The 56,017-nt window shown below is 66.5% G+C and carries 50 protein-coding genes and 1 pseudogene (2 of these 51 cut by a window edge); 28 read left to right on the forward strand and 23 right to left on the reverse strand.

All coding sequences use genetic code 11. The features are described from left to right. Positions 1 to 1,441 carry the 5' portion of a betaine-aldehyde dehydrogenase gene (gene betB / locus V6W80_RS00805; RefSeq protein WP_338545628.1) on the reverse strand. Its footprint begins 32 nt before the window's first position, so 1,441 of the gene's 1,473 nt are visible here — the first part of the coding sequence; it begins with the start codon at positions 1,439 to 1,441; the stop codon falls past the left edge of the window. Between the two features lie 261 nt (positions 1,442 to 1,702). Next, positions 1,703 to 2,290: a transcriptional regulator BetI gene (gene betI / locus V6W80_RS00810; RefSeq protein WP_027597348.1), complete on the reverse strand. Its 588-nt coding sequence runs from the start codon at positions 2,288 to 2,290 to the stop codon at positions 1,703 to 1,705. A 195-nt stretch (positions 2,291 to 2,485) separates the two neighbouring features. Here betI and V6W80_RS00815 point away from each other — a divergent pair, with 195 nt between their 5' ends. After that, on the forward strand, positions 2,486 to 2,896 hold the full coding sequence (locus tag V6W80_RS00815; RefSeq protein WP_017641695.1) for a winged helix-turn-helix transcriptional regulator: 411 nt from the start codon (positions 2,486 to 2,488) through the stop codon (positions 2,894 to 2,896). Further along, entirely contained in the window at positions 2,880 to 3,881 is a 1,002-nt protein-coding gene (locus tag V6W80_RS00820) for an LLM class flavin-dependent oxidoreductase (RefSeq protein WP_338545629.1), read from the forward strand. Before V6W80_RS00815 ends, V6W80_RS00820 begins: the two co-directional genes overlap by 17 nt. A 244-nt stretch (positions 3,882 to 4,125) precedes the next feature. On the opposite strand, the gene nfsB is transcribed toward V6W80_RS00820, so the two are convergent. Genes nfsB through V6W80_RS00835 form a run of 3 tightly spaced genes read right to left on the reverse strand, consistent with a single transcriptional unit; the run spans position 4,126 to position 6,947 of the window. Then, positions 4,126 to 4,773 carry an oxygen-insensitive NAD(P)H nitroreductase gene (gene nfsB / locus V6W80_RS00825; RefSeq protein WP_338545630.1) on the reverse strand — a complete coding sequence of 216 codons (648 nt, stop codon included), beginning with the start codon at positions 4,771 to 4,773 and terminating at the stop codon, positions 4,126 to 4,128. Positions 4,774 to 4,791: 18 nt separating this feature from the next. Next, the gene (locus V6W80_RS00830) at positions 4,792 to 5,940 is read right to left on the reverse strand and encodes an L-dopachrome tautomerase-related protein (protein WP_338545631.1); all 1,149 of its coding nucleotides are present in this window, start codon (positions 5,938 to 5,940) and stop codon (positions 4,792 to 4,794) included. After that, positions 5,940 to 6,947 (reverse strand): zinc-binding alcohol dehydrogenase family protein, encoded by a 1,008-nt coding sequence (locus V6W80_RS00835; protein WP_338545632.1) that lies wholly within the window; start codon positions 6,945 to 6,947, stop codon positions 5,940 to 5,942. Before V6W80_RS00835 ends, V6W80_RS00830 begins: the two co-directional genes overlap by 1 nt. Positions 6,948 to 7,052: 105 nt before the next feature. On the opposite strand from V6W80_RS00835, the gene V6W80_RS00840 reads away from it, so the two are divergent. Then, positions 7,053 to 7,961, forward strand: a complete 909-nt coding sequence (locus V6W80_RS00840; RefSeq protein ID WP_338545633.1) for a LysR family transcriptional regulator — start codon at positions 7,053 to 7,055, stop codon at positions 7,959 to 7,961. 56 nt (positions 7,962 to 8,017) lie between these two features. Here V6W80_RS00840 and V6W80_RS00845 read toward each other — a convergent pair whose 3' ends face one another. The 3 genes from V6W80_RS00845 to V6W80_RS00855 form a co-directional block, all read right to left on the reverse strand. Continuing rightward, complete coding sequence (locus V6W80_RS00845) at positions 8,018 to 9,043, reverse strand: alpha/beta hydrolase (protein ID WP_338545634.1); 1,026 nt, start codon at positions 9,041 to 9,043, stop codon at positions 8,018 to 8,020. A gap of 68 nt (positions 9,044 to 9,111) precedes the next feature. Continuing rightward, on the reverse strand, positions 9,112 to 9,528 hold the full coding sequence (locus tag V6W80_RS00850; protein ID WP_077171140.1) for an organic hydroperoxide resistance protein: 417 nt from the start codon (positions 9,526 to 9,528) through the stop codon (positions 9,112 to 9,114). Positions 9,529 to 9,674: 146 nt separating this feature from the next. After that, on the reverse strand, positions 9,675 to 10,109 hold the full coding sequence (locus V6W80_RS00855; protein WP_064309166.1) for a MarR family winged helix-turn-helix transcriptional regulator: 435 nt from the start codon (positions 10,107 to 10,109) through the stop codon (positions 9,675 to 9,677). Between the two features lie 88 nt (positions 10,110 to 10,197). Between V6W80_RS00855 and V6W80_RS00860 the strand changes: the two genes are divergently transcribed. Beyond that, positions 10,198 to 11,715 (forward strand): sigma-54-dependent transcriptional regulator, encoded by a 1,518-nt coding sequence (locus V6W80_RS00860; protein WP_338545635.1) that lies wholly within the window; start codon positions 10,198 to 10,200, stop codon positions 11,713 to 11,715. Between the two features lie 18 nt (positions 11,716 to 11,733). Here V6W80_RS00860 and poxB read toward each other — a convergent pair whose 3' ends face one another. Continuing rightward, positions 11,734 to 13,458 carry a ubiquinone-dependent pyruvate dehydrogenase gene (gene poxB / locus V6W80_RS00865; protein WP_338545636.1) on the reverse strand — a complete coding sequence of 575 codons (1,725 nt, stop codon included), beginning with the start codon at positions 13,456 to 13,458 and terminating at the stop codon, positions 11,734 to 11,736. 296 nt (positions 13,459 to 13,754) lie between these two features. On the opposite strand from poxB, the gene vapB reads away from it, so the two are divergent. The 5 genes and pseudogenes from vapB (at position 13,755) to gcvT (ending at position 18,994) form a co-directional block, all read left to right on the forward strand. Next, the gene (gene vapB, locus V6W80_RS00870; protein ID WP_338545637.1) at positions 13,755 to 14,027 is read left to right on the forward strand and encodes a type II toxin-antitoxin system VapB family antitoxin; all 273 of its coding nucleotides are present in this window, start codon (positions 13,755 to 13,757) and stop codon (positions 14,025 to 14,027) included. Next, a pseudogene (locus tag V6W80_RS00875) lies at positions 13,979 to 14,110 on the forward strand (VapC toxin family PIN domain ribonuclease); the annotation flags it as partial. The gene vapB and the pseudogene V6W80_RS00875, both read left to right, overlap by 49 nt. 333 nt (positions 14,111 to 14,443) lie before the next feature. Beyond that, complete coding sequence (gene gcvH, locus V6W80_RS00880; protein WP_173149869.1) at positions 14,444 to 14,812, forward strand: glycine cleavage system protein GcvH; 369 nt, start codon at positions 14,444 to 14,446, stop codon at positions 14,810 to 14,812. A 7-nt stretch (positions 14,813 to 14,819) separates the two neighbouring features. Further along, entirely contained in the window at positions 14,820 to 17,675 is a 2,856-nt protein-coding gene (gene gcvP, locus V6W80_RS00885; RefSeq protein ID WP_338545638.1) for an aminomethyl-transferring glycine dehydrogenase, read from the forward strand. Positions 17,676 to 17,884: 209 nt separating this feature from the next. Then, positions 17,885 to 18,994, forward strand: a complete 1,110-nt coding sequence (gene gcvT / locus V6W80_RS00890; RefSeq protein WP_017642370.1) for a glycine cleavage system aminomethyltransferase GcvT — start codon at positions 17,885 to 17,887, stop codon at positions 18,992 to 18,994. A gap of 136 nt (positions 18,995 to 19,130) precedes the next feature. Here gcvT and V6W80_RS00895 read toward each other — a convergent pair whose 3' ends face one another. After that, positions 19,131 to 19,745, reverse strand: coding sequence for a glutathione S-transferase (locus V6W80_RS00895; protein ID WP_338545639.1), 615 nt, complete (start codon positions 19,743 to 19,745; stop codon positions 19,131 to 19,133). Between the two features lie 155 nt (positions 19,746 to 19,900). Here V6W80_RS00895 and V6W80_RS00900 point away from each other — a divergent pair, with 155 nt between their 5' ends. Next, complete coding sequence (locus V6W80_RS00900) at positions 19,901 to 20,806, forward strand: LysR substrate-binding domain-containing protein (protein ID WP_338545640.1); 906 nt, start codon at positions 19,901 to 19,903, stop codon at positions 20,804 to 20,806. An 18-nt stretch (positions 20,807 to 20,824) separates the two neighbouring features. On the opposite strand, the gene V6W80_RS00905 is transcribed toward V6W80_RS00900, so the two are convergent. Then, positions 20,825 to 21,016 (reverse strand): hypothetical protein, encoded by a 192-nt coding sequence (locus tag V6W80_RS00905; RefSeq protein WP_133860042.1) that lies wholly within the window; start codon positions 21,014 to 21,016, stop codon positions 20,825 to 20,827. Between the two features lie 243 nt (positions 21,017 to 21,259). On the opposite strand from V6W80_RS00905, the gene V6W80_RS00910 reads away from it, so the two are divergent. After that, the gene (locus V6W80_RS00910) at positions 21,260 to 23,218 is read left to right on the forward strand and encodes a DNA topoisomerase III (RefSeq protein WP_338545641.1); all 1,959 of its coding nucleotides are present in this window, start codon (positions 21,260 to 21,262) and stop codon (positions 23,216 to 23,218) included. Here the strand turns inward: V6W80_RS00910 and V6W80_RS00915 are convergent. The 7 genes from V6W80_RS00915 to phoB all read right to left on the reverse strand — a co-directional run bounded on the left by V6W80_RS00915 (position 23,205) and on the right by phoB (position 31,621). After that, positions 23,205 to 23,537, reverse strand: coding sequence for an endonuclease domain-containing protein (locus V6W80_RS00915; RefSeq protein WP_338545642.1), 333 nt, complete (start codon positions 23,535 to 23,537; stop codon positions 23,205 to 23,207). The genes V6W80_RS00910 and V6W80_RS00915 overlap by 14 nt on opposite strands. A 788-nt stretch (positions 23,538 to 24,325) precedes the next feature. Further along, entirely contained in the window at positions 24,326 to 24,634 is a 309-nt protein-coding gene (locus V6W80_RS00920; RefSeq protein ID WP_017642364.1) for a hypothetical protein, read from the reverse strand. Positions 24,635 to 24,809: 175 nt separating this feature from the next. Further along, a complete protein-coding gene (locus V6W80_RS00925; protein WP_017642363.1) occupies positions 24,810 to 26,117 on the reverse strand; it encodes an MFS transporter in 1,308 nt (435 codons plus the stop codon). A 171-nt stretch (positions 26,118 to 26,288) separates the two neighbouring features. Further along, positions 26,289 to 27,623, reverse strand: coding sequence for a sigma-54-dependent transcriptional regulator (locus tag V6W80_RS00930; protein WP_338545643.1), 1,335 nt, complete (start codon positions 27,621 to 27,623; stop codon positions 26,289 to 26,291). Positions 27,624 to 27,777: 154 nt separating this feature from the next. Next, positions 27,778 to 29,544: a sensor histidine kinase gene (locus V6W80_RS00935; protein WP_338545644.1), complete on the reverse strand. Its 1,767-nt coding sequence runs from the start codon at positions 29,542 to 29,544 to the stop codon at positions 27,778 to 27,780. 55 nt (positions 29,545 to 29,599) lie between these two features. After that, complete coding sequence (gene phoR, locus V6W80_RS00940) at positions 29,600 to 30,913, reverse strand: phosphate regulon sensor histidine kinase PhoR (protein ID WP_430707778.1); 1,314 nt, start codon at positions 30,911 to 30,913, stop codon at positions 29,600 to 29,602. An 18-nt stretch (positions 30,914 to 30,931) separates the two neighbouring features. Continuing rightward, positions 30,932 to 31,621, reverse strand: coding sequence for a phosphate regulon transcriptional regulator PhoB (gene phoB / locus V6W80_RS00945; protein ID WP_007159925.1), 690 nt, complete (start codon positions 31,619 to 31,621; stop codon positions 30,932 to 30,934). A gap of 159 nt (positions 31,622 to 31,780) precedes the next feature. Here phoB and V6W80_RS00950 point away from each other — a divergent pair, with 159 nt between their 5' ends. The 7 genes from V6W80_RS00950 (at position 31,781) to V6W80_RS00980 (ending at position 39,811) form a co-directional block, all read left to right on the forward strand. Then, a complete protein-coding gene (locus V6W80_RS00950) occupies positions 31,781 to 32,575 on the forward strand; it encodes an IclR family transcriptional regulator (RefSeq protein ID WP_338545645.1) in 795 nt (264 codons plus the stop codon). After that, positions 32,572 to 33,525 (forward strand): 2-dehydro-3-deoxygalactonokinase, encoded by a 954-nt coding sequence (locus tag V6W80_RS00955; RefSeq protein ID WP_338545646.1) that lies wholly within the window; start codon positions 32,572 to 32,574, stop codon positions 33,523 to 33,525. The genes V6W80_RS00950 and V6W80_RS00955 overlap by 4 nt, the downstream gene beginning before the upstream one ends. Next, positions 33,518 to 34,138 carry a 2-dehydro-3-deoxy-6-phosphogalactonate aldolase gene (locus tag V6W80_RS00960; RefSeq protein ID WP_338545647.1) on the forward strand — a complete coding sequence of 207 codons (621 nt, stop codon included), beginning with the start codon at positions 33,518 to 33,520 and terminating at the stop codon, positions 34,136 to 34,138. Before V6W80_RS00955 ends, V6W80_RS00960 begins: the two co-directional genes overlap by 8 nt. A 118-nt stretch (positions 34,139 to 34,256) precedes the next feature. Next, positions 34,257 to 35,405 (forward strand): galactonate dehydratase, encoded by a 1,149-nt coding sequence (gene dgoD, locus V6W80_RS00965; protein ID WP_017642356.1) that lies wholly within the window; start codon positions 34,257 to 34,259, stop codon positions 35,403 to 35,405. 424 nt (positions 35,406 to 35,829) lie between these two features. Beyond that, the gene (locus tag V6W80_RS00970; RefSeq protein ID WP_338545648.1) at positions 35,830 to 37,155 is read left to right on the forward strand and encodes an MFS transporter; all 1,326 of its coding nucleotides are present in this window, start codon (positions 35,830 to 35,832) and stop codon (positions 37,153 to 37,155) included. Positions 37,156 to 37,248: 93 nt separating this feature from the next. After that, entirely contained in the window at positions 37,249 to 38,301 is a 1,053-nt protein-coding gene (locus tag V6W80_RS00975) for an SMP-30/gluconolactonase/LRE family protein (protein ID WP_338545649.1), read from the forward strand. A 109-nt stretch (positions 38,302 to 38,410) separates the two neighbouring features. Next, positions 38,411 to 39,811: a sugar porter family MFS transporter gene (locus V6W80_RS00980; RefSeq protein ID WP_173149843.1), complete on the forward strand. Its 1,401-nt coding sequence runs from the start codon at positions 38,411 to 38,413 to the stop codon at positions 39,809 to 39,811. A gap of 44 nt (positions 39,812 to 39,855) precedes the next feature. On the opposite strand, the gene V6W80_RS00985 is transcribed toward V6W80_RS00980, so the two are convergent. Beyond that, positions 39,856 to 40,302 carry a hypothetical protein gene (locus tag V6W80_RS00985; protein ID WP_231357214.1) on the reverse strand — a complete coding sequence of 149 codons (447 nt, stop codon included), beginning with the start codon at positions 40,300 to 40,302 and terminating at the stop codon, positions 39,856 to 39,858. A gap of 233 nt (positions 40,303 to 40,535) precedes the next feature. Here V6W80_RS00985 and V6W80_RS00990 point away from each other — a divergent pair, with 233 nt between their 5' ends. Continuing rightward, on the forward strand, positions 40,536 to 41,744 hold the full coding sequence (locus V6W80_RS00990; protein ID WP_338545650.1) for an aldose 1-epimerase family protein: 1,209 nt from the start codon (positions 40,536 to 40,538) through the stop codon (positions 41,742 to 41,744). An 18-nt stretch (positions 41,745 to 41,762) separates the two neighbouring features. On the opposite strand, the gene V6W80_RS00995 is transcribed toward V6W80_RS00990, so the two are convergent. After that, complete coding sequence (locus tag V6W80_RS00995) at positions 41,763 to 42,164, reverse strand: acyl-CoA thioesterase (protein ID WP_026083995.1); 402 nt, start codon at positions 42,162 to 42,164, stop codon at positions 41,763 to 41,765. A gap of 487 nt (positions 42,165 to 42,651) precedes the next feature. Here V6W80_RS00995 and V6W80_RS01000 point away from each other — a divergent pair, with 487 nt between their 5' ends. From V6W80_RS01000 to gltP, 5 genes are all read left to right on the forward strand, one after another. Then, positions 42,652 to 43,959: an MFS transporter gene (locus tag V6W80_RS01000; RefSeq protein ID WP_338547509.1), complete on the forward strand. Its 1,308-nt coding sequence runs from the start codon at positions 42,652 to 42,654 to the stop codon at positions 43,957 to 43,959. Positions 43,960 to 44,126: 167 nt separating this feature from the next. Further along, entirely contained in the window at positions 44,127 to 45,326 is a 1,200-nt protein-coding gene (gene fdhA, locus V6W80_RS01005) for a formaldehyde dehydrogenase, glutathione-independent (RefSeq protein WP_007159913.1), read from the forward strand. Positions 45,327 to 45,470: 144 nt separating this feature from the next. Beyond that, positions 45,471 to 45,833, forward strand: a complete 363-nt coding sequence (locus tag V6W80_RS01010) for a hypothetical protein (protein ID WP_064309184.1) — start codon at positions 45,471 to 45,473, stop codon at positions 45,831 to 45,833. Positions 45,834 to 45,900: 67 nt separating this feature from the next. Further along, on the forward strand, positions 45,901 to 46,731 hold the full coding sequence (locus tag V6W80_RS01015; protein WP_338545651.1) for an aldo/keto reductase: 831 nt from the start codon (positions 45,901 to 45,903) through the stop codon (positions 46,729 to 46,731). Positions 46,732 to 47,042: 311 nt separating this feature from the next. After that, complete coding sequence (gene gltP / locus V6W80_RS01020) at positions 47,043 to 48,392, forward strand: glutamate/aspartate:proton symporter GltP (protein WP_338545652.1); 1,350 nt, start codon at positions 47,043 to 47,045, stop codon at positions 48,390 to 48,392. A 51-nt stretch (positions 48,393 to 48,443) separates the two neighbouring features. On the opposite strand, the gene V6W80_RS01025 is transcribed toward gltP, so the two are convergent. Further along, entirely contained in the window at positions 48,444 to 49,289 is an 846-nt protein-coding gene (locus tag V6W80_RS01025) for an NAD-dependent epimerase/dehydratase family protein (protein ID WP_160924258.1), read from the reverse strand. Between the two features lie 151 nt (positions 49,290 to 49,440). On the opposite strand from V6W80_RS01025, the gene V6W80_RS01030 reads away from it, so the two are divergent. The 3 genes from V6W80_RS01030 (at position 49,441) to V6W80_RS01040 (ending at position 53,915) form a co-directional block, all read left to right on the forward strand. After that, complete coding sequence (locus V6W80_RS01030) at positions 49,441 to 50,373, forward strand: hydrogen peroxide-inducible genes activator (RefSeq protein ID WP_007159908.1); 933 nt, start codon at positions 49,441 to 49,443, stop codon at positions 50,371 to 50,373. Next, on the forward strand, positions 50,370 to 52,445 hold the full coding sequence (recG, locus tag V6W80_RS01035) for an ATP-dependent DNA helicase RecG (RefSeq protein ID WP_017642345.1): 2,076 nt from the start codon (positions 50,370 to 50,372) through the stop codon (positions 52,443 to 52,445). The genes V6W80_RS01030 and recG overlap by 4 nt, the downstream gene beginning before the upstream one ends. Before the next feature lie 75 nt (positions 52,446 to 52,520). Further along, positions 52,521 to 53,915, forward strand: coding sequence for an aminoacyl-tRNA deacylase and HDOD domain-containing protein (locus tag V6W80_RS01040; RefSeq protein ID WP_338545653.1), 1,395 nt, complete (start codon positions 52,521 to 52,523; stop codon positions 53,913 to 53,915). A gap of 96 nt (positions 53,916 to 54,011) precedes the next feature. Here the strand turns inward: V6W80_RS01040 and rpmG are convergent, their stop codons facing one another. Continuing rightward, on the reverse strand, positions 54,012 to 54,167 hold the full coding sequence (gene rpmG / locus V6W80_RS01045) for a 50S ribosomal protein L33 (RefSeq protein WP_007159904.1): 156 nt from the start codon (positions 54,165 to 54,167) through the stop codon (positions 54,012 to 54,014). An 11-nt stretch (positions 54,168 to 54,178) separates the two neighbouring features. Beyond that, a complete protein-coding gene (rpmB, locus tag V6W80_RS01050) occupies positions 54,179 to 54,415 on the reverse strand; it encodes a 50S ribosomal protein L28 (RefSeq protein ID WP_007159903.1) in 237 nt (78 codons plus the stop codon). A gap of 391 nt (positions 54,416 to 54,806) precedes the next feature. Here rpmB and V6W80_RS01055 point away from each other — a divergent pair, with 391 nt between their 5' ends. After that, positions 54,807 to 56,017 carry the 5' portion of an ABC transporter substrate-binding protein gene (locus V6W80_RS01055; protein ID WP_064309189.1) on the forward strand. 367 nt of this gene lie beyond the right edge of the window, so 1,211 of the gene's 1,578 nt are visible here — the first part of the coding sequence; the start codon lies at positions 54,807 to 54,809; the stop codon falls past the right edge of the window.

Raw genomic sequence — 56,017 nt, forward strand, 5'->3', positions numbered from 1 at the left:
CCTGCACCGACTTGATGCGGGTGTAGTGGCCGAGGGTGGTGAGGCCGTTTTCGCGACCGACGCCGGAGTGCTTGTAGCCACCCACCGGCATCTCGGCGGGGGATTCGCCCCAGGTGTTGATCCAGCAGATGCCGGCTTCCAGGCGGTGGATCATGCGGTGGGCGCGGGCCAGGTCACGGGTGACCACGCCGGCCGCCAGGCCGTACTCGGTGTCGTTGGCGCGGCGCACCACCTCGTCCTCGTCGGCATAGGCCAGGATGCTCATGACCGGGCCGAAGATCTCTTCGCGGGCGATGGCCATGTCGTCACGGCAATCGGTGAAGACGGTGGGAGCGACGAAGTTGCCCTTGGCCAGCTCGCCCTGGGTGACGCGCTCGCCACCGGTGAGCAGGCGGGCGCCTTCGGTCTGGCCCTGGGCGATGTAGCCCAGCACCTTTTCCATGTGTGGGGTGCTGACCAGCGGCCCGAAGTTGGTTTCGGCGGCCAGGGGATCGCCCAGCTTGATGCGCTTGACCCGCTCCACCACCTTGGCTTCGAAGTCGGCCTTGAGCGCCTGGGGCACGAAGACGCGGGTGCCGTTGGTGCAGACCTGGCCGGAGCTGAAGAAGTTGGCCATCACGGCGATGTCGGCGGCGCGCTCCAGATCGGCGTCGTCACAGACGATCAGCGGCGACTTGCCGCCCAGCTCCATGGTGACTTCCTTGAGGGTCGAGCCGGCGGCGCTGGCCATGACCTTCTTGCCGGTAGCGACGCCGCCGGTAAAGGAGATCTTCTCGATGCCGGGATGCTCGGTCAGCGCCACGCCGACCTCCGGGCCGACGCCATTGACCACGTTGAAGACGCCATCGGGCAGGCCGGCCTCGGTGTAGATCTCGGCCAGCTTCAGCGCGGTCAGCGGGGTGACTTCGCTGGGCTTGAAGATCATGGCGTTGCCGGCGGCCAGGGCCGGAGCGGATTTCCACAGGGCGATCTGGATCGGGTAGTTCCAGGCGCCAATGCCGGCGACCACGCCCAGCGGCTCGCGGCGGGTATAGACGAAGGAGGTCTCGCGCAGCGGGATCTGCTCGCCTTCCAGCGCCGGGACGAGGCCTGCGTAGTACTCGAGCACGTCGGCGCCGGTGACGATGTCCACGGCCTGGGTCTCGGATAGGGCCTTGCCGGTGTCCAGGGTTTCCAGCAGCGCCAGCTCATCGTTGCGCTCGCGGAGGATGTCCACGGCCTTGCGCAGGATGCGCGAGCGCTGCATGGCGGTCATCGCGGCCCAGACCTTCTGGCCGGCAGCGGCAGCGGCCACCGCCTTGTCCACGTCGGCGCGGCTGGCGCTCTGTACCACGGCAAGCACCTCGCCGGTGGCGGGATTCAGGGTTTCGAAGGTGGCGCCACCGGTGGCGGCGACATAACGGCCACCAATGTAGAGCTGCTGTTCGGCGAAACGGGCCATGGACGTTCTCCCAAGCTGGGCGGGCGCCGTGGCACCCGCAAGGAACACAGGGGGCGCGAAAGAAGGAGCTCTTTGCGCCAGCGATGAATCCAGTCTACTTAATTTTTATTGAACGTTCAATCAATTAAAAATTCGCAGGCGTGCCGAGACGGGCCGATGGGCGGCCCAGAGCGGTTCGATCAGAGAGGGATGGATAAGGAAAAGCGGGAGGGGAGCCCCGGGCGGAGCGGACCGGCCGGGGTCGAAGCGGTCAGGGAGCGGTCAGGCCTTGGCCAGTTGCAGGTCCAGGTAGTCGTAGGCGATCTGCAGGGCCTGCTGAGTGTTGAAGGTGTCGCCGGAAAGGGCGCCGCGCAGCCAGAGGCCATCGATGATGGCGGCCAGGCCGCGCGCCGAGGCGCGGGCCTGCTCATGGGGCAGGAGGCGCCGGAATTGCCAGCAGAGGTTGGAATAGAGGCGCAGGTCGTTGATGCGTTGCAGGCGGCGCAGGTTGGGCTGGTGCATGCTGGTGGCCCAGAAGGCCAGCCAGGTCTTCATGGCCGGGCCGCTGACCTGGGTATCGTCGAAGTTGCCCTGGATGATGGCGCGCAGGTTGGCAGCGGGATCATCGCCGGGCAGGGCGGCGCGGCGTTCGCGCACGGCCTGGCGCAGAGCATTCATCAGATGCCGCATGGTGGCTTCGAGCAGGCCGTTCTTGTCCTGGAAGTAGTGGCTGATGATGCCGTTGGAGACGCCGGCCTTGCGGGCGATGAAGGCGATACTGGCGTCGCCCATGCCGACTTCGTCGACGGCTTCGAGGGTCGCGGCAATGAGCTGCGAACGGCGGATGGGTTGCATCCCGACCTTGGGCACGAGGCATCTCCTGGACAGAGCGGAAGGAGCCTCGGAGGGTAACTATTTTTTATTGAACGTTCAATCAATAAAAACGGTCACGACCTCTTGGATTGTGCCCTGGCCAAGGCGGCAATACCAGTCCTGACAGGTGGTTACTTTTAATAACCGCCCGAAAGGCGTAGGCTGGGAACCAGTTCTGCTTCGAGGATCGCCATGGACGCCGTGGTCAGTCGTATCTCCAGCCGTCGCCGCCTGCATGCCCATGCCTGTCCCATCCGGGATGTGCTGGACCGCATCGGCGATGCCTGGTCCTTGCTCACGCTCTTCACCTTGGAACCCGGTCCGCTGCGCTTCAACGAATTGCGCCGGCGGGTCGACGGCATTTCCCAGCGCATGCTCAGCGTGACCCTGCGTCAACTGGAGCGCGATGGCCTGGTGTCCCGCACGGTGACGCCGACCAAGCCGCCCCAGGTGGAATACGCCCTCACCGAGCTGGGCCAGAGTCTGATGGTGCCGGTGGGTGCCCTGGCCGCCTGGGCCTCGGCGAAGCAGCCTTTAATTCAGCGCCACAGGGCGGCCTACGATCAGGCCGCCGAGGAGAATCCTGATGACCCGTCTCTCTAAGACCGCCCTGTCGGTCCTCGACCTGGTCCCCATCCGTGACGACGGCGACGCGACCCAGGCGCTGCACAATGCCCTGACCCTGGCGCGCCATGTCGAGCAGCTCGGCTTTTCCCGCTACTGGGTCGCCGAGCACCACAACATGGACGGTATCGCCAGCTCAGCGACCAGCGTGCTGCTGGGCTACCTGGCGGCCGGCACCAGCACCCTGCGCCTGGGATCGGGCGGCATCATGCTGCCCAACCACGCACCGCTGGTGGTGGCCGAGCAGTTCGGCACCCTGGCCTCGCTGTATCCGGGCCGCATCGAACTCGGCCTGGGCCGCGCGCCGGGCTCGGATCAGCGCACCGCCTATGCCCTGCGGCGCGACCGCCTGGGCAGCTCCGACGACTTCCCGCGGGACGTGGAGGAGCTGCAGCACTACTTTGGCCCGCAGCAGCCGGCGCAGGGCGTGATCGCCATGCCTGGGGTGGGCACCGAGGTGCCGATCTGGCTGCTGGGTTCGAGCCTGTTCAGTGCCCAGCTGGCGGCGGCCAAGGGGCTGCCCTATGCCTTCGCCTCGCACTTCGCGCCGCGCTATGTGCACGAGGCGATCCGGCTCTATCGCGAGAACTTCAAGCCGTCTGCGGTGCTTGATCGTCCCTATGTGATGCTCGGGGTACCCCTGGTGGCGGCCGACAGCGACGACGAGGCCAATTACCTGGCCACCACCGTCTACCAGCGCATCCTGGCGCTGTTCCGCGGCGACAGCTTGCGCCTGCAGCCGCCGGTGCGCAGCATGGAAGGGGTGTGGTTGCCCCATGAGAAGGAGTCGGTGTCGAGCTTTCTCGGCATGGCGGTGATCGGTGGACCGGACAAGGTCCGCGAGCGCCTGGAGCTGCTGCTGGAGAAGACCGACGCCGACGAGCTGATCTTTACCTGCGACGTCTACGAGCAGGCGGACCGGTTGCGCGCCTTCTCGATCCTGGCGGATCTGAAGGGCGGTTGATCGGGGATTGGGTCTGTTGGGCTTCGCTGCGCTCAGCCCAACCTACGTGTGCGCAGCGTTATCCACGTCGATGAGCCGTAGGTTGGATTGAGACGGCTTCATCGTCGAAGCCCAACAGGCCCAAACGAAAAAGCCGACCCTTGCTAGCGGTCGGCTTTTTTGTGTCCGCAGCATGGGATCGTGCGGTTCTTGTTGGGCTTCGCTGCGCTCAACCCAACCTACGTGTGCGCAGCGTTTAGGCGTTCTACAGGAAGGTGAAGACCTGCTCGCGGGGTAGACGCGACTTCGGCAGGGCGGCGTTGAAGTCGCTTTCGCCGCGATAGCCCAGGCCGACCACCACCAGGGCGGTATAACCCTGTTCGCGCAGACCCAGTTCCTGGTCCAGGCTGTTGGCGTCGAAGCCCTCCATGGGAGTGGCATCGATACCCAGCGCGGCGGCGCCCAGCAGCAGGGTGCCCAGCGCCAGGTAGGTCTGCTTCTCCATCCAGTGCTGCACATCCTGGCGCTCATGGCGATGCAGGTCGACGAAGTGGCGGCGGGTGCCGTCCTGGGTGGTGCGCGCCTCGGGTTTGGCGAAGCGGCCGTCCTGGGCTTCCTGCTCCAGCACCTGGGCCAGATGGCCTTCGGTCATCTCCAGGCGAGTGCAGAGCACGATGACGTGGGAGGCCGGCAGCACCTTGGGCTCGTTGTAGGGGCTCTGCATGCCACGGGCGACGCGCGTCCTGGCCTCGGCGCTGGCGGCGACCACGAAGTGCCACGGCTGGGAATTGACCGAGGAGGGCGCCTGGCGCAGCAGCTCCAGCAGTTCTTCGATCTGTTCGGCCGGGATGCTGCGGGAGCCGTCGAAGGCCTTGGTGGTGTAGCGGGTACGGGCGATCTGGGACAGCTGCATGGATAACTCCTGATCGGATCAGTGGGTAGGGGCCGGCTGGGCGTCGATCTTGACGCGGAACAGGCTGTAGGGTTTCTGGCGCAGGTCCTGGCCGTTGTGGAACTGGGCCTGGCGATGGAGCTGATTGGCGGTGAAATAGAGATAGCCGTCCGGACCGATGCTGAAGGTGTCAGGCCAGAGCACACGCGGATCGTGGACCAGGGTCTTCCAGCTGCCGTCGGCCTGGCGCTGGCGTACGGCGTTGTGCTCGTAGTCACCGGCATAGACGCGGCCCTGGGCATCGGCTTCGAGGCCGTCGGAAGCGCCTTTCTCGCCGAGATCCTGCACCCCGGCGCGCACCTGGGCCTCGCTGGCGCTGAGGTCGCGCAGCAGGGCGGTGGGCACGGCATAGAGGTGCCGACTGGACAGCGGGCTGAAGTAGAGGGTGCCGCCGTCCGGCGACAGGGCGATGCCATCGCTGGCGATGGCCGGGCGGACCTTGCTGCCATCGGGACGCTGCATCAGCAGCGGCTCGCCTTCCACCACCGGCACGAAGCTGGGATCGACATTGGCCTGGGGCGCACCGGTCAGGCGGCGCTGGGCCTGACCGGTGGCGAGGTCGAGGATGATCAGGCCACCGGGAGGCGCCGAGTCGGTGACATAGGCCACCCCGGCGCGACCGACGCGAAAGTCGAAGCGCACGTCGTTGACGTAGCTGTTGGGTTCGAGCACCGCGGCCGGGAAGACCAGGGTCCTGGCGACCTTGTTGGTCTTGAGGTCGATGGCCACCAGCTTGACGCCGCCGGCCTTGGGCGCGGCAAAGCCCGGTGCGGCGGTATCCAACACCCAGAGGTGCCCGCGCCCATCGGCCACCACGCTCTGCACGCTGATGAAACCCTTGCCCGGCTGACCAGGCGTTTCCACGTTCAACGCGGCGTCCGGATAGGGTACCGCCTTGCCGTCCTTGAGTTCGGCCACGGTGAAGGGCACCGCATCGCCCCAGCGCGGATAGTTGACGAAGATCCGACCGGTCTCGCTGACGGTGACCCCGGTGGGCATGGCGTCCTGGAAGGCGAACACCGGCTCCAGCTGGCCCAGGGTGCGCTCCTGGGGCAGCGGCGCAGCCTGGGCCGTCAGGCTACCCACGGCCAGGGCGACGGCGAGGGTCAGGGCAGTGAAGCGAGGCATCAGAAACCCTCCAGCACGAGCTTGCCACGCGCCTGGTGACTCTCCAGCAGGGCATGGGCGCGGCGCAGGTTGGCGGCATCGATCCGGCCTAGGTGTTCACCCAGGGTGGTCTTGAGGATGCCCTGGTCGACCAGCCCGGCCACGCGTTCGAGGATTTCGTGCTGGCGCACCTTGTCCGGAGTCTGGAACAGCGAGCGGGTGAACATCAGTTCCCAGTGCAGCGACAGCGACTTGGCCTTCATCGGTACCACGTCCAGTTGCGCCGGATCGTCGATCACGCCGAGACGGCCCTGGGGTCGCAGGACATCCACCAGCTGGGTGAAGTGCTCATCGGTGTGGGTGAGGCTGGCGACCAGGGTCACGCCGTCCAGGCCCAGGGCTTCGAGCTGGGGGCGCAGCGGCTGGTGGTGGTCGATGACGTGGTGGGCGCCGAGGGTACGCACCCAGTCCTGGGTTTCTTGGCGCGAGGCGGTACCGATCACGGTCAGTTCGGTGAGTTGGCGGGCCAGCTGGATCAGCACGGAACCGACGCCGCCTGCCGCGCCCATCACCAGCAGCTGCTGGCCGGCGCCGCCGCCTTCGGTCGCACCGAGACGGTCGAACAATAGTTCCCAGGCGGTGATGGCGGTTAGCGGCAGGGCCGCGGCCTGGGCGTGATCCAGGCTTTTGGGCTTGTGCCCGGCCAGGTGTTCGTCGACCAGGTGCAGCTCGCTGTTGCAGCCAGGGCGGAACAGCTCGCCAGCATAGTAGACCTCGTCACCCACGGCGAAGCGGCTGACGGCGCTGCCCACGGCGCGGACCACGCCGGAGACGTCCCAGCCCAGCACCTTGGACTCGCGCTGTACCAGGCCCTGGCGCACCTTGGTGTCGACCGGATTGACCGACACGGCGCGGACCTCCACCAGGAGGTCATGGGCCTCGGGCGTGGGATCGGTCAGCACGGCATCCTGCAGGGCGCGGGGATCACTGGCGGGGAGGGTGGTGTCACCGTGGATGATGGCTTTCATGGGCGGATTCCTTTGTACGATAAGAAGACATGGGCCCATGGTCGTCTTCATGCTCGACCGGAAAAAGCGGCAGAATCGGATAGCACCTTCACTGCAGGAGTGAAAATGATCCGCTTCGACGACCTCGGCCTCTTCGTCCGTTCCGCCGCCCTGGGTAGCTTTTCCCGCGCCGCCCGCGAGGCCGACCTGTTGCCAGGCCAGGTAAGCGCCGCCATCGGCCGGCTGGAGCGGGAGCTGGGTATCCGCCTGTTCGCCCGCTCGACGCGCAGCCTGAGACTGACCGCCGAAGGCGAGGCCTACCTGCCTTATGCCCGGGAGGTGCTGGAGACCCTGCGCGAAGGGCGCGAACGGCTGCAGGGTGAGAGCCCCGAGCTGCGCGGGGTGTTGCAGGTGGCGGCGCCGTCCGACCTGGGGCGCAATCTGCTGCTGCCGTGGCTGACCGAATTCCGTCAGCGGCATCCGGGGCTGACGCTACGGCTGTTTGTGTCGGACCAGCAGGCGGACGTCTACCGCGATCCCGTGGATATCGCCCTGCGCTACGGGCGCAGCCAGGACGATAGCCTGGTGGCCCTGCCGCTCGCCCCGGACAACCGCCGGCTGCTGGCGGCGGCGCCGGCCTATCTGGCCCGTCAGGGTACGCCGCGCAGCCTGGATGACCTGGGCAGGCACGCCTGCTTGCTCTACCAGCTGCATGGGCGCACCCATGACAAGTGGAGCTTTCCACAGGCCGACGGTGGCCTGCGCCAGGTGGCCGTCGGCGGACCTTTGCAGAGTGACGATGCCGAGGTGGTGCGGCGCTGGGCGGTGACGGGGGAGGGCATCGTCTACAAGTCCTGGCTGGACATGCGCGACGATCTCCAAACCGGTCGGCTGGTACGGCTGCTGCCCGAGCAGCCCGGCGAGCCGTTGCCGCTGCAGCTGTTCTGCCCGCACCGCCGGCAATTTTCGCCAGCCGTGCGGCAGCTGCATGGCTGGCTGGCGGAGCGCTTCGCCGCCCTGGGCAAGCAACCCTGAAACGCAAAGGGGGTGGCGCCGCGAACGGAACCACCCCCTGGGTACCAGGCCCGGTCTTACTGCAGATGCTGCTTGAGCAACTGGCCGGCCTGAGTCAGCGCAGCCTGGACCTCGGGCACCTTGGCCAGGACGTTGAGCAGCCCGTAGTCGTGGATCATGCCGTTGTAGCGCACCTGGACGACCTCGACGCCGGCAGCGTTGAGCTTGCGCGCATAGGCCTCGCCCTCGTCACGCAGCACGTCGTTCTCGGCGGTCTGCACCAGCGCCGGCGGCAGGCCCTTGAGCTGGGCCTCGCTGGCTCGCAACGGCGAGGCATAGACGTTGGCGCGCTCGGTCTCGCTGGTGGTGTAGTTGTCCCAGAACCACTTCATCATGTTGCGGGTAAGGAAGCGGCCCTCGGCATAGGTCTGGTAGGAGCCGTTGTCGAAGCTGGCATCGGTCACCGGCCAGAACAGCACCTGGTAGCGCAGCTTGGGCGTGCCCTTGTCCTTGGCCATCAGGCTGACCACCGCGGCCATGTTGCCGCCGACGCTGTTGCCGGCCACCGCCAGACGACTGCCGTCGATAGCGATCTCCTTGCCATGCTCGGCTACCCATTTCGTCGCAGCATAGGCCTGATTGATGGCCACCGGGAAGTGGGCCTCCGGACTCGGGGTGTAATTGACGAACACCGCCGTGGCACCGGAGGCCACCACCAGGTCACGCACCAGGCGCTGGTGGGTGGGGAAGTCACCCAGCACCCAGCCGCCGCCATGGAAGAACATGAAGGCCGGTGTCTGCCCCTTGGCGTTCGCCGGGCGGACGATGGTCAGCTGCAGCGGCTTGCCGTCGACCTGGATGGTCTTTTCGCTGGTCTTGACCCCTGAGAGATCGACCTTGACGCCGGACTGGGCGCCGGACAGCACCGCGCGGGCATCCTTGGGGCTCAGGGTTTCCAGAGGTTTGCCACCGCTGCTATTCAGCGCATCGACGAAGCCCTGGGTGGTGCGTTCCAGGGCCGGATCGGGCTGGGGCGCGGCGAAGGCGCTGCCCAGGGCCAGGGTGAGCGCGGAAAGGCCAAGCAGACGAGAGACGGGACGCATGACAGAGGACTCCTCGAACGGGAAAGACCGGGCGCCTCGGCTGAAGCGCCTGGGTAATACCGCGACCCTTAGGCCAGGGTCAGGCGCACGTCCACGTTGCCGCGGGTGGCGTTGGAGTAAGGGCAGACCTGGTGGGCCTTCTCGATCAGGTCTTCGGCCACGGCGCGCTCCAGGCCCGGCAGGCTGATGACGAGCTCGACGTCCAGGGCGAAGCCGGTGGGGATGGGGCCGATGCCGACCTGGGCGGTCACGCTGACGTCCGCCGGCACGGCGATCTTTTCCTTGGCACCGACGAACTTGAGCGCGCCGATGAAGCAAGCCGAGTAACCGGCGGCGAAGAGTTGCTCGGGATTGGTGCCGGCACCCCCGGCACCGCCCAGCTCCTTGGGCGTGGACAGCTGCACGTCCAGGGCCTTGTCGCTGCTGATGGAACGACCGTCACGGCCGCCGGTGCTGGTGGCGGAAGCGGTGTAGAGGATGTTCATGGCGTGCTCCTTTTTAGGTATCGCGATAACTGGTTGATCGGGCTTGGATCGCAAGGATTGCCCAGGTACGGATTTAAGTTATCGCGATACTTGTTATCGCGCAAATATATTTTTGGGGGCAGGCGACCAGCGGCGGTGGGACGGGATCAACGCTCCAGCTTGGCACGCAGGGTCATCAGGTTTTCCCGCAAGGCATTCATCTGCGCATCGCCCAGTGCGCAATAGCCGCTGATGGTGCCGTTGATCTCCCGGGCCCGCTCGCGCAGGGCCCGGCCAGCCTCGGTGAGCTCGATGGACAGGTTGCGCTCGTCCTCGGCATTGCGCTGCCGAGTCACGTAGCCCTCGGCTTCCAGGCGCTTGAGCACCGGGGTCAGGGCGCCGGAATCCTGGTGCAGCCGACGCGCCAGCTCCTTGAGCGGCAGGCGGTCGTTCTCCCAGAGCACCAGCATCATCAGGTACTGCGGGTAGGTCAGGCCCACCTCCTCGAGCAGCGGCTTGTACACCTTGGTCATGGCCAGCGAGGTGGAGTACAGCGCGAAGCACAGCTGCTGATCGAGCAGAAGAGGGTCTTTGTTGGTCATGGCGGTCCCGCCTGGGTAAATGAGAAGTGATTCTACCCCGAGCATTTGGGTAGCATTAGCCCTTTCGCTTTCAGACCCCAGGGTTTCCATGCGTATCCATGTGTCGTTCATCGATCGTGTCGGCATCACTCAGGAAGTCCTGGCGCTGCTCGGGGCGCGCAATCTCAATCTGGACGCCGTGGAGATGGTGCCGCCCAATGTCTACATCGATGCGCCGACCCTGAGCGCGGTGGTGCTGGAGGAATTGCGCGCCGCCCTGCTCACCGTGGTGGGGGTCGAGGCGGTGCGGGTAGTAGACATCCTGCCGGGCCAGCGACGCTCCCTGCAACTCGATGCCCTGCTCGCCGCCATGGCCGATCCGGTGCTGGCGGTGGACGGCGAGGGACGCATCCTGCTGGCCAATCCGGCCTTTGCCGCCTTGGCCGGCGAAGGCGCCGGCAATACCCTGGCCGAACTCTTCAACGACAGCGAATTGCCCGCCGAATTGCTGGATCAGGGCTTTCGCCTGCCCCTGCGCGAGGTGGTGCTGCGCGGCCAAGCGCTGTTGCTGGACGCCACCCCCATTGGCGAACCCGTGGGCGGACTAGCCGGCGGGCTGCTGACCCTCTATGCCCCTAGCCGCATTGGCGGCCGCCTCTCGGCGCTGCGCCACGACACCCCCGAGGGCTTCGATTCGCTGCTCGGTGACTGCGCCGCCATCCGTACCCTCAAGGCCAGGGCCCAGCGCCTGGCCGCCCTGGAGGCGCCACTGCTGATCCTGGGCGAAACCGGTACCGGCAAGGAGCTGGTGGCGCGCGCCTGCCACGCCGCCAGTGCCCGCCGCGAGGCGCCCTTTCTGGCGCTGAACTGTGCGGCCCTGCCGGAAAGCCTGGCCGAGAGCGAACTGTTCGGCTATGCCCCAGGGGCCTTCACCGGCGCTCAGCGCGGCGGCAAGCCGGGCCTGCTGGAGCTGGCCGACCAGGGCACGGTGTTTCTCGACGAGGTCGGTGAGATGTCGCCCTATCTGCAGGCCAAGCTGCTGAGATTTCTCTCGGACGGCAGCTTTCGCCGCGTTGGCGGGGCCCAGGAAACCAAGGTCAATGTGCGCATTCTCGCCGCCACCCATCGCGACCTGCAGGCCATGGTCGCGACCGGCACCTTTCGCGAAGACCTCTTCTACCGCCTCAACGTGCTCAGCCTGCAGGTGCCGGCCTTGCGCGAGCGCGGCCAGGACATCCTGCTGCTGGCGCGGCACTTCCTGCAGCAGGCCTGCGCCCAGATCGGTCGACCACCGTGCCGCCTGGCGCCGGCCACCTACGGCGTGCTGCTGGGCAATGCCTGGCCGGGCAACGTCCGGCAATTGCAGAACATCCTCTTTCGGGCGGCTGCCATCAGCGAGAGTGGCCAGATCGACGTCGACGACCTGGACCTGGCCGGTACCGCAGTGGCCGGTCAGGTCGAAACCGAGGTCAGCACCCTGGAAGCCGCTGTCCAGGGCTACGAGGCGGCGCTGCTGGAACGGCTCTATCCACAGTATCCGTCCAGCCGCCAGCTGGCCGCGCGCCTGCAGACGTCCCACTCGGCCATCGCCATGCGCCTGCGACGTTACGGCATCCCGCGGCGCTAGAGGCCGCGGGCGTCCGGATCAGCGCAAGACGTTGGTCTTGGCCAGGTCCACCACCTCGCTGCCACGGCCACTCATCACCGCGCGCAGCATGTAGAGGCTGAAGCCCTTGGCCTGGGCGGCCTCGATCTTCGGTGGCAGCGACAGTTCCTGCTTGGCGATGCGCACGTCCACCAGCGCCGGGCCGGGGTGGGCGAAGGCCTCCTCCAGGGTGGCGTCGAGCAGACTGGCCGATTCCACCTTCCAGCCGCGCACGCCGCAGGCCTCGGCCACCCGGGCGAAATCGACCTCACCCAGATCGGTGGTCTCGTCGATCATGCCAGCGGCCTTCATCTCCATGGCGACGAAACCCAGGGTGGCGTTGTCGTAGACGATGACCTTGACCGGCAGCTTTTCGCTGGCGAGGGTCGCCAGTTCGCCGAGCAGCATGGACAGTCCGCCATCGCCGGCGAGGGCCACCACCTGGCGATCGGGATAGGCCGCCTGCAGACCCATGGCCTGGGGCAGGGCGTTGGCCATGGAGCCGTGGCTGAAGGAGCCGGCCAGCTTGCGCTCGAAGTTCATCGCCAGGTAGCGCGCCGCCCATACCGTGGGGGTGCCGACGTCGCAGGTGAAGAGGGCGTCCGCCGCGGCCAGTTCACTGACCCGGGTGGTGAGGTACTGCGGATGCAACGGCTCGCCATCGGCGGTGGCGGTGGCCAGTTCGTCCAGCTCGGCGCGGGTCTTGCGGTAGTGCTGCTGGGCCTTTTCCAGGAAGCGACTGTGGCTGTTGGGCGCAAGGCGCGGCAGCAGGGCGTCGAGGGTGGCGCGGACATCGCCCACCAACCCCTTGAGCAGCGGGGTACGCACGCCCAGGTGGGCGCCGCGCACGTCGATCTGCACCACCCGACCGTGATCCGGGAAGAAGTTGCGATAGGGGAAATTGCTGCCCAGCATCAGCAGTAGGTCGCACTCCTTGAGCGCGTGATAGCCGGACGAAAAGCCGATCAGTCCGGTCATGCCCACGCCATAGGGATTGGAGTACTCGATATGGGCCTTGCCGCGCAGCGCATGGACCACCGGCGCCTGCAGCCGCTCGGCCAGGGCCACCACCTGGGCATGGGCACCGGCGCAACCGGCGCCGCAGAGCAGGGTGATGCGCTTCTCGCCAGCCAGCAACTCGGCCAGGGCGTCCAGTTCGGCCTCCGGCGGGACCACCACCGGACGCACCGGCTCGCTCCACTGGGCTTCCTTGAGCGGCGCCTCGGCCAGGGCCACGTCGCCGGGAATCACCACCACCGACACCGAGCGATTGAGAATGGCCGAGCGCATGGCGGTCTCGAGGATGCGCGGCAGCTGCTCGGGATGGGAGACCACCTCGCAGAAGTCGCTGCAATCGCGGAACAGCCGCTCCGGGTGGGTCTCCTGGAAATAGCCCAGGCCGATTTCGCTGGAGGGAATCTGGGCGGCGATGGCCAGCACCGGCGCGCCGCTGCGCTGGGCGTCGAACAGGCCGTTGATCAGGTGCAGATTGCCCGGACCGCAGGAGCCGGCGCAGACCGCCAGGCGCCCGCTGGTGTCGGCCGCGGCACTGGCGGCGAAGGCGGCGGCTTCTTCGTGCCGTACGCCGCGCCAGCGGATGCGATCGCGCTTGCGCAGGCTTTCGGTGAGGCCGTTGAGCGAATCGCCCGGCAGGCCCCAGATGGTGTCTACACCCGCGGCTTCGAGGGTGGCGACGAGCAGATCGGCAACGGTTTTCACAGCCATGACAAAGACTCCAGGCAAGGGTGGGGGAGAGCAAAGCCGCTTGGCAGAGGTCTTGTTGTGCTTTCTTGGTCCGACAGAGCGGGGCGGAAGTTCGCCTTGGGTGCTCCTGTCTGAATCTGGCCTCCGGCTCCGCTGACGTTCCGCTTCCGGCGTTCTTGCCCAGGCTTCGCCAGGTGGCATCCGCGAGCAGAGCGCTCTGCCAGCTGCGTCGCCCGCTGCCGAGAGCATGCCGATTGACAGATCTGGCCTTGCTCCCAATATGGGATGTACAGCCGATACGTTCCGGGAGGCCGAGCTTGGATCAAGGTGCCGTGTTTCAGAGCAATCGCAGCCAGGCGGGGAGACTGCCCAAGGCGGTTGCTGCCCTGCCCGAAGACGTGAAGCGTGTCGAGGCGGTCGCCGTTGGCCGCGCGAGGATCATCGCTCCGGTCGGGGGATCCTGGGATTTCTGGTTCGAGGGGGAGGGTGTCACGGCGGATTTCATGGCGGAACGTGGCCAGCCCACCGAGCGGGGGCGTGAGCCTTCACTCGACACCAAGGGCAGTTGTGCATCAGTACGATCACCCTGATGGAGCAGATCTAGGGCTTCGCCGTACGTCTGGACGTGTTGAAGTACGGTCAGGAAGCCGCGGCGCACACCAGGCAACGGCGTACTTTAAAGATTGGTTACTGCCGAAGGGAATGGGTCGGCGAGGGCGTTCACGCTGGCCTTGTTTACCCTGTATGGATAAGGGACAGCAGCCTGCAACCCGTTCAGCCTGGCTGTCAGATCCAAGAGCCCAGCTAACATTGTAATGATTTAGATACGGTGTTCGAAAATCGATACGGCTATAGGCGGCTAATCTGTCAATCGTAACGATTTCGTTACAGAGCACCATACTCTGACCCGCTAAGCCCTTGAAAATACTGAATTTTGTTCCTGGCATTGCCCTTGCACAACCAGACCCATCTATCCATCAGGACAAAGGTCCGCAGGAGTCTGGCAATGGGTCTGCGCTATACCGAAGAACACGAATGGCTGCGTCAGGAAGCCGATGGCAGTATCACCGTCGGCATCACCGACTATGCTCAGGACTCGCTGGGCGACCTGGTCTTCGTGCAACTGCCGGAGCTGCGCAGCTACGCCCAGGGCGATGAGGTCGCGGTGCTGGAGTCGGTCAAGGCCGCCAGCAACATCACCATGCCGCTGGACGGCGAGGTCCTGGCCGTCAACGAGGCGCTCGACGACGCGCCCGAAACCATCAACAGCGATCCGCTGAACGCCGGCTGGTTCTTTCGCTTCCAGCCCGCCAATGCCGAAGCCTTCGCCGCGCTGCTCGACGAAGCCGCCTATCAGCAACTGATCAAGGGGTAAGACCGCCATGTCGCTGCACGACACCCTCAGCACCGCCGACGAATTCGTCCCGCGTCATATCGGTCCGCGCGAGCTGGACGAGATCGCCATGCTGAACCTGCTCGGCTACGAATCCCTGGAGGCCATGACCGCCCAGGTGATCCCCGAGAGCATCAAGGGCACCAGCGTGCTGGACCTGCCCGCCGGACTGTCCGAAGCCGACGCCCTGGCCGAGCTGCGCACCATCGCCGGCAAGAATCGCCTGCTCAAGAGCATGATCGGTCAGGGCTACTACAACACCCATACCCCGGCGCCGATCCTGCGCAACCTGCTGGAAAACCCGGCCTGGTACACCGCCTACACCCCCTACCAGCCGGAGATCTCCCAGGGTCGCCTGGAAGCCCTGCTCAACTTCCAGACGCTGATCGGCGACCTCACCGGCATGCCGGTGGCCAATGCCTCGCTGCTGGACGAGGGCACCGCCGCCGCCGAGGCCATGACCTTCTGCAAGCGCCTGGCGAAAAACAAGGCCGGCGCCTTCTTCGCCTCCGTGCACTGCCATCCGCAGACCCTGGACGTCCTGCGCACCCGCGCCGAGCCCCTGGGCATCGAGGTGGTGGTGGGCGTGGAAACCGAAATCGAGGACCACGGCCGCTTCTTTGGCGCGCTGTTCCAATACCCGATGACCACCGGCGAGATCCGTGATTACCGGGAAAGCATCCAGGCCTTTCAGGCGGCCGGTGCCCTGGTGGCCATGGCCGCCGACCTGCTGGCCCTGACCCTGCTCACCCCGCCCGGCGAACTGGGTGCGGACGTGGCCATCGGTACCGCCCAGCGCTTTGGCGTACCGCTCGGTTTCGGCGGTCCCCACGCGGCCTACTTCGCCACCCAGGACAAGTACAAGCGCGACATGCCCGGGCGTGTCGTCGGCGTGTCCATCGACCGCCACGGCAACCCGGCCTATCGCCTGGCGCTGCAGACCCGCGAGCAGCACATCCGCCGCGAGAAGGCCACCAGCAACATCTGCACCGCCCAGGTGCTGCTGGCCAACATCGCCAGCATGTACGCGGTCTACCATGGTCCCGAAGGCCTGACCCGCATCGCCACCCGGGTGCAGCGGCTGACCAGCCTGCTGGCCGCCGGCCTGCAGCGCCTGGGCCACGAGACCCAGCACACTGCCTTCGACACCCTGACCCTGGTGTTCGGCGCGCGCACCGCCGCCCTGCACGAGGCCGCCCGTGCCTGTGGCTACAACCTGCGCGAGGTCAGCGCCGAGGCCCTGGGCGTGTCCCTGGACGAGACCAGCACCCTGGCCGATGTCCAGGCGCTGCTGGAGATCCTCGCCGACGGCAAGGCCGCGCCCCAGGTCGCCGAGCTGGGCGATGCCCAGGGCGTGGAAGTGCCCGCGGCGCTGCAGCGCCAGTCGGCCTTCTTGACCCATCCGGTGTTCGCCAGCCACAGATCCGAAACCGAGCTTATGCGCTACCTGCGCAAGCTGGCGGACAAGGACCTGGCCCTGGATCGCACCATGATCCCGCTGGGCTCCTGCACCATGAAGCTCAACGCCGCCAGCGAGATGATCCCGGTCACCTGGGCCGAATTCGGCGGTATCCACCCCTTCGCCCCAGCTGACCAGGCCGAGGGCTATGCCCAACTCACCACCGAGCTGGAGGCCATGCTCTGCGCCGCCACCGGCTATGACGCCGTGTCCCTGCAGCCCAACGCCGGCTCCCAGGGCGAGTACGCGGGCCTCCTGGCCATTCGCGCCTATCACGCGAGCCGCGGCCAGGGTGAGCGCGACGTCTGCCTGATCCCGGCGTCGGCCCACGGCACCAACCCCGCTACCGCCAGCATGGTCGACATGCGCGTGGTGGTGGTGGCCTGCGACAAGCGCGGCAACGTCGATCTCGACGACCTGCGCGCCAAGGCCGAGCAGCACAGCGAGCGCCTGGCCGCGCTAATGATCACCTACCCGTCCACCCACGGGGTGTTCGAAGAGGCCATCCGCGAGATCTGTCAGGTGGTCCATGACCACGGTGGGCAGGTCTATATCGACGGCGCCAACATGAACGCCATGGTCGGTCTCTGCGCTCCGGGCCAGTTCGGCGGCGACGTCTCCCACCTCAACCTGCACAAGACCTTCTGCATTCCCCATGGCGGCGGCGGTCCGGGCGTCGGCCCCATCGGCGTCAAGGCGCACCTGGCGCCCTTCCTGCCCGGCCATGCCCGGCTGGAACGCAAGGACGGCGCGGTCTGCGCGGCGCCCTATGGCAGCGCCAGCATCCTGCCGATCTCCTGGATGTACTTGAAGATGATGGGCAGCGCCGGTCTGACCCGCGCCTCGCAGATCGCCATCCTCAGCGCCAACTACATCGCCCGTCGACTGGAAGAGCACTATCCGGTGCTCTACAGCGGCACCGGGGGCCTGGTGGCCCACGAGTGCATCCTCGACCTGCGCCCGCTCAAGGACAGCAGCGGCGTGACCGTGGACGACGTGGCCAAGCGCCTGATCGACTTCGGTTTCCATGCCCCGACCATGTCCTTCCCGGTGGCCGGCACCCTGATGATCGAGCCCACCGAGAGCGAGTCCAAGCAGGAACTGGATCGCTTCTGCGACGCCATGATCGCCATCCGCGACGAGATCCGCGCCCTGGAAGCCGGCACCCTGGATCCCCAGGACAACCCGCTGAAGAACGCGCCCCATACCGCGCGCGAGCTGGCGGGCGAGTGGACCCACCCCTACAGCCGCGAGCAGGCAGTCTTCCCGTTGCCGAGCCTGGTGGACGGCAAGTACTGGCCGCCGGTGGCGCGCATCGACAACGTCTACGGCGATCGCAACCTGGTCTGCTCCTGCCCGCCGATCGAGGCCTACGGCGAGGTCTGACCCTCACCCCCGGCCCCTCTTCCGGGAGAAGGGGAGCAGAGCCGCTCTTCCCCCTCTCCCCCTGCGAGAGGGCTGGGGTGAGGGCAAACCCGAACCACCCAAGTCGCGCCCGCTTCCAACAGCAGGGCGCGATCAACCAGATCACCGCTTCCCCGTTCGTCCTCGCTGAACAGAGGACCAGAGCGTGAAAGCCGACACGGAGCCCCACCATGTCCCTGCTCAAGACTTCGCTGCACGCCCTGCACCTGGAACTCGGCGCCCGCATGGTGCCCTTCGCCGGCTACGAGATGCCGGTGCAGTACCCGCTCGGCGTGCTCAAGGAGCACCAGCACACCCGTGCCCAGGCCGGGTTGTTCGATGTGTCGCACATGGGCCAGGTCCTGCTCGAAGGCGAGGAAGCCGCTGAGGCGCTGGAGACCCTGGTACCGGTCGACATCATCGACCTGCCCAGCGGCATGCAGCGCTATGCCCTGCTGACCGACGACAACGGCGGCATCCTCGACGACCTCATGGTCGCCAACCTGGGTGACTGCCTCTACCTGGTGGTCAACGCCGCCTGCAAGGAAGCCGATCTCGCCCACCTGGAAAAGCACCTGGGCGACCGCTGCCAGGTGCTGCCGCAATTCGACCGCGCCCTGCTGGCCCTGCAGGGCCCCGCCGCTGCCGCGGTGCTGGCGCGCCTGGCGCCGGAAGTGGCCGAGATGACCTTCATGCAGGTCCGCCGCGTCAAGCTGCTGGACCAGCCCTGCATCGTCAGTCGCAGCGGCTACACCGGCGAAGACGGCTACGAGATCTCGGTGCCGAGTGCTGCCGCCGAAGCCCTGGCCCGCCGCCTGCTGGCCGAGCCGGAAGTCGAAGCCATCGGCCTGGGTGCCCGGGATTCCCTGCGCCTGGAAGCGGGCCTCTGCCTCTATGGCCACGACATGGATGCCGGCACCACGCCGGTGATGGCCAACCTGGGGTGGGCGCTGTCCAAGGTGCGTCGTGAAGGCAACGGCCGCGCTGGCGGTTTCCCGGGTGCCGAGCGTATCTTCGCCGAACAGCGCGACGGCGTGACGCGCAAGCGTGTCGGCCTGCTGGTGCAGGAGCGGGTGCCGGTGCGCGAAGGCGCGGAGCTGGTGGATGCCAATGGCGCCAGCATCGGTCGCGTGACCAGTGGCGGCTTCGGCCCGACCCTGGGGGCGCCGGTGGCCATGGGGTATGTCGACAGCGACTTCGCCGCCCTGGATACCCAGCTGTTCGCTGTGGTGCGCGGCAAGCAGGTGCCGGTCAAGGTCGCCAAGACGCCCTTCGTGCCGCAGCGGTATTACCGCGGGTAATCCGTCGCCAATAACATCGCGGCCATGGGCCGCTCCTACAAAAGCATCACCCTCTGTAGGAGCGGCCCATGGCCGCGATAAACCGGTAAGACGTAGGAGCAGTCGCCTCGGCGTACCGCCATGGCCGCGATGCTCTTTAGGCCACCGGATAATCCCGAAACACCGACAGCGCCTCCGCTTCGGCGGTCAGGGCCTCCAGCGTCGGATAATTGCGCCGCTCGATCAGTCCCGGCAGGGCGAAGTGCAGGAAGGTCCAGGCCACGGCGGTGTCGATGGCGTCCTGGCCGATGCTGTCCTCGCCCAGCGGCGGACGCGGGCTTAGCCAGGCCTTGTCCAGGGCGCCACAGGCTGCGCGCAACTGCCCCTCCACCCGTTGCTGCCAGGGCGCATGGCGCTTGTCTTCCGGCCGCAGGTCGCGCTCGTACACCAGCTGCACCGCCTTCTCGGACAGGGCCAGCGCCAGGCCGCTGCGACTGAGGGCGGTCGCCCGCGCGGCATGGCCAGCGGGTCGCAGTTGGCGACTGCCGCAGGCGAGATGCTGGGCGTAGTCCAGGATCAGCGACGAATCCATCAGCCGCTGGCCGTCCAGGCAGATCAGCGTGGGCGCCTTGAGCACCGGATTGAAGCTGCGAAAGCGCTCGACCTCGCGAAACAGCGACACTTGGCGCAGTTCGAAAGGCAGCACCAGCAGGCGCAGGGAGATCGCGACTCGCCGCACATAGGGGGAGTCGAGCATGCCGATGAGTTGCATGAGGGCATCCTGTCAGAAAGAGTGAATCCTGTTTCACGTGGAACGTCACCCTTGTCATGTGTTTCACACTGGGTGCCGCTCTGGACAGGACATTAAGCATTCGGCGAAGCTGCCACCAGCGAGAAATTCTGACCGGATCGTTAAGGAAAACTTACATGTCCCGCGTGCCGCCCTTGAATGCCCTGCGCTGCTTCGAAGCGGTTGCCCGCCTGGGCAGCGTGACCCGCGCCGCCAATGAATTGCACCTCACCCATGCCGCGGTCAGTCAGCAGGTGAAGGGGCTGGAGCATCAACTGGGCATGGTGCTGTTCGAGCGCCAGGGGCGCGGGATCGAGGTCACCGGCGACGGTCGCGTCTATGCCGAGCAGGTCCGCCAGTTGCTCGACGATCTGGGCGAAGCCACGCGGCGCCTGCAGGCCCGCCCGCGGCGCAACGAGCTGGTGTTCGCCACCTTTCCCTCCTTCGCCACCCACTGGCTGTTGCCCCGGCTGCCGCGTTTTCGCGCCCTGCACCCGGAGTACCGCATCCGTATCCAGACCAGCCTGGATTTCCAGGATCTGCGCCAGGGCATGGTGGATATTGGAGTGCGCATGGGCGAGGGGCAGTGGGATGGCCTGACGGCGCTACGGTTGTTTCAGGACGATGTGCTGCTGGTGGCGGCGCCTGGTTACAACGGTGGGCAACTGCCGCGCAGTCTGGACGAGGCCCTCACGCAGCCGCTATTGCACACGGAGGAAACCTGGCTGCACTGGGGCGAAACGGCCGGTCTAGGCGAAGCGGCGCCCAATCGCGGCATCAGCGTGAACGATTCCAACGTGGTACTGGAGGCGCTACGCCTTGGTCAGGCGCTGGCGCTGGAGCGGCGCAGCCTGGTGCAGGCCGCGCTGAACGAGGGGCGTCTGGTCCAGCTCAGTCCGGTGACGGCGCCCTATCCCTATGCCTACTGGCTGGTCTGGCCGGAACGTGCCGAATCGGCGGACAAGCAGGAGCGCTTCAGCGCCTGGATCCAGGCCGAGGTCGCGACCTATCTGGCCGCGCTGGAGGCGCCGACGCCCGCTTAGGGCGTCGGGCGGAGCGTCTTAGCGCAGCAGCAGCTTGCGACGGCCGTCCGGCCAGACTTCCCAGAGTTGATCGTTGATGCGCTGCACCTGGCTAGTGGTCCGGCGCATGGCCGAAATGCTAGCGCGCAGGGCCTGGCCGCTGGCGGTGTCGACGAAATTTCCGGCGCCGGTGCTCTCGGCCGTGGCGCGATCCATAGCTACAGTGTTCATTGACGCCTCCCAGAGCTCGGCTAAAGACGGCGAAAGTGCCGTAGCCCAAGGACCGGCCGCCACGGGCAAGATTCCGCTCCCCCGGTAGCAGCCGTTCAAGCTGTGATCCACGTCCTAAGCGCGCTGTGGCCTGTTGGGCGAATTTGCGCCAAGACCGTTTTCTGTACGGATATACAGATTAGTTCTTGCGCAGGGCGCGCAGGCTTTGCATCCTGTGGCGATTCCCCTCGCGCGACGCCCGCCATGCAGCTGTATCTCTGCGAAAAACCATCCCAGGCCAAGGACATCGCCCGTGTCCTCGGCGCCACGCGCCGTGGCGAGGGCTGCCTGCAGGGGCAGGGCGTGACCGTCACCTGGTGCATCGGTCATCTGCTGGAAACGGCGCCACCGGATGCCTATGACGCCCGCTACAAGCGCTGGTCGCTGGACGACCTGCCCATCGTCCCCGAGCAGTGGAAGCTGCAGGTCAAGAAGACCACCGGCAGCCAGTTCAAGGCGGTCAAGCGCCTGCTCGGCGAGGCCAGTGAGCTGGTGATCGCCACCGATGCCGACCGCGAGGGCGAGATGATCGCCCGCGAGCTGGTGGAACATTGCCGCTATCGCGGGCCGATTCGCCGGCTGTGGCTGTCTGCGCTGGACGACGTCTCCATCCGCCGCGCCCTGGCCGCGCTCAAGCCCGGTGCCGAGACCTATGGACTCTATCAGTCCGCCCTGGGGCGTTCGCGCGCCGACTGGCTGATCGGCATGAACATGAGCCGGCTGTTCACCCTGCTGGGGCGTCGCTCCGGCTACCAGGGCGTACTCTCGGTCGGGCGGGTGCAGACCCCGACCCTGCGCCTGGTGGTGGACCGCGACCGCGCCATCGCCGCCTTCGTGCCAATGCCTTTCTGGACCGTGGAGGCGACCCTGGAGGCCTCGGGCAGTCGCTTTCAGGCCCAATGGCAGCCGCCAGAGGACGTCTGTGACGACCAGGGGCGCTGCCTCAAGCCCGAGGTGGCCCAGGCCGCGGCGCGGGCCATCGAGGCGGCCGGGCAGGCACGGCTGGTCAAGCTGAAGACCGAACGCATCCGCGAGGCGGCGCCCTTGCCCTTCGACCTGGGCACCCTGCAGGAGGTCTGCTCCAAGCGCCTAAACCTGGGCGCCCAGCAGACCCTGGACGTGGCCCAGGCGCTCTATGAGAAGTACAAGCTGATCACCTATCCACGCAGCGACTGCGGCTACCTGCCGCTGTCCCAGCACGCCGAGGCGCCGGCGCTGCTGGCCGCCTTGCTGGGCGCCGACAACAGTCTCGCCCCCCTGCGCGATCACCTGGACGCCAGTCGCCGCTCGCGGGCCTGGAACGACGCCAAGGTCAGCGCTCACCACGGCATCATCCCGACCCTGGTGACCCGCGACCTGGGGCGTTTGAGTCCGCAGGAGCGCAACGTCTATAGCCTGATCCGTGCCCGTTACCTGGCGCAATTCCTGCCGCAGCACGAATTCGATCGTACTCAGGCCGACTTCGAGGCGGGCGGCGAGCGGCTGCGCGCCACCGGCAAACGGCTGGTGGAACCGGGCTGGCGCCGCGCCATGCCCGAGTCGCTCACGCCGCCCAAGGGCCGCGAGGCGCCGCCGCCCCAGGCGCTGCCCGAGTTGCGCGAGGGGGGGTCCTATCCGGTGGTCGAGGTGCGCTGCCGGGATCAGTTGACCCAGCCGCCCAAGCCCTTCACCGAGGGCGATTTGATCAAGGCGATGAAGAACGTCGCCAAGCTGGTGGAGGATCCGGCCCTCAAGCAGAAGCTCAAGGACACCACCGGCATCGGCACCGAGGCGACCCGCGCCAGCATCATCCAGGGCTTGCTGGACCGCGGCTATCTGGTCAAGCAGGGCAAGGCCCTGGCGGCGACGCCGGCGGCCTTCGGCCTGATCGACGCCGTGCCCCGGGCCATCGCCGATCCGGGCACCACGGCGCTCTGGGAGCAGGCACTGGATCGGGTGCAGGAAGGCGAACTGAGCCTGGTCGAATTCGTCACCAAGCAGTCGGCCTGGATGGGCAAGCAGGTGGAGCGCTGTCTTGGCCTGACCCTGACCATCAGCGGTCCGCCGCCGGCGGGCAAGGGCGCGCCCTGGAAGAAGAAGCGGCGTACCGGCGGGACCAAGGCCAAAGCCAAGCCGGGTGGCGCACCGCCGCGCGCGCGCAAGCCCAAGGTCAAGCCGGGCTGAGGACGGCGTACAGGCGTTCGAGCACGGCGTCGGGCTGGGTCAGGACGTCGTGGTTCCAGAAGCGCAGGATCTGGAAGCCCTGGGTCTCCAACCAGGCATCGCGCTCACGGTCGTTGGCGCTGCCTTGATGCTGGCCGCCGTCCAGCTCGATCACCAGACGCGCTTCCAGGCAGACAAAGTCGAGGATGTAGCGGCCACAGGGGTGCTGGCGGCGGAATTTGTGGCCCTGCAGACGCTTGCCGCGCAGGTGATACCAGAGTGCGCGCTCGGCATCGGTCTGGCCGCGGCGCAGGGCGCGGGCATGGGTGATGAGAGGCATGGGAATCCTTTCCCTGGGGGTTTGGGTGTCGGGTTTGCCCTCACCCCAGCCCTCTCCCGGAGGGAGAGGGGGTGGTACGGAGCGAGAGGTGATCTGGGGAGTATCGCCTGGAGCTTTGCGGTTGGCGAGGCTCTGGCACGAGGGTTTTGCGCTGGCGGGAATGGGGCAACCGCGGACCCTGAAGCTTTGACGATGGCCTTACCCTCACCCCAACCTCTCCCGATGGGAGAGGGAGCGCTACGGAGCGAAGAGAGGCTATGGGATAGCCGGTGCCCCAGGAAAATAATCAAGATGACTATTATCGTGTGCGCTAAGCCGCTTTGCAGCTTGCAGCTTGCAGAGAAGCCGTCGCCGCTTCAAGCAGTCCTTCTTCCCTGAGGAGAGGGTGGGGGCGAGAGCACAAGGATCGAGCATCGCGAATCGCTATGGCAGTAACACCGAAACGAAATCGAGACTTTTGTCTGGGGAAGCCCTTCACCACTCCAGGCCGCCCCCTCTCCCTGAGGGAGAAGGTTGGGGTGAGGGCGTCAGGATCAGGCGTCGTGAATCGCTATCGCAGTAACACCGAAACGACGCTGAGGCTCTTGTCTGGAGGGGGAAGCCTTTCACCACTCCAGACCGCCCCCTCTCCCTGAGGTGAGGGCGTCAGGATCGGGCCTCGTGAATCGCTATTGCAGTAATGCTGAAACGGCTCTTGTCTGGAGGGGGAAGCCCTTCACCGCTCCAGACCGCCCCCTCTCCCCGGGGGAGAGGGTTGGGGTGAGGGCGCAAGGCCCCGTGCCGACGTCTTACTTCTTCTCAAACGCCGCTGCCGCCGTGGCGTAGGCCGCTTCGTGATAGTCGAATTCGGCGGACTGCACCAGCAGGGTTTCCTCGTCCTCGGTGAAGGCGATCACCGGGCGATAGGAGAGGCCGTCGGCCTTGATTTCGGCTTCGTCGATGAGCTTGGAGAGATCGAAGGCGAAGTCACCGCAGATGGCCTTGGCCTGGGCGTCGGTGATGCCGTGCTTCTTCAGGGCATCGCGCAGCAGGGTGCTCCACTGGTATTGAAACTGGATACCCAGTTTGGCGTAGCTGGGACCGTAGTCGATTTCCATGAGTGTGTAACCGGGGCTTGGGAGGAGGGGGCGAACTCGCCACAGCGGCCAGCGAAATGACCGTTGTGAGCGCTGCCGGTGGCACTACGATGGCGTGCCCCAAAGCCCAGGCAAAGGGGGGCGGGCCGGACGGCCAAATCTAATGACCGAGAGGCCCGCACCCAGGGACGAGCGGTTATTCGTGGACGATGCGCGAGTGGTCGCGGGTGTCCTTCATGAAGACGTAGACCAGCAGCGAGCAGGCGATGCAGCCGGTCACGTACCAGTAGTAGCCGCTCTCCATGCCAATGCTCTTGAACCACAGCGCCAGGTATTCGGCGGTGCCGCCGAAGATGGACACGGTCAGGGCATAGGGCAGGCCGACGCCCAGGGCGCGGATTTCGGTGGGGAACAGCTCGGCCTTCACCACGGCGTTGATCGAGGTGTAGAAGCTGACGATCACCAGCGCCACCATGATCAGGCCGAAGGCGCCCCACCAGCTGGTGACGCTGCCCAGGGCCGTGAGGATCGGATAGGTGAACAGGGTGCCGAGCACGCCGAAGGCGATCAGTACCGGGCGCCGGCCGACGCGGTCGGAGAGGGCGCCAACGATGGGCTGCAACAGCATGAACAGGAACAGGGTCGCGGCCGAGATGGAGGTGGCGTCGGTCTTGCTCATGCCCACCGAGTTGACCAGGTACTTCTGCATGTAGGTGGTGTAGGTGTAGAAGGCCAGGGTGCCACCCATGGTCAGGCCGACCACGGTGAGGAATTCCTTGGGATGGCGCGCCAGGGTGCGCATCAGGGATTCCTTGGGCTTTTCGGCCTTCTTGAAGGAGCTGGTCTCTTCCATGCCGCGGCGCAGGTAGAGCGCGGTCACGGCGCAGGCGGCGCCGATCAGGAAGGGAATGCGCCAGCCCCAGCTTTCCAGCTGTTCGACGGTGAGGGTCTGCTGCAGCACGATCAGGGTGGCCAGGGCCAGCAGCTGGCCAGAGATCAGGGTGACGTACTGGAAGCTGGAGTAGAAACCACGGCTTTCCTTGGTCGCCATCTCGCTCAGGTAGGTGGCGGAGGTGCCGTATTCACCGCCCACCGAGAGACCCTGCAGCAGCCGCGCCAGCACCAGCATGATGGGCGCGGCGACACCGATGGTGGTGTAGCTGGGGGTGAGGGCGATGATCAGCGAGCCGGCGCACATCATGATCACCGAGACCATCAGCGCGGATTTGCGGCCGGCCTTGTCGGCGTAGAGGCCCATCAGCCAACCGCCGATGGGACGCATCAGGAAGCCCACAGCAAAGATGGCGGCGACGTTGAGCAACTGGGCGGTCTGGTCGCCCTTGGGAAAGAAGGCCTTGGCGAAATACAGCGAGAAGGCGGCGTAGACGTACCAGTCGTACCATTCGACCAGGTTGCCGACGGAGCCGCTGAAGATGGACTTGATGCGCTGCGAGGTGGTCTTGGGCGCGGTCTGGCCGGCCGCGAGGGTAGCGGTGCTATCCACAGGGTGTTCCTCTCTTGTCGTTGTTATTAGGGCGCTCGGGGCGTCGACAGGAGAGGTTGCAGACGGCGTGCCAGATCGTGAAGCCGCGCCACTGCTGGCTTTCTGCTCGGTGAATAGGCGGAAGTCTGCCTGGACGGCCTGGGCAATGAGCGGATTTCCGCCTATGGCCGGTCAGTCATCCTCGAGACTGTCGCGGAAGTCGGCACGCACCAGGCCGTGACGCTGCATCTTCTCGTTGAGGGTACGCCGCGGCAATTGCAACTCGTCCATCACCGCCTTGATCTCGCCACCATGACGGGCCAGGGCGGCGCGCAGGCACTGGGCTTCGAAGGCTTCCAGCTGATCGGCCAGGGAATTGCCCTGGGCGGTCGGCGGCGCGCCCAGGCCGAGGACCTCGCGTTCGGCGGCGTTGGCCAGTTCGCGGACATTGCCCGGCCAGCCGTGACCCAGCAGCTGGGCCAGTCGCGCCGCGCCGGGCGGTGTGACCGGGCGCCCCAGGCGGGCGCCGGCCTCGGCGAGAAAGTGATCGAACAGCAGCGGGATGTCTTCGCGCCGGGCCCGCAGCGGCGGCAGGTGCAGCTCGGCGACATTGAGGCGATAGGCCAGGTCTTCGCGAAAGCGCCCGGCGCGCGCCTCTTCCAGCAGGTCCGGCTTGGTGGCGGCGACGATGCGCAGGTCCAGGGCGATGCTCTGGTTGGAGCCGAGACGCTCCAGGCGCTGCTCCTGCAACACCCGCAAGAGCTTGACCTGCTGCGCCAGGGGCATGCTCTCGATCTCGTCGAGAAACAGGGTGCCGCCGTTGGCGTATTCCAGCTTGCCGATGCGCCGGCCCTGGGCACCGGTGAAGGCGCCGCTCTCGTGGCCGAACAATTCGCTCTCGAACAGCTGCTCGGGGATGGCCGCGCAGTTGAGGGCGACAAAGGCCTTGCCAGCCCGGGGACCGAAATCGTGCAGGCAACGGGCGACCAATTCCTTGCCGCTGCCGGTCTCGCCGCGCAAAAGCACGTTGACCGGGGTCGGCGCCAGATCGAGGATCTGCTGGCGCAGGCGGACGATGCCGGGCGAGACGCCGAGCAGCCGACGGGCGAGGGCGCTCTGGTCGTCGACCCGGCGGTGCAGCTGGCGGTTCTCCAGCACCAGCCGGCGCTTTTCCAGGGCGCGGCCGAGATCGCCGAGCAGCGCCTCGGGGCTGAAGGGCTTTTCCAGGAAATCGTAGGCGCCCTGGCGCATGGCGCTGACCGCCAGGGCGACGTCGCCGTGGGCGGTGAGCAGAATCACCGGCAGGTCGGCATCCAGCGCCTGCAGCCGACCCAGCAGGGCCAGACCGTCCATGCCGGGCATGCGCACGTCGCTGACCACCACGCCGGCGAAATCCGGGGTCACCGCCGCCAGGCAGTCCTCGGCGTGGGCGAACAGCCGCACCTGATGCCCCGACAGCTCCAGCCACTGGCGCACCGCTTCGCGGATGCTGGCTTCGTCGTCGACCAGATAGACCTGGGCTTGCATGGGGGCGTCCTCTCGCGGCCGGTGCGCGGTTACCTTGCCCGAACGGCACGGGGCGGTCGAGTCATCCGAAGGAATGAACGTAGCGGGCAGCGGAACGGACCCGGGGGGCCGCTCAGTGATTTCAGCTTGGGCCAGTGCGGCAAGCCGCAGGCGACTAGGGGGAGGGAGGCGCTTCTTGGCCGCAGGAGGCTACCGGCAGCCGAAGCCTGAAGACCGCCCCCTCGACACCGTTGCGGGCCGTCAGGCTGCCGCCCTGGGCCTGGACGATGGCCGAGGACACCGCCAGCCCCAGCCCCAGGCCTTCGCCGACCGGCTTGGTGGTAAAGAAGGGATCGAACACCTGGTCGAGGTGCTCGGCGGCGATGCCGCCACCGTTGTCGGCCACCTCCAGCAACCAGCTGTCCCCCTCTTGCACGAGGCTGACCGCAACCTGCGGCTTCGGTCGTTCGGCCACGGCGTCCAGGGCATTGCGCAGCAGATTGACCAGCACCTGCTCCAGGCGAATCGGATCGCCCAGCAGCCAGGCCGGGCGCGGCAGTTCCAGGTTCAATTCGACAGCCAGCTCGGCGCGCCGCGCCTCCAGCAACTCCAGCGCCTGATCCACTACCCGGGCCAGATCGACCCGCTCGCGCAGACCGGCAGGGGTCTTGCGGGCATAGGTCTTGAGATGGGCGGTCAGGCCACTCATTCGGGTGAGCAGGCCGTCGAGGCGCTCCAGGGCAGCGCGGGCCTCGTCCAGCCGACCGTGGTCCAGCAGCAGCCGCAGACTGGCCAGGTGCATGCGCTGGGCGGTGAGCGGCTGATTGAGTTCATGCACCAGGGCTGCCGACATCTGCCCCAGGGCGGCCAGCTTGGCGGCCTGCACCAGGCCATCCTGGGCGGTGCGCAACTCGGCGGTGCGGGCTTCCACCAGCTGCTCCAGCTCCAGTCGGCTGCGCAGGCGCAGTCGCTGCAGCCGCCGCCGCTGCACCAGCAGCAGGCCGGCGCAGACCAGCAGCAGCCAGGCGCAACCGGCGGCCAGGGCCGCGCCCAGGCCGCTGCCCTGCAGTTCCCGGGTTGGTCTGATCAGGTGCAGGGTCCAGCCTTCGCTGGGCAGCGGCAGGCTGTCCCAGAGGTAGTCGGCGCTGCCTTCGGGCGCCTCGATACGGGCCACCTGGCGCTGGTCGCCCAAGACCACCTGTTGGCTATGAAGCAGCGGTTGCAGGGTGCGTCTGTCGTACTGCCGGGTGGTGGCCAGTTCGGCGCGTTCGGCGGGCGTCAGGTCGCGCAGCAGGCGATAGCGCCAGGCCGGCCGGTTGGCGGCAAAGACCACGCCGCGCGCATCGCTCACCAGCAAGACCTCGGGGTGCTCGCCCCAGCGCGCTTCGATGGCGGGGAATTCCAGCTTGACCACCACGGCGCCGAGAAAGCGTCCCTCGGCGTCCAGTACCGCGTGGGAGAGGAAATAGCCGGGAATGCCGGTGGTGACCCCCACGGCATAGAAGCGGCCGCTGCCGCCGGTGAGGGTCTCGCGGAAATAGGGCCGGAAGCCGTAGTTATGGCCGACGTAGCTGGTGGGCAGCCGCCAGTTGCTGGCGCCGATGGCCAGGCCGCTGCGATCCAGCACCTCCAGGGTCGACGACTGGGCAGCGGCATTGAGTCGTTCCAGCTTGAGATTGAGGCGCTCGGTGGCGGCGGCATCGGGTGGCGTGGTGAGGGCGGCGATCAGCTCGGGATCCTGGGCCAGCACCGCGGGCAGGGCGCGAAAGCGGTCGATCAGGGTCTGCAGGCTGCTGGCATGCAGGCGCAACTGTTCCTGGCCGAGCAGGCTGGCCTCGGCGAGGGTCGCCCGTTCGGCGCGCTGCCAGGCCAGCATGCTGACCAGCAGACCGCCGAGCAGGGCGAGCAACAGGACCGGCAGCAGGCGCAGGGCAGGGGGCATGGCAGGAGACCGTGGCAGGAGTGGCCGGACGATAGCACGGCGGGGAGGGGGCGGCTCAGGCCGAGGCGGCGGTGCGCTGGGCGATCTGCTCGGGCTGGAAATGGCAGGTGAAGCAGCTGCCCTCGCCGGGCACGCTGTGGATGTCCAGGCCGCCGCGATGACGGATCAGCACGTGCTTGACGATGGCCAGGCCCAGGCCGGTGCCACCGGTGCTGGAGGCGCGGCTGGCGTCGATGCGATAGAAGCGCTCGGTCAGGCGCGGCAGGTGGCGGGCGTCGATGCCAGGGCCGGTGTCCTGCACCGCGACGTGGGCGCCTTCGGCGTCCTGCCAGGCGCGTACCCGCACCTCGCCGCCCTCGGGGCTGTACTTGACCGCGTTGAACACCAGGTTGGAAAAGCAGCTGCGCAATTCCGTCTCGCTGCCCAGCAGCGCCAGGTCCGGGGCGCAGTCCAGGCTCAGGCGGTGGCCTATCGCACCGGACAGGGCGCGGCCGTCCTGCAGGATGGAGGCGAGCAGGGGCTCCAGGGCCACCGGGCGATTGTCGGCGGGGTAGTCGGTGGCTTCCAGGCGGGCCAGCAGCAGGAGGTCGTCGATGGTGTGCTGCATGCGCCCGGCCTGCTGCTGCATCTGTCCCAACGCCCGGCGCCAGCGTGGGGTGGCGTGCTCGGCGTTGTCCAGCAGGGTTTCCAGATAGCCGGTGATCACCGTCAGCGGGGTGCGCAGCTCATGGGAGACGTTGGCAACGAAATCCTTGCGCATCTGTTCCAGCTGGTGGAGGCGGGTCACGTCACGCACCAGCAGCAGGCGATCGCCCTCGCCGAAGCGGGTGATCAGGATGTGCAGGTACTGGTCGTCGTTGAGCGGCGAGGCCAGTTCCAGCGGTTCGCCATAGTCGCCACCGAGAAAGTAGTCGGAAAAGCGCGGATGGCGCACCAGGTTGGTGATGGGTTGGCCGAGATCCTGGGGCTGGCGCAGACCCAGCAGGGTTTCCGCGGCACGGTTCCACCATTCCAGGTTGCCATGGCGATCCACCAGGATGATGGCATCGCGCAGGGCCTCGGTAGAGGCCTGGGCGCGGCCGATGACGGCGAGCAGTTCTTCACGCTGGCGCTGCTCGTGGCGCTGGCGGCGATAGAGCCGGTCCAGGACATCGCCCCACAGGCCTTCGGCTTCGGGTGGCGCGCCTGGCGCCTCGCTCAGCAGCCAGGCATGCAGCCGCAGCAGGTGTTTCAGGGTGACCGCCAGATAGACCGCCAGTCCCAGAGCCACCGCCAGCCCGACATGGCCGAAGGGCCAGCCGGCCAGGGCGCAGCCGCCGACCACGGTCGACAGCTGGGTGGCCAGACGGGAGCGCCAGTTGATGTTCACGGCGGCGGTGATCCCGCGTCAGAGTTTGGTGGAAAAGCGATACCCGGTGCCGCGCACCGTCTGTACCAGGTTCTCGTAGGTCTCGCCCAGGGCCTTGCGCAGGCGACGGATGTGCACGTCCACGGTGCGCTCCTCGACATAGACGTTGCCGCCCCAGACCTGGTCGAGCAACTGGCCGCGGGTGTAGGCGCGCTCCTGGTGGGTCATGAAGAACTGCAGCAGGCGGTACTCGGTGGGCCCCATCTCGGCGGGAGCGCCATCGATGGTTACCCGGTGGCTGATCGGATCCAGGATCAGGCCGTTGACCTCCAGCGGACCGTCGTTCTCCAGGTGGCCGGTACGGCGCAGCACGGCTTTCAGGCGCGCCACCAGCTCGCGGGGCGAGAAGGGCTTGGTGATGTAGTCGTCGGCGCCGGTTTCCAGGCCCTGGACCTTGTTGTCCTCGTCACCCTTGGCGGTGAGCATGATGATGGGAATGGCGTCGGTCAGCTCGTCGCGCTTGAGGCGCCGAGCCAGCTCCAGGCCGGAGGTGCCGGGCAGCATCCAGTCGAGCAGGATGAGATCGGGCTTGCGATCGACGATCAGGGCGTGGGCGTCCTTGCTGTTGTCCGCCTCCAGGCATTCATAGCCCGCCATTTCCAGGGCCACGGCGATCATTTCGCGAATGGGGGCCTCATCGTCGACGATCAGGATGGATTTACCCGTCATGGAGCGCTCTGCCTCTCGAGTCCTTGCAATGTGCCGTGCATTAGATAGCGCCAATATTGCAGCTATGTGACAAGGCTGTCATATCTAACTTATATCCCACAATATGGGATGACGTATCACATATTGAGATTTGCCCGCGAGGCTTCTAGAGTGAAGGCCATGAACGACAACAATTCCAACAAGGGCGAAGCGCCCAGCGGGGCCCAGGCGCTGTTTCGCGGCCTGGCGGTGCTCGAAGCCGTGGCCGCCGGGGCCGACAACCTGGCGCAGGTCGGGGCCGCCATCGGCTGTACCCGCAGCACCACCCATCGCCTGGTCGCGGCCCTGACCCAGGCCGGCTACCTGCGCCATGACGGCGGACGGTTGATCCTGGGCAGCCACCTCATCGCCCTCGGCTACCAGGCTCGTGAACAGCTGCCGCTGACCGGTGTGGCCCGGCCCCATCTGCAGCGCCTGGCCCAGCACTGCGGCGACACCGTGCACCTCGGGGTGCGCGAGGGTGGCGATGTCCTTTATCTGGACAAGCTGCCCGGTAGCCGGGGCCTGGAGATGAGATCCCGAGTCGGCCTGCGCATGCCGCTGGCGCTGACCGGCGTCGGCAAGGCGCTGATGCTGGATCTCCCTGAAGAGGAGTGGGAAGCCCTCTATGGCGAAGGCGTGGCCCGGCGTACCGGGCAGCCCGGCCTGCGCGAGGACTTCCTGCCCTGGGCCGACTATCGCGCGCGGCTGCGCCGCCACGCCGCCGAAGGCTATGCCCTGGATCTGGAAGAGAACGAACTGGGCATCCGCTGCGTGGCCGCGCCCATCCGCGGCGCCGACGGCGTCATCGTCGCCGCCCTGAGCGTGGCCAGTGCCATCCCCTACATGCCCGAGGCGCGGCTGCACGAATTGCAGCCCGAGGTCACTGCCTGCGCCCGGGCCATTTCCCGCGAACTCGGCTGGAGCCCTGCATGACCGCCACCCCGCACCTTATCGGCCTCGACTGGGGCACCTCGTCCCTGCGGGCCCAGCTGTTCGACGCCCAGGGCGCCGTGCTGGAAACCCGCAGCCGGCCCTGGGGCATCATGCATGTACCGGAGGGCGACTTCGCCGCGGCCTATCGCACCCTGGTGGGCGACTGGCACGATGCTCAGCCGGACCTGCCCGCCATCGCCTGCGGCATGGTCGGCAGTCGCGGTGGCTGGCGCGAGGTGCCCTATGCCGAGTGTCCGGCCGATGTCCACAGCCTGGCTGCCGGCCTCCTGCGCCTGGACAGCGGCTGCGGCGAGCTCCACCTGGTGCCCGGCGTGATGCAGCGTGGCGCCTTGCCCAACGTGCTGCGTGGCGAGGAAACCCAGGTGTTCGGCGCCCTCGAACTGGAGCCGGACCTGGCCGCCGAGGCCCTGCTGGTGCTGCCAGGCACCCACAGCAAATGGGTGCGGGTGCGTGACGGTCGCCTCACTGATTTTGCCACCTACATGACCGGCGAGCTGTTCGCCGTCTTGCGCGAACACTCCATCCTGGGTCGTCCGGCTACCGAGGCCGGTCCCGAAGCCAGTGCCGAGGCCTTCCGCCTGGGCCTGGTCACCGCCCGCGACGCTGGGGCCGAGGGCCTGTTCGGCCGCCTCTTCACCGCCCGCAGCCGGGTGCTGGCCGGCGAGCTGGGCGCGGCGTACAGCCTCGACTACCTGTCAGGTCTGCTGATCGGCGAAGAATTGCGCAGCCAGGTCGCCGCGCTCAAGGGCGGCACCTGCCCACCCCTGGTGCTGATCGGCGACGCGGCGCTCTGCCAGCGCTATCGCGACGCCCTGGCGCTGTTCGACATCCACCAGGTCCGCCTGCTGGAGCAGGCCACCCGGGCCGGGCTCTGGCGCCTGGCCCAGGCCGCCGGCCTGCTCCCCACCTCTGGAGGCTCCCATGCTTGATACCTACCTCAAGGACCTGCCGCTGATCGCCATCCTGCGCGGCGTCACCCCGGACGAGATCGTCCCGGTCGGTCGTGCCCTGTACGACGCCGGCTTTCGCGTCATCGAGATCCCGCTCAACTCGCCGCAGCCCTTCGAAAGTATCCGCCGACTGACCGCGGAGCTGGATGAAAGCTGCCTGATCGGCGCCGGCACCGTGCTCACCGAGGCCCAGGTGGCCGAGGTGGACGCCGCGGGCGGCCGGCTGATCGTCTCGCCCAACGCCAACCTGACGGTGATCCGCGCCAGCAAGGCCGCTGGCCTGGTCAGCGCCCCGGGCGTGGCCACTCCGTCGGAAGGCTTCGCCGCCCTCGACGCCGGGGCCGACAGCCTCAAGCTGTTTCCCGCCGAGCAACTCGGCCCGGCGGTGGTCAAGGCCTGGCGCGCGGTCTTCCCCAAGGAGCTGGCGCTCCTGCCGGTGGGTGGCATCACCCCGGACAACATGGGCCCCTACGTGGCGGCCGGCGCCAACGGCTTCGGACTCGGCTCGGCGCTGTATAAGCCGGGCCTCACGGCGGCCCAGGTGAGCGCCAACGCCCAGGCCTTCGCGGCGGGGTGGCGGTCCGTTTCCTAATTCAATCGCGGTCATGGACCGCTCCTACAGATACCCGGTGCCTCCGTAGGAGCGGTCCATGACCGCGATTTGCCCAATCCCCCTCGATTCCAATAATTACTGTCGAGATTTCCACACCATGAAGATCACCAAACTCACCACCTATGTCGTCCCGCCGCGCTGGTGCTTTCTCAAGATCGAGACCGACGAGGGCATCCACGGCTGGGGCGAACCCGTGCTGGAAGGTCGCGCCCACAGCGTGGCGGCGGCGGTCGAGGAACTGGCCGACTACCTGATCGGCAAGGACCCGCGCAACATCGAAGACCACTGGACGGTGCTCTACCGAGGCGGCTTCTATCGCGGCGGCGGCATCCACATGAGCGCCCTGGCCGGCATCGACCAGGCCCTGTGGGACATCAAGGGCAAGGCCCTGGGCGTACCGGTGCACGAGCTGCTGGGCGGCCAGGTGCGCGACAGCATCCGCGTCTATTCCTGGATCGGCGGCGACCGCCCGGCGGAGACCGCGGCCCAGGCCCTGGAGCGCCAGGCCAAGGGCTTCACCGCCATCAAGATGAACGCCAGCGAAGAGATGCAGTTCGTCGACACCTACGACAAGGTCGACCAGGTGATCGCCAACGTCGCCGCCATTCGCGACGCCTGTGGTCCGCACTTCGGCATCGGCGTGGATTTCCATGGCCGGGTGCACAAGCCCATGGCCAAGGTGCTGGTCAAGGAGCTGGAGCAGTTCCGCCTGATGTTCATCGAGGAGCCGGTGCTCAGCGAGCACCACGAGGCGCTCAAGGAAATCGCCCTGATGAGCAACACGCCCATCGCCCTGGGCGAGCGGCTGTACTCGCGCTGGGACTTCAAGCGCATCCTCCAGGAAGGCTACGTCGACATCCTGCAGCCCGATCCGTCCCACGCCGGCGGCATCACCGAGACGCGCAAGATCGCCAACATGGCCGAGGCCTATGACGTGGCCATCGCCCTGCATTGCCCGCTCGGCCCCATCGCCCTGGCGGTCAATCTGCAGCTGGATGCCAACTGCTACAACGCCTTCATCCAGGAGCAGAGCCTGGGCATCCACTACAACCAGGGCAACGACCTGCTGGACTACATCAAGAATCCCGAGGTCTTCGACTACGCCGATGGCCACGTGAAGATCCCCCAGGGACCGGGGCTGGGAGTCGAGGTCAACGAGGAATTCGTCAAGGAGCAGGCCGCCATCGGCCATCGCTGGCGTAACCCGATCTGGCGGCATAAGGACGGCAGTTTCGCGGAGTGGTAAATCTTCGATTCAACGCTGCTGCGCTTGCCGGAGCGGCGTTGAAAGCCGGTTCGAAATGCTCATGCACTCGATGTGCACTCCGCTTTCTCACTGGCTTTCGCCTTGCTCCGCCTGCGCTCGCGACGCGTTGCTTTCGAAGATTGGCGCCGCTGCTCCCTCACCCCAACCCTCTCCCCAAGGGAGAGGGGGCAAGAGCAGGAGCTCCGGCCCCGACGCTCGCACTGACCGTCCCCTCTCCCTCTGGGAGAGGGCCAGGGTGAGGGAAAAGCAACGCCACTGTTAATGGCCAGACACACCGCTGGCCCCTCACCCCAACCCTCTCCCCAAGGGAGAGGGGCAAGAGCAGGAGCGCGGGACTCGATCTCCGCACCGACCCCCAGACCGCAACAACGCTCGCCACAACGTCAATTACAGGACCCGAGCCATGCCAACCCCTACCCAGGCCTCCCCGGCGGCGGCCACGGCCGCCCCGACCCTGGCCAAGCCCAGCCGGGCGCGCTTCTTCATCATGATGCTGCTGTTCGTCACCGTGGTGATCAACTACCTCGACCGCAGCAACCTCTCCATCGCCGCCCCGCACCTGGCCCAGGACCTGGGTATCGAGCCGGTGCACATGGGGCTGATCCTCTCGGCCTTCGGCTGGACCTACGCCGCCATGCAGATTCCCGGCGGCTGGCTGGTGGACAAGGTCGCCCCGCGCATTCTCTATCCGGTGGCGATCGCGCTCTGGTCGCTGGCCACCATCGGCCTGGGTTTCGTCGGCAGCTTCATCGGCCTGATCATCCTGCGTCTCGCCGTGGGCGCCCTGGAGGCACCGGCCTATCCGATCAACAACCGGGTGGTCACCACCTGGTTTCCCGAGCGCGAGCGGGCCACCGCCATCGGCTTCTACACCTCCGGCCAGTTCGTCGGCCTGGCCTTTCTCACCCCGGTGCTGATCTACCTGCAGCAGACCTTTGGCTGGCACATGGTCTTTGTCGTCACTGGCGGTGTCGGAATCCTCTGGGCGGCCGTCTGGTACCTCGTCTATCGCGAGCCCAAGGACTTCCGCGGCGCCAACGCTGCCGAGGTCGCGCTGATCCAGGAAGGTGGCGGTCTGGTCGATCTGGAGCAGAAGAATCGCAGCCGCGCCGCCTTCCAGTGGCGTGACCTCTGGAGCGTGCTCAACAAGCGCAAGCTCTGGGGCATCTACATCGGGCAGTTCTGCCTCAACTCCACCCTCTGGTTCTTCCTTACCTGGTTCCCCACCTACCTGGTGAAATACCGCGGCATGGACTTCATCAAGGCCGGCTTCCTCGCCTCGCTGCCGTTCCTGGCCGCCTTCCTCGGCGTGATCTGCTCGGGCCTGCTGTCGGACTGGCTGGTCCGCCGCGGCGCCTCCGTGGGCCTGGCGCGCAAGCTGCCGATCATTGGCGGCCTGCTGATCTCCACCAGCATCGTCGGCGCCAACTTCGTCGACTCCCCGGCGCTGATCATCGCCTGCCTGGCACTGGCCTTCTTTGGCAACGGCCTGGCTTCCATCACCTGGTCGATGGTCTCGGCCATGGCGCCGGAGCGGCTGATCGGCCTCACCGGCGGGATGTTCAACTTCATCGGCAACCTCTCGGCCATCTGCGTGCCCATCGTCATCGGCTTCCTGGTCAAGGACGGCAGCTTTGCCCCGGCTATCGCCTTCATCGGCGTGACTGCGCTGGTCGGTGCGCTCTGCTATGGCCTGGTGGTGGGCAAGGTGGAACGTCTGCCCGAATAAGGGCGCCTAAGGAAGCGCTGCGTGCCTGTCCTGGCACGCGGTGCTCTGCCACCGGCCTTGCCGGACCTATAACGACAACAAAGGAGTTTCCTCATGCCGCTCGCCCGTCGCACCTTTCTCGGCGTGTCCCTGGCCGCTTCGGCCGGTCTGGTCGCCAGTCGCGCCCTCGCCGACGACAAGTTCGGTCTCACCCGTAACTGGGAGGGAAAGCCGCCCATCGTCATGCCCGATCCGGCCTGGGAAATCCACGACCAAGCCTTTAAGGGCCGCCTGGGCAATGCCTTCGTCGAGCGCCTCTGGTCCGGTGGTCTCTGGACCGAAGGGCCAGTGTGGATGGCCGACTGGCGCTGCCTGCTGTTCAGTGATATCCCCAATGCCCGGGTGATGCGCTGGAGCGCCGATGACGGCCACGTCAGCGTCTATGACGACCAGTCCCACAACGCCAATGGCCACACCCGTGACCGCGAGGGTCGGCTGATCAGCTGCGAGCACGACAGCCGCCGCGTCACCCGCCGCGAGTTGAACGGCAGCGTCACGGTGCTGCTCGACCGCTTCGACGGCAAGCCGCTGAACGCCCCCAACGACGTGGTGGTCGGGGCCGATCGTGCCATCTGGTTCACCGATCCGGGCTACGGCATCCTCGGTGCCTACGAGGGCCACAAGGCCGAGTTCGAGCTGCCCACCAACGTCTATCGCATCGATCCCCAGGGCAAGGCCACGGTGGCGGCGGGTGACTTCGGCCGGCCCAACGGCCTGGCCTTCGCCCCCGATGGCAAGCGGCTCTACATCAGCGACACCGCTGGTGGCGGCAATCCCGGCAAGCCCAACCACCTGCGTGCCTTCACCCTTAAGGACGACGGCACCCTGGGCGGCGGCGAGGTGCTGATCGATGCCAAGGACCAGGGCGTGATCGACGGCTTCCGCGTCGACAGCGACGGCAACCTCTGGTGCAGCTGGGCCGGTTCCGCCGAGCAGAACAGCGTGCGGGTCTTCAATCCGAGCGGCCAACCGCTGGCCACCCTGCACCTGCCGGAAACCGTGTCCAACGTCGAGTTCGGCGGGCCCAAGAGCAATCGCCTGTTCATCACCGGCGGTGGTTCGCTCTATGCCACCTATGTGAACGCCCAGCCCGCGCGGCTCTGGTAAGGGCCTCTCACCGGCCGAACCAAGGGTCGTTAGACAGGTCTGTAACAAGCGGATACGGAACGACCCGCGCCAACAAGATCGCCCACAAGGCGAGCGAGGAGCCTCAGTCATGAGCAACACCACTACCAACGCCGACGGTCACGTCACCGAAAAGGCCCAGCCCAAGGCGATCTTCGCCTGCCTGATGGCCGCCTTGGCCGGTCTGATGTTCGGCCTCGACATCGGCGTCATTTCCGGCGCCACCAAATTCATCCAGCAGGAATTCCAGATCTCCGATCAGGTGATCGAGTGGATCGTCTCCAGCATGATGGCCGGTGCCGCCCTGGGCGCTCTGGGCGCGGGTTCGCTGTCGGCCAAGCTGGGTCGCAAGAAATCGCTGATGCTGGGCGCCATCCTGTTCGTGATTGGCTCGATCCTCTGTGGCCTGGCCACTTCGCCGACCATGCTGATCTTTGCCCGCTTCCTGCTCGGCCTGGCCATCGGCATCGCGTCCTTCACCGCGCCGCTGTACCTGGCCGAGGTCGCTCCGGAAAACATTCGTGGCTCAATGATCTCGCTGTACCAGCTGATGATCACCGCCGGCATCCTGCTCGCCTTCCTCTCCAACACCGCCTTCAGCTACTACGAGGCCTGGCGCTGGATGCTCGGCATCATCGCCATCCCCGGGGTGCTGTTCCTGATCGGCGTCTTCGCGCTACCCGACAGTCCGCGCTGGCTGATCATGGCGGGTCGCCGCGAGGAAGCGATCAAGGTCCTGCACCGGCTGCGCGGTGACGAAAAGGTCATCCAGCAGGAAGTCGCCGAGATCGAAGAGCAGCTCAAGGTCCCGCAAAAGGGCTGGTCGCTGTTCAAGGAGAATGCCAACTTCCGCCGCTCGGTAGGCCTGGGCGTACTCCTGCAGGTGGTGCAGCAGTTCACCGGCATGAACGTGGTGATGTACTACGCGCCGCGCATCTTCGAAGGCATGGGCTACGACACCGCCGCCCAGATGTGGTTTACCGCCGCGGTCGGTCTGACCAACGTGCTGGCCACCTTCATCGCCATCTTCCTGGTCGACAAGTGGGGCCGCAAACCCATCCTCTATACCGGTTTCGTGGTCATGGCCGTGGGCCTGGGCGTGGTCGGCACCATGCTCGGCATGGGCAACCTGAGCCATGGTCAGCAGACCTTTACCGTGGTCATGCTGCTGATCTTCATCGTCGGCTTCGCCATGTCGGCCGGTCCGCTGATCTGGACCCTGTGCTCGGAAGTGCAGCCGCTCAAGGGCCGCGACTTCGGCATCGGCTGCTCTACCTTCACCAACTGGATCGCCAACATGATCGTCGGTGCCACCTTCCTGACCATGCTGGGCACCCTGGGACAGGGCACCACCTTCTGGATCTATGCTGGTCTGAACGTGGTGTTCATCTTCCTGGTGTTCCTGCTGGTGCCGGAGACCAAGGGCGTTACCCTGGAGCGCATCGAGCGCAATCTGATGCAGGGCAAACGCCTGCGCGACCTCGGTCAATAGGATCGAGCGCACAAGAAAACGCCCGGCAATGCCGGGCGTTTTTATTAGCGATCCCAGTGCTTGTGTCTGTGCTTGGCGTGCTTCCAGCCCTTGCCGGGATGGTCGCGGTAGCCGCGATAGCCACGCTCGTCGCGGCCGCTGTCGCCCAGATTGTTGCCCAGGGCACTGCCGGCACCGCCACCCAGGGCCGCGCCGACCAGGCCACCGGTGCTGCCACCAACTCTATTGCCGATCACGTTGCCGCCCGCCGCGCCCAGACCGCCGCCGATGGCGGCCTCGGTCCGATTGCGCCGGTCAGCGCCCAGTACACCACCTGCTGCACCGCCAACGCCGGCACCGATGGCCGCACCGGTACTGCCGCCGACCTGCTGGCCGACCAGGGTACCGAGTACGCCACCCACGGCGCCGCCGAGTCCGGCTTCGGTATTGCCCGCATAGGCCGGGGCAACGCCCGCCAGGGCAAGCAACAAGAACAGGGCTGAAGGTTTCATGGAGTCCACTCCGTGGTAGAGACGAGCCGATCCTCGGCAAAAATCGCTGCCCTGGCAAGTACCGAACGGTCGTTTGAATGGTAAAGGTTGTCTTTACCCATTCCTTTGATTTCCTTGAACAAACCTATACGGGAATAAGGGGTCTTGTCCCTCTGGTCGCGTCTGGAGCGGGGGTCTGCAGGCCGGCGCGGGCTGGTCTAGACTCAGGTCGACCGCGCTGCCAAGGGGACTTCATGATCCACGCTCGTCTGTTGTCTGGCTGTCTCCTGCTCCTTGCCAGTGTCAGCGCCTCGGCCTGGGAATACACCCTCGTCGCGCCCGACAAGCCGGTGCAGAACTGGAGCATCAGCAGTGACCGCCTGGGTCTGCGCGATGGCCTGGCCTTCGCCGTCGGTGTGCATCGCCTGAGTGGCGGGCGCCAGGAGGGTTCGGTGCTGATCGAGATCGATACCGGCGCTATGCAGCTCACCGTGGTGGCGACCCGTGGCATGAATGTCCTGCGCGCCCAGGCCGGCACCCTGCGACTGGGCTGGGATTCTCCGGTACGCGAGGTGGTCAATCCGGCCTTCGTCAATCTGGAAAGCCGTAACGGGCTGGGCTGGCTGGAAGGCTTCAACGAGCTGGTGGCCCGCGCCGGCTTCGAGTGGGTCGGCCACCCGGGAATGGACCGGGGGCAACTCCTGACCCTGCACGGACGGGCCAGTTATCTGCCAGCCAGTCAGGTGGTGCTGACCATCGACGAACAGCCGCCGCACCGCATCAGCCTCAAGGGCGTGCTGCACGAAGAGGCCTTCAAGCAGGCCAACTTTCGCATCGACACCGAACTGGTCACCCACGCCGGGGCCACCGGCTTCACGCTGCACGACCGCCTGACCAACCAGGGGGCGCATACCGCCGAGTACCAGGTGCTCTATCACAGCAACTTCGGTCCGCCGCTGCTCGGCGAGGGCTCACGGTTCGCCGCGCCGGTGCGGGAGGTGTCACCCTTCGATGCGCGGGCGCGTCAGGAACTGGGCGAATGGCAGGCCTATCGCGCACCCACGCCGGGCTATGGCGAGACGGTCTACAACCTCTACCCCTGGGGCGACGACCAGGGGCGCAGCCTGGCGGTACTGCACGATCACAGTGCCCACCAAGGGGTGGCGCTGGCCTTCAATGTGCGGGAATTGCCGGTCTTTACCCTGTGGAAGCACACCGATGCCAAGGCCCAGGGCTATGTCACCGGCCTGGAGCCGGGCACCAGCTTTTCCTACAACCGCAGCCAGCAGCGGGCCCTGGGACTGGTGCCGCGCATCGAGGCGGGCGGCACGCGCGACTTCACCCTCGACTATCGGTTGCTGGCCACCGCCGCCGAGGTCCGGCAGGCGCTGGAGCAGGTCGAAGGCATCCGCCACGGCCGACCGACCAAGATGCGCGAGGCGCCGCTGGCCCAGGAGCCTTAGTAGCCTGGCGAGGCCGCGCTAGCGCCGCGCGGGCAACGGGCGGGTGCGACCGCTACCGTCGATGGCGACGAAGACGAACACCGCCTCGGTGACCTTGCTCCACTCGCTGGACAGCGGATCGTCGCTCCAGACCTCGATGAGGATCTGGATGGAGCTACGGCCCACTTCCAGCGTGTTGGTATAGAAGGAGAGCTGTGCGCCCACGGGCACCGGCGTCATGAAGGCCATGCGGTCGATGGCCACCGTGGCCACCCGACCAGCGGCCAGACGACTGGCCATGGCACTGCCGGCCAGGTCCATCTGGGCCACCAGCCAGCCGCCGTAGATGTCGCCGAAGCCGTTGGTTTCACGGGGCAGAGCGGTGATCTGCATGGCCAGGTCGCCCTGGGGGATGGGATCTTCTTGTTCGAGCTCTTCGATCATGACAGGGCCCTCGGGAGCCCGGATAGGTAGGTAACGTTCAGCATCTGCACGCAAGAATGCTGCCAATCTCTCTGGGGAGATCGTTAGGGGGCTACAGTATAACGCCTGGGGCAGGGCGGCTCGACCGCTTTTGCACCAGGATGGAACAGGCATAGCTCGGCAGATGAGCCCTGAATGGGCACTGAATGAATAGCGGAAATTCCTTGCGGATTTGCTATCTTGGAGACCGTGCACGGCCAGGCAATCCAGAGGGTCGTGCACGTCCGATGATCAGGTAATGATCGGTAGACCTGCTGCTGCCGTGCTCCACAAGAGCGCAGGCGGCGCGGTGCAGGTCCGGCGCCCATCCGGCGACCCGCCCGATCCCTGCCAGCCGCCCCAGGCGGACGGTCACTCGGGGCCGCGTCTTGTCCGCTACACCCGGAGGGATGCCAGAGGCCGAATTTCCTTTGCGCTCCTCTCTTGTCCGGGATCCTCGATGAAACTGCAATCCGCCTCCGCGCCGCTCACGTCGCGCCCTCTGGGCCGCAACGACTACAAGACCCTCTCGCTGTCCGCCCTGGGCGGCGCGCTGGAGTTCTACGACTTCGTCATCTTCGTCTTCTTCGCCGCGGTGGTGGGGAAGCTGTTCTTTCCCGCCGACATGCCCGACTGGCTGCGGCAGATGCAGACCTTCGGCATCTTCGCCGCCGGTTACCTGGCCCGCCCGCTGGGCGGCATCATCATGGCCCACTTCGGCGACCTGCTCGGGCGCAAGAAGATGTTCACCCTGAGCATCTTCATGATGGCGCTGCCGACCCTGGGCATGGGCCTGATGCCCACCTACGCCCAGATCGGCGTGGCCGCCCCCATCCTGCTGCTGGTGCTGCGCATCATCCAGGGCGCGGCCATCGGCGGCGAGGTGCCCGGGGCCTGGGTGTTCGTCTCCGAGCACGTGCCCGGCAAGCACGTCGGCTATGCCTGCGGCACCCTGACCGCCGGTCTCACCTTCGGCATCCTGCTCGGCTCGCTGATGGCGACCCTGATCAACACCGTCTTCACCCCGGTGGAGGTGGCCGATTACGCCTGGCGCTTCCCCTTCCTGATCGGCGGGGTCTTCGGCCTGTTCTCGGTCTATCTGCGCCGCTGGCTGCACGAGACGCCGGTGTTCGCCGAGCTGGCGATCCACAAGTCGCTGGCCGAGGAAGTGCCGCTCAAGGCGGTGCTGCGTGACCACCGCAGCAGCGTGGTGCTGTCCATGCTGCTGACCTGGATGCTCACCGCCGGCATCGTGGTGGTCATCCTCATGACCCCGACCCTGCTGCAGACCCAGTACGGCTTCTCCGCCGCCCTGGCGCTCAAGGCCAACAGCCTGGCCATCGTCTTCCTGACCCTGGGCTGCATCGTCTCCGGTGCCCTGTCCGATCGCTTCGGCAGCGGCCCGGTGTTCATCGTCGGCGGTCTGATCCTGGCGGTGGCCAGCTGGGCGCTCTATGCCGGTCTGAAGATCCACCCGGAGTGGCTGTTCCCGCTCTATGCCCTGGCTGGCGCCGCGGTCGGCGTCATCGGCGGCGTGCCACGGGTGATGGTGCTGGCCTTCCCGCCCAAGGTGCGCTTCTCGGGCCTGTCCTTTTCCTACAACGTGGCCTACGCCATCTTTGGCGGCCTGACCCCCATGGTCGTCACCCTGATGCTCAAGCAGCATCCGCTGGGCCCGGCCTGGTACGTCATGGGGCTGGCCCTGCTGGGCGTGGGCATCGGCTGCTACCTGCTCAGTCGCGAGCGCCGCGCCGCCGCCCTGGCGCCCGCCTGACCCCGGCCGTTCACGCCGCCTGCACCGGCGGCGTGAACGGGTTCGCCAGGACGACCCGCCAGGGCGACCTCGGCATGGCCAAAAACGCCATCCCCACAGACGCCACGCTTCGCGAGGACTAGGCTCGGATCCCTAGAGCCAGTCCAACAACAACAGCGAGGTGCAACATGTCCGGTAATCGTGGCGTCGTCTATCTGGGCGCAGGCAAGGTCGAGGTGCAGACCATCCCCTATCCGAAGATGGAAACCCCGCAGGGCAAGCGTATCGACCACGGCGTCATCCTGCGCGTGGTCTCCACCAACATCTGTGGTTCCGACCAGCACATGGTGCGTGGCCGGACCACTGCCCCCGAAGGCCTGGTGCTCGGCCACGAGATCACCGGTGAGGTCATCGAAGCGGGCCGCGACGTCGAGACCCTCAAGGTCGGCGACCTGGTCTCGGTGCCCTTCAACGTCGCCTGCGGTCGCTGCCGCACCTGCAAGGAGCAGGACACCGGGGTCTGCCTGACCGTCAACCCCTCGCGTGCCGGCGGTGCCTACGGCTACGTCGACATGGGCGGCTGGGTCGGTGGCCAGGCCGAATACGTGCTGGTCCCCTATGCCGACTTCAACCTGCTCAAGCTGCCGAATCGCGACGCGGCCATGGAAAAGATCCGTGACCTGACCTGCCTGTCCGACATCCTGCCCACCGGCTATCACGGCGCCGTCACCGCCGGCGTCGGTCCGGGCACCAGCGTCTATGTAGCGGGTGCCGGTCCGGTCGGCCTGGCTGCTGCCGCCTCGGCTCGCCTACTGGGCGCCGCCGTGGTCATCGTCGGCGACGTCAACCCGGTGCGCCTGGCCCACGCCAAGGCCCAGGGCTTCGAGATCGCCGACCTGTCCCTGGACACCCCGCTGCACGAGCAGATCGCCGCGCTGCTGGGTACCCCGGAAGTGGATTGCGCCGTCGATGCCGTTGGCTTCGAGGCCCGTGGCCATGGTCACGAAGGCGCCAAGAGCGAGGCCCCGGCCACCGTGCTGAACTCGCTGATGGGCATCGTGCGGGTGGCTGGCAAGATCGGCATCCCCGGTCTGTACGTCACCGACGATCCGGGCGCCGTCGACGCTGCGGCCAAGCAGGGTGCCCTGAGCATCCGCTTCGGTCTGGGCTGGGCCAAGTCCCACAGCTTCCACACCGGCCAGACCCCGGTGATGAAGTACAACCGTCAGCTGATGCAGGCCATCATGTGGGATCGCATCAAGATCGCCGATATCGTCGGCGTGCAGGTGATCACCCTGGACGAGGCACCCCGCGGCTACAGCGAATTCGATTCGGGCGTACCGAAGAAATTCGTCATCGATCCGCACAAGCTGTTCAGCGCGGCCTGATCATTGCGCTAAGGGTTTTGTCCGGGAATGCTGGCCATTTGGCATTTCTCGGGCAAAGCCTGCAGTCGTTTGCCACACCAAGGGGTCTACCCTCGCAGCGTCCGATTCGGGCGCTGTTTTTTTGGTGCCACAGACGAGGCCTGCATGACCCCGAATGTCCTTTCGACCCTTCGCCGTATCCTCCCCTCACTGCTGGTGGCGTCCGTGCTGCTGCTGGGCAGCAACCTGGCGCGCGCCGAGGGTGGGGTGTCCTTTCGCTTCGCCGAAGAAGGGCAGGGCTGGATGCTGCGCGGTCCGGTCGATGTCCTCAAGTGGCCCTTCGTCTACGACCGTAGTCGCGAGCGCGCCCGCAACACCCTGGTACGGCTGGACGGCGATACCCAGGTGCGGGTGATCGAGACCCGTTCCTTCCAGCGTTGGAAGCGCATCGAGCTGCAGCGGGATGGCCGTACCGTACTGGGCTGGGTGGAAAGCTACAGCGTGCCTGAGGCCATGCGCCTCGACTGATCGGGAGCAAAAGGCCGCCGCCGCCAGTCACACCTCTGGTACCCCATCCATTCCAGAGGAGCGACGCATGTCCGCGATCACCCGTCTTCAGCTCAACGACGGTCACCACATTCCGCAATTCGGTCTGGGGGTCTGGCAGACTCCGGCCGAAGAGACCGCCCAGGTGGTCAAGACGGCCCTCGACCTGGGTTATCGACACATCGATACCGCCGCCATCTATGGCAACGAAGAGGGCGTCGGCCAAGCCATCGCCCAGGCCGGTTTGCCGCGTGACGAGCTGTTCATCACCACCAAGCTGTGGAATGCCGACCAGGGCTACGACAGCGCCCTGCGCGCCTTCGACACCAGTCTGGCCAAGCTGGGCCTGGAGCATGTCGACCTCTATCTGATCCACTGGCCGCTGCCGGAAAAGGGCCTGTTCCTCGACAGCTGGAAGGCGCTGATCGAATTGCGCAACCAGGGTCGGGTGAAGTCCATCGGTGTCTCCAACTTCCGTCAGGCCGATATCGAGACCCTGCTGACCGAGACCGGCGTGGTGCCGGTGGTCAACCAGATCGAGTGCCATCCACTGCTGCAGCAGCAGGAGCTGCGTGACTTCAACACCTACAAGGGCATCGCCACCGAGGCCTGGAGTCCACTGGCTCAGGGCGGCGAACTGCTGGGTAGCCCGGTACTGCAACAGCTGGCAACCAAGCACGGCAAGACGCCGGCCCAGGTGGTGCTGCGCTGGCACATCCAGCTGGGCAACATCATCTTCCCCAAATCCAAGACGCCCAAGCGCATCGAAGAGAACATGCAGATCTTCGACTTCACCCTGGACGACAATGACCTGCGGCAGATCGCCGGGCTGAATCAGGACCGGCGTCTGGGCCCGGACCCTTCCACCTTCAACGGCTGACGTGCACGGGACGCCGCGATGAGCGGCGTCTCTGTATGCCTGGCGTGCAAGGCGCCAGTGCCTGTATGCTGCGCGGCCCTTTCGGGACCTCTCATGCCGGATCGGCATAGGGCAGGCTACAGCGGCATTAGACATACCCCGTTACCCTCTGGCAAAAGTGTGACGCCTTGGTGCTCCTCGTCCTTTTCGAGCACCGTTTCCGCAGCCTGAACGCACCCTTCGGTTGGGCGTTGCATGCGCTTTGCGCATCACGACCCGGCACGGTGACGTTCGTCCCGAACTCCATCCAAATAGAACAAAGGTGTCGGTACATGACCAAGCCCAAGCTCAGCCTCGCGTGGCAGATTCTCATCGGCCTCGTGTTGGGGATCGCCGTCGGCGCACTGCTCAACCACTTCAGCGCCGAGAAGGCCTGGTGGATAGCGAACGTTCTCAAGCCGGCCGGCGACATCTTCATCCGGCTGATCAAGATGATCGTGGTGCCCATCGTCATCGCCACCCTGGTGGTCGGCATCGCCGGCGTCGGCGACTCCAAGAAGCTCGGTCGCATCGGCCTCAAGACCATCCTCTACTTCGAGATCGTCACCACCCTGGCCATCGTCGTCGGCCTGTTCTTCGCCGACAGCGTGCAGCCCGGTGCCGGTATCGACATGAGCACCCTGGGCACCACCGACATCTCCCAGTACCAGAAGACCACCGCGGAAGTGCAGCATGACCACGCCTTCATCGCGACCATCCTCAACCTGATCCCGTCCAACGTCTTCGCCGCCATCGCCCGCGGCGAGATGCTGCCGATCATCTTCTTCGCGGTGATGTTCGGCCTGGGCCTGGGCGCCCTGCCGGAAGCCACCCGCGAGCCGGTGGTGCGCGTGTTCCAGGGCATTTCCGAGGCCATGTTCAAGGTCACCCACATGATCATGAATTACGCCCCCATCGGCGTCTTCGCCCTGATCGCGGTGACCGTGGCCAACTTCGGCTTCGCCTCCCTGCTGCCGCTGGCCAAGCTGGTGGTGCTGGTCTACGTGGCCATCGGTTTCTTCGCCCTCGGCGTGCTGGGCCTGGTGGCCAAGCTGTTCGGCTTCTCGATCTTCCGCATCATCCGCATCCTCAAGGACGAGCTGATCCTGGCCTATTCCACTGCCAGCTCGGAAACCGTGCTGCCGCGCATCATCGAGAAGATGGAGGCCTATGGCGCGCCCAAGGCCATCACCAGCTTCGTGGTGCCCACCGGCTACTCCTTCAACCTGGACGGTTCCACCCTCTACCAGAGCATCGCGGCGCTGTTCATCGCCCAGCTCTATGGCATCGACCTGTCGCTGAGCCAGCAGCTGCTGCTGGTGCTGACCCTGATGGTCACCTCCAAGGGCATCGCCGGCGTGCCGGGTGTCTCCTTCGTGGTACTGCTGGCCACCCTGGGCAGCGTCGGCATTCCGCTGGAAGGCCTGGCCTTCATCGCCGGCGTGGACCGCATCATGGACATGGCGCGCACCGCTCTGAACGTGATCGGCAATGCCCTGGCCGCCCTGGTCATCGCCAAGTGGGAAGGCCTCTACGACGCCGAGAAGGGCGCCGCCTACTGGGCCGCCCTGCCGCACCTGAAGCGCACCGCCAAGGTCGAGGAGCGTCCTCAGGCCACCCGCGGCGAAGCCCTGCGTGACTGAGTGGCTAGCTAGCTGAGAACGGAGCCCGGCCTTGTGTCGGGCTCCGTCGTTTCAGCCGGCGAGAATGGCCGCGTAGCCCTCGCGATAGCTGGGGTAGCGGGGCGTCCAGCCCAGGGCCCGGGCGCGGGCGTTGCTGCATCTCTTGCTGCCGGCGCGACGCAACTGGGCCTCGTCGGACCAGAAGGTGATGCCCAGCCGTGCCCGCAGCCAGTCCACTACCTCGTCCAGCGGCGCCGGATCGTCGTCCACGCCCAGATAGAGCGCTTCCAGGGCGACCCCTTCGCGATCCCGCTGCAGCAGCAGTGCCAGCAGGCCGGCGGCGTCCTCGACATGAATGCGATTGCCATACAGCGGCGGTTCGCGGGTCACCCGGGAGCCTTCGCGCACCTGCCGCAGCAGCGCCTCGCGGCCCGGGCCATAGATGCCGGTCAGGCGGACCACAGTGGCGGGCAGGCCGCTGCCCAGCGCCAGGTCCTCCGCCTCGCGCAGGAGGCGTCCGGAAAAGCGCTCGGGTTCGGCAGGGGAGGTCTCGTCGACCCAGGCGCCGTCGCCCTGGGCGTAGACGCCACTGCTGGAAACGAACAGCAATCGCTGCGGACGCTGGTCGCAGGCGGCCAGCCAGGCCAGCAGGTGGCGTAGGCCGTCGACATAGGCGGCGCGATAGCCGGCTTCGTCATGATGGGTCGCGGCGGTGGCATAGACCACCTGGTCGATGGGCTCTCGCGGCCAGGCCGCCGGTGGCATGGCGTCGGCCAGATCGCCCGCTACCGGCAGCAACGCGGCGGGGAGGGCGGCGACGTTGCGCCTGAGGCCGAAGACCCGGTGGCCCTGGGCGACCAGCTGCAGGCCGAGACGGCTGCCGACATCGCCGCAACCGGCGATCAGAATGGTGCTCATCGGTATTTCCCTCTGCAAAGGCCTGGACAGACGGCCAGGGTAGCCTGAGCGTACCCGCGGTCCAACCAGAAGGCGCAGGCAGCTGCCCGTCGCGCTTGGCCGTTGATAGAGACAGCCGCTAAGATTGCCTGGCCACCCATGGAATTTGACTATGACCCTGACTGAACTGCGCTATATCGTCACGCTCGCCCAGGAACAGCACTTTGGCCGAGCTGCCGAGCGTTGCCACGTCAGCCAGCCGACCCTGTCGGTCGGCGTCAAGAAGCTCGAGGACGAGCTGGGCATTCTGATCTTCGAGCGCAGCAAGAGTGCCGTGCGCCTCACCCCCACCGGCGAGGGCATCGTCGCCCAGGCACAAAAGGTGCTGGAGCAGGCCCAGGGCATCCGCGAACTGGCCCAGGCCGGCAAGAACCAGCTCACCGCGCCGCTGAAGATCGGTGCCATCTATACCATCGGGCCCTATCTCTTTCCGCACCTCATCCCGCAGCTCAACCGGGTGGCGCCGGAGATGCCGCTGTACATCGAGGAAAACTTCACTCACCTGCTGCGCGACAAGCTGCGCACCGGTGAGCTGGACGCCGTCATTCTCGCCCTGCCCTTCAACGAGCCGGACGTCCTGACCCTGCCGCTGTACGACGAGCCCTTCTACGTGATGATGCCGGCGCGGCACCCCTGGACCAAGCTCAAGGCCATTCCGCAGAACCAGCTCAGCGACAAGAGCCTGCTGCTGCTGGGCGAGGGTCACTGCTTCCGCGACCAGGTCCTGGAAGCCTGTCCGACCGTGCGCAAGCACGAGGAAAACAAGAATTCCACGGTGGAATCCTCCTCGCTGGAAACCATTCGCCACATGGTGGCCTCGGGTCTGGGCGTCTCGGTCCTGCCGTTCTCGGCGGTGGAGAGTCACCACTATGCCCCCGGGATCATCGAGGTACGGCCTTTCGAGCGGCCGGTGCCCTATCGCACCGTGGCCATCGCCTGGCGCGCCAGCTTTCCGCGGCCCAAGGCCATCGAGGTGCTGGCCGACTCGGTCCGCCTCTGCTCGGTGGCGCGGCCTGAAGCCAAGGGCGTCGTGCAGCCGGCATGAGTGAACTGGCCGCGACGCCGGTCACCGCCCTCAAGGGGGTCGGCGCCGCCCTGCAGGAAAAGCTCGCGCGGGTCGGTCTGGAAACCTTGCAGGACGTACTCTTCCACCTGCCGCTGCGCTACCAGGATCGCACCCGCATCGTGCCCATCGGCGCCCTGCGGCCCGGTCAGGACGCGGTGGTGGAGGGCATGGTCGCCTCCGCCGAGGTGCTCATGGGTCGCCGGCGCAGCCTGCTGGTGCGGCTGCAGGACGGCAGCGGCACCCTGTCGCTGAGGTTCTTCCACTTCAGCCAGGCGCAAAAGGACGGGATGGCTCGCGGCACCCTGCTGCGCTGCTATGGCGAGGTGCGTCCCGGTGCTTCCGGCCTGGAGATCTATCACCCCGAATACCGCGCCCAGGACGAGAACGCCCCGGCGCCGGTCGAGCAGACGCTGACGCCCATCTACCCGACCACCGAAGGCCTCACCCAGCTGCGCCTGCGCCAGCTCAGCGCCCAGACGCTGGAACGGCTCGGGCCCGAATCCCTGCCCGACTGGCTGCCACCGGAGATGGCCGAGCACTATCGCCTGGGGCCGCTGGCCGATGCCCTGCGCTATCTGCACCGACCGCCGCCGGATGCGGACCTGGAAGAACTGGCCGAGGGTCGCCACTGGGCCCAGGAACGGCTGGTCTTCGAGGAATTGCTGACCCACCAGCTGTCCCTGCAGCGCCTGCGCGAGACCCTGCGCGCCCAGCGGGCGGTGCCCCTGCCGGCGGCCCGGCGCCTGCCACAGCTTTATCTGGACAACCTCGGCTTCAAACCCACCGGTGCCCAGCAGCGCGTCGGGCGCGAGATCGCCCATGACCTGGCCCAGCCCGAGCCCATGCTGCGCCTGGTGCAGGGCGACGTGGGCGCGGGCAAGACGGTGGTCGCCGCCCTGGCCGCCCTGCAGGCCATCGAGGCCGGCTACCAGGTGGCGCTGATGGCGCCCACCGAGATCCTCGCCGAGCAGCACTTCCTCAACTTCCAGCGCTGGTTCGCCGCTCTGGACATCGAGGTGGCCTGGCTGGCCGGCAAGCTCAAGGGCAAGGCCCGCGCCAGCTCCCTGGAGCGCATCGCCGCCGGGGCACCCATGGTGGTGGGCACCCATGCGCTGTTCCAGGACGAGGTACGCTTCGCCCGCCTGGCCCTGGTGGTGATCGACGAACAGCACCGCTTCGGCGTGCAGCAGCGCCTGGCCCTGCGCCAGAAGGGCGTCGACGGCCGTCTCGCGCCGCACCAGCTGATCATGACCGCCACCCCCATCCCGCGCACCCTGGCCATGAGCGCCTATGCCGACCTGGACACCTCGGTGCTCGACGAGCTGCCGCCGGGGCGGACGCCGGTCAATACCGTGAGCGTCACCGACAGTCGCCGCGAGGAAGTGGTGGAGCGGGTGCGCGCCGCCTGCCACGAAGGCCGTCAGGCCTACTGGGTCTGCACCCTGATCGAGGAATCCGAGGAGCTCACCTGCCAGGCGGCCGAGACCACCTACGAGGAGTTGCAGCTGGCCCTGGCTGAATTGCACGTCGGCTTGATCCACGGGCGCATGAAGCCAGCGGAAAAGGCCGCGGTGATGGCCGAGTTCAAGGCCGGCAACCTGCAGCTGCTGGTGGCCACCACGGTGATCGAGGTGGGGGTGGACGTGCCCAACGCCAGTCTGATGATCATCGAGAATCCCGAACGCCTGGGTCTGGCCCAGTTGCACCAGCTGCGTGGCCGCGTCGGGCGGGGCAGTGCGGTCAGTCATTGCGTGCTGCTGTTCCATCCGCCGCTGTCGCAGATCGGCCGCGAACGCCTGGCCATCATGCGCGAGACCAACGACGGCTTCATCATCGCCGAGAAGGACCTGGAGTTGCGGGGTCCCGGCGAGATGCTCGGCACGCGCCAGACCGGCCTGCTGCAATTCAAGGTGGCCGATCTGATGCGCGATGCCCACTGGCTGCCGGCGGTGCGCGACGCCGCCCAGGAGCTGCTGGCACGCTGGCCAAGCCATGCCGCTCCGCTGCTGGAGCGCTGGTTGCGCCATGGGCAGCAATACGGCCAGGTTTGACAAAGCTTATACAGACGACGCTACCTACGGAGCCGAATGGTTATACTCCAAGGCGTACGTGAGGAAGAAAATGCCATGACCGATGTAGCGCTCGCTTCGCCCCTCCCTGAGGTCCCCCCTTCGATCCAGCAGTTGCTCGCCCAGTTGAACCTGGCCTATCGGCCGGTCCCGGCGACGACGCGTCAGCCGCAGGCGAACCGGGTGCACACGGTGCTCTTGAGCGACAGCGTCGGCATGCTGCTGGTGCTGTTGCCCGAGAATCAGCTGCTGGATCTGCGCCGGCTGGTGGAATTCACCGGGCGGCAGCTGGCGGTGGTGGCGCCGGAGCGGCTGATGCGCACCCTGGAGCGCTACGAATTGGACGTCCTGCCAGGGTTGCCGTCGCTGACCAATTCCCCCTGCCTGTATGACGAACGCCTGCTGGAGGCACCGCGCCTGCTGTTGGAATCCGGTGAGCGCTCGCTACTGTTGGAAGTGGAAACATCTGACTATCGCTGTCTGCTGAGTCAGGCGACCGCGGGCAGCTTCGGCATCCCGGCGGCCGGTATCCAGCCGAATCTGCGGCAACCGGAGCGAGACGAGGCGGAAATCCTCCATGCCGCCACCGCCTTTACCGCGCGGCGCATTCGCCAGCGTCTGGAAGAGACCCTGGAGATTCCGCCCCTGTCCAAGACCGCGGAAAAGGTCATCAAGCTGCGCGTCGATCCCGACGCCACGGTGGACGATCTGGCCAATGTGGTGGAGACCGATCCGGCCCTGGCGGCCCAGGTGATCAGCTGGGCGGCTTCGCCCTACTATGCCGCGCCCGGCAAGATCCGCTCGGTGGAAGACGCCATCGTGCGGGTGCTGGGTTTCGACCTGGTGATCAACCTGGCCCTCGGTCTTGCCCTGGGCAAGACCCTGAGCCTGCCCAGCGACCAGGCCCAGCAGGAAACGCCCTACTGGAAACAGGCTATCTACACTGCTGCCCTGATCGAGGGCCTGGCGCGCGCCATGCCGCGCGCGGAGCGGCCGGAAATGGGCCTGGCCTACCTGGGCGGCCTGCTGCACAACTTCGGCTACCTGGTGCTGGCCCATGTCTTTCCGCCGCATTTCTCGCTGATCTGCCGCCACCTGGAGGCCAACCGCCAGCTGGATCACCAGGTCATCGAGCATCACCTGCTTGGCATCACCCGCGAGCAGATCGGCGCGGCCCTGATGCGCTGCTGGGAGATGCCCGAAGAGGTGGTGACGGCGCTGCGCTTCCAGGGCGACCCGGCCTACCAGGGCGAGCAGGCGGTCTATCCCAACCTGATCTTTCTCGCGGTGCAGCTGCTGCGCGGCGAAGGCATCGGCAACGGCCCCGCGCAGGCCATTCCCGAGGATCTCTATGCGCGGCTGAACATAGATCCGGCCAAGGCGCGGGAGTGCATGCAGAAGATCCTTGGTGCCGAAGCCGCCCTGCGCGAGCTGACCGGCCAGTTCAAGTGACCGTCTGACTGGCCTCCGGCGCTCCAGGCGCCGGAGCCCTAAACGCCAAGCAACAAAAAACCCGCCGAGGCGGGTTTTTGTTCAAGGGGCGATCAATTACTTGATCTTGCCTTCCTTGTACATGACATGCTTGCGCACGACCGGATCGAATTTCTTGATTTCGATCTTTTCGGGCTTGGTGCGCTTGTTCTTGTCAGTGGTGTAGAAGTGACCGGTGCCGGCACTGGAAATCAAACGGATCAATTCACGCATGACGAATCCCCTTAGAATTTTTCGCCGCGGCTACGCAGCTCGGACAGTACGGTTTCGATACCGCGCTTGTCGATGATACGCATGCCCTTGGCAGAAACGCGCAGACGCACGAAGCGCTTCTCGGATTCTACCCAGAAACGGTGATGCTGCAGATTCGGCAGGAAACGACGACGGGTTTTGTTGTTAGCGTGGGAAACGTTGTTCCCAGTAATCGGACCCTTACCGGTTACTTGGCAAACTCTCGACATGGCTCAGCCCTCATAAACCTCATGCCAAACCCGGCATGGGTTGGCCGCTTGTAACTGTATTGATTCCTGTTTTGACGGGGAGAGCCGGCAAACGCCGGGGACCTGAAGCGGCCATACCCCGAAAAAAGAGCGCTGTTTTATACCAGAAGCACCCAGGGATAACAAGGTAGGGCGACGGATGAAATGCCTACGGACCGGCCGCCGTGTGGGCCTGGCCGGAATGTCAACCGTTCGTCGGTGAGAAGCATTGTGACGGACGGACGGGTGGTCTAGTTTAGAGCGCGTGCCACACTCAATCCACGTCCGCCAGACGGCCGCCCACAGCGCCCTGTCAGCCGCTGCCCGCTAAGCGCGTGTCGTCTGCCCACCTCGGATCTACAAGGAATCGTTCATGCGTTTCGCCGCCTTGCCTCTGCTCTTCGCGCCCCTGCTGGCTCAGGCCGCCACGCTCAGCGTCTGCACCGAAGCCAGTCCGGATGGATTCGACGTGGTGCAATACAACTCCCTGACCACCACCAATGCCTCGGCCGATGTGCTGATGAACCGGCTGGTGGAATACGACGCCAGCGAAGCCAAGCTGGTGCCGAGCCTGGCGCAGAGCTGGACGATCTCCACGGACGGCCTGACCTACGACTTCGCCCTGCGCCCGGACGTGAAGTTTCACCAGACCGACTACTTCACCCCCAGCCGTACCCTGACGGCCGACGACGTGGTGTTCAGCTTCCAGCGCATGCTGGACAAGGATCATCCCTGGCACGCGGTGGCCAAGAGCGGCTATCCCCATGCCCAGTCGATGCAGTGGCCCAAGCTGATCAAGCGCGTGGAAAAGACCAGTGACCTCGGCGTGCGCATCGTGCTCAACAGCCCGGACGCCACCTTCCTGCCGACCCTGAGCATGGGCTTCGCCTCCATCTATTCCGCCGAATACGCCGCTCAGCTGCTCAAGGCCGGCAAGACCGCCCAGCTCAACGACGAGCCCATCGGCACCGGTCCCTTCGTCTTCAAGCGCTATCAGAAGGATGCCGTGGTGCGTTACGCCGCCAATCCGGACTACTTCGCCGGCAAGCCCAAGCTGGATGGCCTGATCTATGCCATCACCCCCGACTCGGCGGTGCGCCTGCAGCGACTCAAGCGCGGCGAATGCCAGATCGCCCTGTCACCCAAGCCCCAGGATCTGCAGAGCGCCCATGAGGACAAGAGCCTGCAGGTGCTGCAGACGCCGGCCTTCATGACCGCCTTCGTGGGTATCAACACCACCCATCCGCCGCTGGACAACATCAAGGTGCGCCAGGCCATCAACCTGGCCTTCGACAAGCAGAGCTATCTGAAGGCGGTGTTCCAGGACACCGCGGTGGCGGCGGACAATGTCTATCCACCCACCACCTGGGGCTACGCCAAGGACGTGCCGGCCTATCCCTATGACCCGGCCAGGGCCAAGGCCTTGCTGGCCCAGGCGGGGCTGAAGGATGGCTTCAAGACCACCATCTGGACGCGCCCCAGCGGCAGCCTGCTCAATCCCAATCCGCAACTGGGTGCCCAGATGCTGCAGGCCGACCTGAAGAAGATCGGCGTCGATGCCCAGATCCAGGTGATCGAATGGGG

This window comes from Pseudomonas benzopyrenica (assembly GCF_036884265.1).
Taxonomy (GTDB): domain Bacteria; phylum Pseudomonadota; class Gammaproteobacteria; order Pseudomonadales; family Pseudomonadaceae; genus Chryseomonas; species Chryseomonas benzopyrenica.

Coding starts and splice junctions, on each gene's coding strand:
- V6W80_RS00895 (WP_338545639.1), bottom strand. CDS start 19,745: ATGCAACTCATCGGCATGCTCGACTCCCCCTATGTGCGGCGAGTCGCG.
- poxB (WP_338545636.1), bottom strand. CDS start 13,458: ATGGCTGTGAAAACCGTTGCCGATCTGCTCGTCGCCACCCTCGAAGCC.
- V6W80_RS01025 (WP_160924258.1), bottom strand. CDS start 49,289: ATGAGCACCATTCTGATCGCCGGTTGCGGCGATGTCGGCAGCCGTCTC.
- V6W80_RS00910 (WP_338545641.1), top strand. CDS start 21,260: ATGCAGCTGTATCTCTGCGAAAAACCATCCCAGGCCAAGGACATCGCC.
- fdhA (WP_007159913.1), top strand. CDS start 44,127: ATGTCCGGTAATCGTGGCGTCGTCTATCTGGGCGCAGGCAAGGTCGAG.
- V6W80_RS00860 (WP_338545635.1), top strand. CDS start 10,198: ATGCGTATCCATGTGTCGTTCATCGATCGTGTCGGCATCACTCAGGAA.
- V6W80_RS00830 (WP_338545631.1), bottom strand. CDS start 5,940: ATGCCTCGCTTCACTGCCCTGACCCTCGCCGTCGCCCTGGCCGTGGGT.
- V6W80_RS00850 (WP_077171140.1), bottom strand. CDS start 9,528: ATGAACATCCTCTACACCGCTTCCGCCACCAGCACCGGCGGCCGTGAC.
- V6W80_RS00915 (WP_338545642.1), bottom strand. CDS start 23,537: ATGCCTCTCATCACCCATGCCCGCGCCCTGCGCCGCGGCCAGACCGAT.
- phoB (WP_007159925.1), bottom strand. CDS start 31,621: ATGACGGGTAAATCCATCCTGATCGTCGACGATGAGGCCCCCATTCGC.
- V6W80_RS00980 (WP_173149843.1), top strand. CDS start 38,411: ATGAGCAACACCACTACCAACGCCGACGGTCACGTCACCGAAAAGGCC.
- V6W80_RS00955 (WP_338545646.1), top strand. CDS start 32,572: ATGACCGCCACCCCGCACCTTATCGGCCTCGACTGGGGCACCTCGTCC.
- V6W80_RS00950 (WP_338545645.1), top strand. CDS start 31,781: ATGAACGACAACAATTCCAACAAGGGCGAAGCGCCCAGCGGGGCCCAG.
- V6W80_RS00975 (WP_338545649.1), top strand. CDS start 37,249: ATGCCGCTCGCCCGTCGCACCTTTCTCGGCGTGTCCCTGGCCGCTTCG.
- V6W80_RS00970 (WP_338545648.1), top strand. CDS start 35,830: ATGCCAACCCCTACCCAGGCCTCCCCGGCGGCGGCCACGGCCGCCCCG.
- V6W80_RS00815 (WP_017641695.1), top strand. CDS start 2,486: ATGGACGCCGTGGTCAGTCGTATCTCCAGCCGTCGCCGCCTGCATGCC.
- V6W80_RS00935 (WP_338545644.1), bottom strand. CDS start 29,544: ATGCCCCCTGCCCTGCGCCTGCTGCCGGTCCTGTTGCTCGCCCTGCTC.
- V6W80_RS00930 (WP_338545643.1), bottom strand. CDS start 27,623: ATGCAAGCCCAGGTCTATCTGGTCGACGACGAAGCCAGCATCCGCGAA.
- V6W80_RS00840 (WP_338545633.1), top strand. CDS start 7,053: ATGATCCGCTTCGACGACCTCGGCCTCTTCGTCCGTTCCGCCGCCCTG.
- dgoD (WP_017642356.1), top strand. CDS start 34,257: ATGAAGATCACCAAACTCACCACCTATGTCGTCCCGCCGCGCTGGTGC.
- V6W80_RS00960 (WP_338545647.1), top strand. CDS start 33,518: ATGCTTGATACCTACCTCAAGGACCTGCCGCTGATCGCCATCCTGCGC.
- gcvP (WP_338545638.1), top strand. CDS start 14,820: ATGTCGCTGCACGACACCCTCAGCACCGCCGACGAATTCGTCCCGCGT.
- gcvH (WP_173149869.1), top strand. CDS start 14,444: ATGGGTCTGCGCTATACCGAAGAACACGAATGGCTGCGTCAGGAAGCC.
- rpmG (WP_007159904.1), bottom strand. CDS start 54,167: ATGCGTGAATTGATCCGTTTGATTTCCAGTGCCGGCACCGGTCACTTC.
- V6W80_RS01015 (WP_338545651.1), top strand. CDS start 45,901: ATGTCCGCGATCACCCGTCTTCAGCTCAACGACGGTCACCACATTCCG.
- V6W80_RS00845 (WP_338545634.1), bottom strand. CDS start 9,043: ATGCGTCCCGTCTCTCGTCTGCTTGGCCTTTCCGCGCTCACCCTGGCC.
- gcvT (WP_017642370.1), top strand. CDS start 17,885: ATGTCCCTGCTCAAGACTTCGCTGCACGCCCTGCACCTGGAACTCGGC.
- V6W80_RS00990 (WP_338545650.1), top strand. CDS start 40,536: ATGATCCACGCTCGTCTGTTGTCTGGCTGTCTCCTGCTCCTTGCCAGT.
- V6W80_RS01010 (WP_064309184.1), top strand. CDS start 45,471: ATGACCCCGAATGTCCTTTCGACCCTTCGCCGTATCCTCCCCTCACTG.
- V6W80_RS00835 (WP_338545632.1), bottom strand. CDS start 6,947: ATGAAAGCCATCATCCACGGTGACACCACCCTCCCCGCCAGTGATCCC.
- V6W80_RS00820 (WP_338545629.1), top strand. CDS start 2,880: ATGACCCGTCTCTCTAAGACCGCCCTGTCGGTCCTCGACCTGGTCCCC.
- nfsB (WP_338545630.1), bottom strand. CDS start 4,773: ATGCAGCTGTCCCAGATCGCCCGTACCCGCTACACCACCAAGGCCTTC.
- V6W80_RS00905 (WP_133860042.1), bottom strand. CDS start 21,016: ATGAACACTGTAGCTATGGATCGCGCCACGGCCGAGAGCACCGGCGCC.
- V6W80_RS01040 (WP_338545653.1), top strand. CDS start 52,521: ATGACCGATGTAGCGCTCGCTTCGCCCCTCCCTGAGGTCCCCCCTTCG.
- V6W80_RS00920 (WP_017642364.1), bottom strand. CDS start 24,634: ATGGAAATCGACTACGGTCCCAGCTACGCCAAACTGGGTATCCAGTTT.
- V6W80_RS00900 (WP_338545640.1), top strand. CDS start 19,901: ATGTCCCGCGTGCCGCCCTTGAATGCCCTGCGCTGCTTCGAAGCGGTT.
- recG (WP_017642345.1), top strand. CDS start 50,370: ATGAGTGAACTGGCCGCGACGCCGGTCACCGCCCTCAAGGGGGTCGGC.
- V6W80_RS00855 (WP_064309166.1), bottom strand. CDS start 10,109: ATGACCAACAAAGACCCTCTTCTGCTCGATCAGCAGCTGTGCTTCGCG.
- rpmB (WP_007159903.1), bottom strand. CDS start 54,415: ATGTCGAGAGTTTGCCAAGTAACCGGTAAGGGTCCGATTACTGGGAAC.
- V6W80_RS00985 (WP_231357214.1), bottom strand. CDS start 40,302: ATGAAACCTTCAGCCCTGTTCTTGTTGCTTGCCCTGGCGGGCGTTGCC.
- gltP (WP_338545652.1), top strand. CDS start 47,043: ATGACCAAGCCCAAGCTCAGCCTCGCGTGGCAGATTCTCATCGGCCTC.
- V6W80_RS01030 (WP_007159908.1), top strand. CDS start 49,441: ATGACCCTGACTGAACTGCGCTATATCGTCACGCTCGCCCAGGAACAG.